This window comes from Pseudodesulfovibrio alkaliphilus (assembly GCF_009729555.1).
Classification (GTDB): domain Bacteria; phylum Desulfobacterota; class Desulfovibrionia; order Desulfovibrionales; family Desulfovibrionaceae; genus Pseudodesulfovibrio; species Pseudodesulfovibrio alkaliphilus.
Genome location: NZ_WODC01000008.1, coordinates 111,659 through 168,721 on the forward strand (window position 1 = coordinate 111,659; position 57,063 = coordinate 168,721).

Annotated in this window: 53 protein-coding genes and 2 tRNA genes (2 of these 55 only partly in view); 32 read left to right on the top strand and 23 right to left on the bottom strand. The window is 60.1% G+C overall.

The genetic code is table 11. From position 1 onward, the window contains the following. The 8 genes from mfd to rpsT form a co-directional block, all read left to right on the top strand. Positions 1-3,408 carry the 3' portion of a transcription-repair coupling factor gene (gene mfd, locus GKC30_RS12260; RefSeq protein WP_155935086.1) on the top strand. 69 nt of this gene lie to the left of the window's left edge, so only the last 3,408 of its 3,477 coding nucleotides appear in the window; its start codon lies off the left edge, out of view; it ends in the stop codon at positions 3,406-3,408. A gap of 13 nt (positions 3,409-3,421) precedes the next feature. Then, complete coding sequence (locus GKC30_RS12265) at positions 3,422-4,552, top strand: peptidylprolyl isomerase (protein WP_155935088.1); 1,131 nt, start codon at positions 3,422-3,424, stop codon at positions 4,550-4,552. A gap of 91 nt (positions 4,553-4,643) precedes the next feature. Next, positions 4,644-5,582 (top strand): SurA N-terminal domain-containing protein, encoded by a 939-nt coding sequence (locus GKC30_RS12270; RefSeq protein WP_367614128.1) that lies wholly within the window; start codon positions 4,644-4,646, stop codon positions 5,580-5,582. Between the two features lie 28 nt (positions 5,583-5,610). Then, on the top strand, positions 5,611-6,615 hold the full coding sequence (locus GKC30_RS12275) for a helix-turn-helix domain-containing protein (protein WP_155935092.1): 1,005 nt from the start codon (positions 5,611-5,613) through the stop codon (positions 6,613-6,615). Between the two features lie 33 nt (positions 6,616-6,648). Further along, positions 6,649-7,407: a DNA repair protein RecO gene (gene recO, locus GKC30_RS12280; protein WP_155935094.1), complete on the top strand. Its 759-nt coding sequence runs from the start codon at positions 6,649-6,651 to the stop codon at positions 7,405-7,407. Positions 7,408-7,420: 13 nt separating this feature from the next. Then, positions 7,421-8,290: a glycine--tRNA ligase subunit alpha gene (gene glyQ / locus GKC30_RS12285; protein ID WP_155935096.1), complete on the top strand. Its 870-nt coding sequence runs from the start codon at positions 7,421-7,423 to the stop codon at positions 8,288-8,290. A 39-nt stretch (positions 8,291-8,329) separates the two neighbouring features. Next, positions 8,330-10,441, top strand: a complete 2,112-nt coding sequence (gene glyS, locus GKC30_RS12290; RefSeq protein WP_155935098.1) for a glycine--tRNA ligase subunit beta — start codon at positions 8,330-8,332, stop codon at positions 10,439-10,441. Positions 10,442-10,544: 103 nt separating this feature from the next. Further along, positions 10,545-10,808 carry a 30S ribosomal protein S20 gene (rpsT, locus tag GKC30_RS12295; protein ID WP_155935100.1) on the top strand — a complete coding sequence of 88 codons (264 nt, stop codon included), beginning with the start codon at positions 10,545-10,547 and terminating at the stop codon, positions 10,806-10,808. 113 nt (positions 10,809-10,921) lie between these two features. On the opposite strand, the gene GKC30_RS12300 is transcribed toward rpsT, so the two are convergent. Next, positions 10,922-11,602: a Crp/Fnr family transcriptional regulator gene (locus GKC30_RS12300; RefSeq protein ID WP_155935102.1), complete on the bottom strand. Its 681-nt coding sequence runs from the start codon at positions 11,600-11,602 to the stop codon at positions 10,922-10,924. Positions 11,603-11,685: 83 nt separating this feature from the next. On the opposite strand from GKC30_RS12300, the gene GKC30_RS12305 reads away from it, so the two are divergent. The 6 genes from GKC30_RS12305 to GKC30_RS12330 all read left to right on the top strand — a co-directional run bounded on the left by GKC30_RS12305 (position 11,686) and on the right by GKC30_RS12330 (position 17,885). Further along, entirely contained in the window at positions 11,686-13,011 is a 1,326-nt protein-coding gene (locus GKC30_RS12305) for a 4Fe-4S binding protein (RefSeq protein WP_155935104.1), read from the top strand. 28 nt (positions 13,012-13,039) lie between these two features. Next, positions 13,040-13,852, top strand: coding sequence for an ATP-binding protein (locus GKC30_RS12310; RefSeq protein WP_155935106.1), 813 nt, complete (start codon positions 13,040-13,042; stop codon positions 13,850-13,852). A gap of 15 nt (positions 13,853-13,867) precedes the next feature. Then, positions 13,868-14,185, top strand: a complete 318-nt coding sequence (locus GKC30_RS12315) for a cupin domain-containing protein (RefSeq protein WP_155935108.1) — start codon at positions 13,868-13,870, stop codon at positions 14,183-14,185. Positions 14,186-14,248: 63 nt separating this feature from the next. Further along, positions 14,249-14,896, top strand: coding sequence for a ferredoxin-like domain-containing protein (locus GKC30_RS12320; RefSeq protein WP_155935110.1), 648 nt, complete (start codon positions 14,249-14,251; stop codon positions 14,894-14,896). 166 nt (positions 14,897-15,062) lie between these two features. After that, a complete protein-coding gene (gene trkA / locus GKC30_RS12325) occupies positions 15,063-16,427 on the top strand; it encodes a Trk system potassium transporter TrkA (protein WP_367614129.1) in 1,365 nt (454 codons plus the stop codon). Then, complete coding sequence (locus tag GKC30_RS12330; protein WP_155935123.1) at positions 16,428-17,885, top strand: TrkH family potassium uptake protein; 1,458 nt, start codon at positions 16,428-16,430, stop codon at positions 17,883-17,885. Positions 17,886-18,058: 173 nt separating this feature from the next. Here the strand turns inward: GKC30_RS12330 and nadB are convergent, their stop codons facing one another. From nadB to nadC, 3 genes are read right to left on the bottom strand one after another with little or no spacing between them, the layout of a single operon-like run. Next, a complete protein-coding gene (gene nadB / locus GKC30_RS12335; protein ID WP_155935125.1) occupies positions 18,059-19,660 on the bottom strand; it encodes an L-aspartate oxidase in 1,602 nt (533 codons plus the stop codon). 14 nt (positions 19,661-19,674) lie between these two features. Further along, positions 19,675-20,712 carry a quinolinate synthase NadA gene (gene nadA, locus GKC30_RS12340; RefSeq protein ID WP_367614130.1) on the bottom strand — a complete coding sequence of 346 codons (1,038 nt, stop codon included), beginning with the start codon at positions 20,710-20,712 and terminating at the stop codon, positions 19,675-19,677. Between the two features lie 11 nt (positions 20,713-20,723). Beyond that, the gene (nadC, locus tag GKC30_RS12345) at positions 20,724-21,593 is read right to left on the bottom strand and encodes a carboxylating nicotinate-nucleotide diphosphorylase (RefSeq protein WP_155935127.1); all 870 of its coding nucleotides are present in this window, start codon (positions 21,591-21,593) and stop codon (positions 20,724-20,726) included. A 175-nt stretch (positions 21,594-21,768) separates the two neighbouring features. Between nadC and mgtE the strand changes: the two genes are divergently transcribed. Further along, positions 21,769-23,100 (top strand): magnesium transporter, encoded by a 1,332-nt coding sequence (gene mgtE, locus GKC30_RS12350; RefSeq protein WP_155935129.1) that lies wholly within the window; start codon positions 21,769-21,771, stop codon positions 23,098-23,100. A 77-nt stretch (positions 23,101-23,177) separates the two neighbouring features. On the opposite strand, the gene GKC30_RS12355 is transcribed toward mgtE, so the two are convergent. The 7 genes from GKC30_RS12355 to ileS are packed head-to-tail and all read right to left on the bottom strand — an operon-like array spanning position 23,178 to position 29,431. Further along, entirely contained in the window at positions 23,178-23,915 is a 738-nt protein-coding gene (locus tag GKC30_RS12355) for a protein phosphatase CheZ (RefSeq protein ID WP_155935131.1), read from the bottom strand. Positions 23,916-23,929: 14 nt separating this feature from the next. Beyond that, positions 23,930-24,448, bottom strand: coding sequence for a PilZ domain-containing protein (locus tag GKC30_RS12360; protein ID WP_155935133.1), 519 nt, complete (start codon positions 24,446-24,448; stop codon positions 23,930-23,932). Between the two features lie 23 nt (positions 24,449-24,471). Further along, positions 24,472-24,912: an NIL domain-containing protein gene (locus GKC30_RS12365; RefSeq protein WP_155935135.1), complete on the bottom strand. Its 441-nt coding sequence runs from the start codon at positions 24,910-24,912 to the stop codon at positions 24,472-24,474. A 42-nt stretch (positions 24,913-24,954) separates the two neighbouring features. Then, positions 24,955-25,872: a tetratricopeptide repeat protein gene (locus GKC30_RS12370; protein ID WP_155935137.1), complete on the bottom strand. Its 918-nt coding sequence runs from the start codon at positions 25,870-25,872 to the stop codon at positions 24,955-24,957. After that, a complete protein-coding gene (locus tag GKC30_RS12375) occupies positions 25,869-26,096 on the bottom strand; it encodes a PLD nuclease N-terminal domain-containing protein (protein ID WP_155935139.1) in 228 nt (75 codons plus the stop codon). Before GKC30_RS12375 ends, GKC30_RS12370 begins: the two co-directional genes overlap by 4 nt. Before the next feature lie 25 nt (positions 26,097-26,121). After that, the gene (gene lspA, locus GKC30_RS12380) at positions 26,122-26,610 is read right to left on the bottom strand and encodes a signal peptidase II (protein WP_155935141.1); all 489 of its coding nucleotides are present in this window, start codon (positions 26,608-26,610) and stop codon (positions 26,122-26,124) included. Between the two features lie 4 nt (positions 26,611-26,614). After that, positions 26,615-29,431: an isoleucine--tRNA ligase gene (gene ileS, locus GKC30_RS12385; protein WP_155935143.1), complete on the bottom strand. Its 2,817-nt coding sequence runs from the start codon at positions 29,429-29,431 to the stop codon at positions 26,615-26,617. 230 nt (positions 29,432-29,661) lie between these two features. On the opposite strand from ileS, the gene GKC30_RS12390 reads away from it, so the two are divergent. Then, complete coding sequence (locus GKC30_RS12390; RefSeq protein WP_155935145.1) at positions 29,662-30,294, top strand: tetratricopeptide repeat protein; 633 nt, start codon at positions 29,662-29,664, stop codon at positions 30,292-30,294. Between the two features lie 75 nt (positions 30,295-30,369). Here GKC30_RS12390 and epsC read toward each other — a convergent pair whose 3' ends face one another. From epsC to GKC30_RS12415, 5 genes are all read right to left on the bottom strand, one after another. Further along, positions 30,370-31,290 (bottom strand): serine O-acetyltransferase EpsC, encoded by a 921-nt coding sequence (gene epsC, locus GKC30_RS12395; RefSeq protein WP_155935147.1) that lies wholly within the window; start codon positions 31,288-31,290, stop codon positions 30,370-30,372. An 8-nt stretch (positions 31,291-31,298) separates the two neighbouring features. Further along, the gene (gene cysK / locus GKC30_RS12400; protein ID WP_155935149.1) at positions 31,299-32,219 is read right to left on the bottom strand and encodes a cysteine synthase A; all 921 of its coding nucleotides are present in this window, start codon (positions 32,217-32,219) and stop codon (positions 31,299-31,301) included. Between the two features lie 2 nt (positions 32,220-32,221). Beyond that, a complete protein-coding gene (gene nifS / locus GKC30_RS12405; RefSeq protein WP_155935151.1) occupies positions 32,222-33,418 on the bottom strand; it encodes a cysteine desulfurase NifS in 1,197 nt (398 codons plus the stop codon). A 4-nt stretch (positions 33,419-33,422) separates the two neighbouring features. After that, on the bottom strand, positions 33,423-34,274 hold the full coding sequence (gene nifU / locus GKC30_RS12410; protein WP_155935153.1) for a Fe-S cluster assembly protein NifU: 852 nt from the start codon (positions 34,272-34,274) through the stop codon (positions 33,423-33,425). Between the two features lie 215 nt (positions 34,275-34,489). Then, positions 34,490-34,753 carry a DUF493 family protein gene (locus tag GKC30_RS12415; protein ID WP_155935156.1) on the bottom strand — a complete coding sequence of 88 codons (264 nt, stop codon included), beginning with the start codon at positions 34,751-34,753 and terminating at the stop codon, positions 34,490-34,492. 186 nt (positions 34,754-34,939) lie between these two features. Between GKC30_RS12415 and GKC30_RS12420 the strand changes: the two genes are divergently transcribed. The 8 genes from GKC30_RS12420 to GKC30_RS12455 all read left to right on the top strand — a co-directional run bounded on the left by GKC30_RS12420 (position 34,940) and on the right by GKC30_RS12455 (position 43,943). Beyond that, the gene (locus GKC30_RS12420; RefSeq protein WP_155935158.1) at positions 34,940-37,075 is read left to right on the top strand and encodes a putative bifunctional diguanylate cyclase/phosphodiesterase; all 2,136 of its coding nucleotides are present in this window, start codon (positions 34,940-34,942) and stop codon (positions 37,073-37,075) included. 41 nt (positions 37,076-37,116) lie between these two features. Continuing rightward, positions 37,117-37,299 carry a hypothetical protein gene (locus GKC30_RS12425; protein ID WP_155935160.1) on the top strand — a complete coding sequence of 61 codons (183 nt, stop codon included), beginning with the start codon at positions 37,117-37,119 and terminating at the stop codon, positions 37,297-37,299. A 150-nt stretch (positions 37,300-37,449) separates the two neighbouring features. Beyond that, positions 37,450-37,860 (top strand): Hsp20/alpha crystallin family protein, encoded by a 411-nt coding sequence (locus GKC30_RS12430; RefSeq protein WP_155935162.1) that lies wholly within the window; start codon positions 37,450-37,452, stop codon positions 37,858-37,860. Positions 37,861-37,874: 14 nt separating this feature from the next. Then, positions 37,875-40,382, top strand: a complete 2,508-nt coding sequence (locus tag GKC30_RS12435; RefSeq protein WP_155935164.1) for a Lon protease family protein — start codon at positions 37,875-37,877, stop codon at positions 40,380-40,382. A 46-nt stretch (positions 40,383-40,428) separates the two neighbouring features. After that, a complete protein-coding gene (locus tag GKC30_RS12440) occupies positions 40,429-40,641 on the top strand; it encodes a hypothetical protein (protein WP_155935166.1) in 213 nt (70 codons plus the stop codon). 392 nt (positions 40,642-41,033) lie between these two features. Then, positions 41,034-42,707, top strand: coding sequence for an acetolactate synthase large subunit (gene ilvB / locus GKC30_RS12445; RefSeq protein ID WP_155935168.1), 1,674 nt, complete (start codon positions 41,034-41,036; stop codon positions 42,705-42,707). Continuing rightward, positions 42,700-42,978, top strand: coding sequence for an acetolactate synthase small subunit (gene ilvN / locus GKC30_RS12450; RefSeq protein ID WP_155935170.1), 279 nt, complete (start codon positions 42,700-42,702; stop codon positions 42,976-42,978). The genes ilvB and ilvN overlap by 8 nt, the downstream gene beginning before the upstream one ends. Positions 42,979-43,097: 119 nt before the next feature. Next, complete coding sequence (locus tag GKC30_RS12455) at positions 43,098-43,943, top strand: flagellin (RefSeq protein ID WP_155935172.1); 846 nt, start codon at positions 43,098-43,100, stop codon at positions 43,941-43,943. A 57-nt stretch (positions 43,944-44,000) separates the two neighbouring features. On the opposite strand, the gene GKC30_RS12460 is transcribed toward GKC30_RS12455, so the two are convergent. Both GKC30_RS12460 and GKC30_RS12465 read right to left on the bottom strand, forming a co-directional pair. Next, a tRNA-Thr gene (locus tag GKC30_RS12460) sits at positions 44,001-44,076 on the bottom strand. A 61-nt stretch (positions 44,077-44,137) separates the two neighbouring features. Continuing rightward, positions 44,138-44,214, bottom strand: a tRNA-Pro gene (locus GKC30_RS12465). Between the two features lie 298 nt (positions 44,215-44,512). On the opposite strand from GKC30_RS12465, the gene GKC30_RS12475 reads away from it, so the two are divergent. Further along, on the top strand, positions 44,513-45,052 hold the full coding sequence (locus tag GKC30_RS12475) for a chemotaxis protein CheW (RefSeq protein WP_155935176.1): 540 nt from the start codon (positions 44,513-44,515) through the stop codon (positions 45,050-45,052). Between the two features lie 71 nt (positions 45,053-45,123). On the opposite strand, the gene GKC30_RS12480 is transcribed toward GKC30_RS12475, so the two are convergent. Beyond that, positions 45,124-45,852: a Smr/MutS family protein gene (locus GKC30_RS12480; RefSeq protein WP_155935178.1), complete on the bottom strand. Its 729-nt coding sequence runs from the start codon at positions 45,850-45,852 to the stop codon at positions 45,124-45,126. A 140-nt stretch (positions 45,853-45,992) separates the two neighbouring features. On the opposite strand from GKC30_RS12480, the gene GKC30_RS12485 reads away from it, so the two are divergent. The 4 genes from GKC30_RS12485 (at position 45,993) to GKC30_RS12500 (ending at position 49,391) form a co-directional block, all read left to right on the top strand. Continuing rightward, the gene (locus GKC30_RS12485; RefSeq protein WP_155935180.1) at positions 45,993-46,763 is read left to right on the top strand and encodes an ABC transporter ATP-binding protein; all 771 of its coding nucleotides are present in this window, start codon (positions 45,993-45,995) and stop codon (positions 46,761-46,763) included. A 22-nt stretch (positions 46,764-46,785) separates the two neighbouring features. Next, positions 46,786-47,946 carry a SufB/SufD family protein gene (locus GKC30_RS12490; RefSeq protein ID WP_155935182.1) on the top strand — a complete coding sequence of 387 codons (1,161 nt, stop codon included), beginning with the start codon at positions 46,786-46,788 and terminating at the stop codon, positions 47,944-47,946. Between the two features lie 385 nt (positions 47,947-48,331). Then, a complete protein-coding gene (locus GKC30_RS12495; RefSeq protein ID WP_367614136.1) occupies positions 48,332-48,919 on the top strand; it encodes a TetR/AcrR family transcriptional regulator in 588 nt (195 codons plus the stop codon). A gap of 16 nt (positions 48,920-48,935) precedes the next feature. Further along, positions 48,936-49,391, top strand: coding sequence for a metal-dependent hydrolase (locus tag GKC30_RS12500; RefSeq protein WP_155935186.1), 456 nt, complete (start codon positions 48,936-48,938; stop codon positions 49,389-49,391). Positions 49,392-49,464: 73 nt separating this feature from the next. On the opposite strand, the gene sucD is transcribed toward GKC30_RS12500, so the two are convergent. Then, positions 49,465-51,543, bottom strand: a complete 2,079-nt coding sequence (sucD, locus tag GKC30_RS12505; RefSeq protein ID WP_155935188.1) for a succinate--CoA ligase subunit alpha — start codon at positions 51,541-51,543, stop codon at positions 49,465-49,467. Positions 51,544-51,654: 111 nt separating this feature from the next. Between sucD and GKC30_RS12510 the strand changes: the two genes are divergently transcribed. Continuing rightward, positions 51,655-52,422: a hypothetical protein gene (locus GKC30_RS12510; protein ID WP_155935190.1), complete on the top strand. Its 768-nt coding sequence runs from the start codon at positions 51,655-51,657 to the stop codon at positions 52,420-52,422. A gap of 7 nt (positions 52,423-52,429) precedes the next feature. On the opposite strand, the gene GKC30_RS12515 is transcribed toward GKC30_RS12510, so the two are convergent. The 3 genes from GKC30_RS12515 to GKC30_RS12525 form a co-directional block, all read right to left on the bottom strand. Further along, positions 52,430-52,834 carry a response regulator gene (locus GKC30_RS12515; protein WP_155935192.1) on the bottom strand — a complete coding sequence of 135 codons (405 nt, stop codon included), beginning with the start codon at positions 52,832-52,834 and terminating at the stop codon, positions 52,430-52,432. A 20-nt stretch (positions 52,835-52,854) separates the two neighbouring features. Next, positions 52,855-53,766 (bottom strand): BTB/POZ domain-containing protein, encoded by a 912-nt coding sequence (locus tag GKC30_RS12520; protein ID WP_155935193.1) that lies wholly within the window; start codon positions 53,764-53,766, stop codon positions 52,855-52,857. A 103-nt stretch (positions 53,767-53,869) separates the two neighbouring features. Continuing rightward, entirely contained in the window at positions 53,870-54,979 is a 1,110-nt protein-coding gene (locus GKC30_RS12525) for a tRNA nucleotidyltransferase/poly(A) polymerase-related protein (protein WP_155935195.1), read from the bottom strand. A gap of 231 nt (positions 54,980-55,210) precedes the next feature. Here GKC30_RS12525 and GKC30_RS12530 point away from each other — a divergent pair, with 231 nt between their 5' ends. Then, complete coding sequence (locus GKC30_RS12530) at positions 55,211-55,960, top strand: biotin--[acetyl-CoA-carboxylase] ligase (protein ID WP_231117154.1); 750 nt, start codon at positions 55,211-55,213, stop codon at positions 55,958-55,960. Positions 55,961-56,034: 74 nt separating this feature from the next. Then, positions 56,035-57,063, top strand: the start of a protein-coding gene (locus GKC30_RS12535) for a pyruvate carboxylase (protein ID WP_155935199.1). The gene runs 2,673 nt beyond the window's last position; the window shows 1,029 of its 3,702 coding nt (coding positions 1-1,029); its start codon is at positions 56,035-56,037; the stop codon falls past the right edge of the window.

Consider the following 57,063-nt stretch of genomic DNA (forward strand, 5'->3'; position numbering starts at 1 on the left):
AAAGGCGGGCCTGGGACTCAGGCCATGGTTGCCCGCAGTATGCTGGATCAGGGCCGAAGCGCGGTTCTGGTGGTGCCTGGCGTACAGGAATTCAAGCAGGTCCGTGCGCTTCTGGCGCTCCTTTCGGGATCAGGGGGGGAGAAACATTCCCCGAGCTGGGAGCGTGACTGGCTCTTTCTGCCTCCCTATCTCTCCCGTCATCCCGAGGCCCAGGCCTGGAGCGAGCGTTGGGCCGCCCTTTACGGGCTGACCTACGGCAAACGCCCCCTCGGGGTACTCATGACCGCCGATAACCTCCTGCCGCACTGGCCTGCGGCATCGGTGGTGCGCGAGAACTGGGTGGCCCTGACTCGTGGCGAGGAAATGTCTCCAGAAATTCTGCTGGAGCAGCTCGTGGCCTGGGGATATGTGCGGCGAAAATTCGTCTCCGGCCCCGGAGAGCTGGCCATGCGCGGGGATATTCTCGACATCTACGCCTCGGGCTATGATCTCCCCCTGCGTCTCGAGTTTTTCGGAGACTCCATTGAGGAGATCCGGCTTTTCGACCTGGCCAGTCAGCGTTCCCGGTCCGATCTGACCGAGGCCGTTCTGCTGCCCGTAGCCCCGGCCATCACCTCCGGCGAGTATGGGGACAGGGCGCGTGAGCTTTGGAACCGGCTGCGCCGTACCGGAGAAATGGGAGCGGCCGAAGAGTCCGCGCTGCTTGGCCGCCTTGAGGCAGCGGACGGCTTTTTCTGGCCCGGCCTTTACTATCCCGATCCGGTGAGTATCGAACGTCATTTTCCCGAGGACGCGGCTTTTCTTCTCTCGGGCGATTTGCGGGGACGGCTGGAGGACCAGGATCAGGCATGGCGCGATTTCGTTGACGAGGAACTGCGTCAAAAAGGGCTGCGTTGGCCTCTTCGCTTTTTCTGCCGTACCCATGAAGGGGCTCGTACGGCCTGGCGCGACGCCCGGCAACTGGTCTTTGACGAATTGACCGTCGGCCGGGACAAGCACGGCATTGATCTGGCCGAGACACCCTACAGCGACTTCACCGACATTTTCTGGCAGCCCGAGGCATCGCGTCGGCCGTGGTCGGCCCTGGTCGCCGGCCTCAGGGAGTGGAACAGAGCGGGATTCCGAACCATTCTCAGCTTCCGGTCCGAACGCTCCCGTGCCAAGTTCCTGAGCATGGCCGAGCCCGAGCAGTTGCCCATATCCCTTGATTATGCTTCGGGTTCCTGTGGGGTGTTCGCCCTGGTCTCGCCACTGAGGAGGGGCATGGAGCTGACTTGGAGCCGCACACGCATTCTGGGCGAGGAGGTGCTCCAACCGGAACCATCTCGGACGCATGCCGTGCGCGACACGGCCTTTCAGGGGCTCGACCGCTACGAGGATCTCGCTGACGGCGATCTGCTGGTGCATCGTGACTACGGCCTGGCCCAGTTTGGCGGTCTGCACCATATGAATATCGGCGACGCGGCCAATGATTATCTGCTGCTTTATTTCGCAGGAGAGGATAAGCTTTATCTGCCCGTGGACCGGCTCAACCTCGTGCAGCGTTTCAAGGGGCCGGAGGGGGGGCGGCAGCCTGCCCTGGACAAGCTGGGGGGCACTCGCTGGAGCACCACAACGGCGCGGGTGCGCAAAGCGGTCGAGAAGATTGCCCACGAGCTGGTCGAGATGTATGCCTTTCGCCGGGTGGGCAAGGGGTATTCCTATGGGCCGCCCGACGACATGTACGCCGAGTTCGAGGCCACCTTCGGGTTCGAGGAAACCCCGGATCAGGATAAGGCTGTGCGCGACGTGTTTCGCGACATGGAAAAACCCGAGCCCATGGATCGGCTGATCTGTGGCGATGTGGGGTTCGGCAAGACCGAGGTGGCCCTGCGCGCTGCTTTCCGTGCGGCTCTGGAGGGACGCCAGACGGCCCTGCTGTGCCCCACCACGGTGCTGGCCGAACAGCATTACCAGACCTTCTCCAGACGTATGGAGGGTTTTCCCGTACGTATTGGACTTCTCAGCCGATTTGTGCCCGCCAAGCGTCAAAAAGACGTACTCCAGGCCGCTGCGCAGGGCGAGTTGGACATCCTCATTGGCACGCATCGCATCCTGTCAAAGGATGTGGAGCTGCCCAACCTCGGCCTGTTGATTCTCGACGAGGAGCAGCGTTTCGGCGTCAAGCACAAGGAACGGCTTAAGCATTTCCGGCAGAATATCGATGTGTTGACCCTGACGGCAACGCCCATTCCGCGCACTCTCCAACTGTCGCTTTCGGGCATCCGGGGGCTGTCGGTCATTGAGACCCCCCCATTGGACCGCAAGCCCGTAGAGACTGCTATCACCGAGCGTGACGCCCAGGCGTTGCGAGGCGTACTGCGTCGCGAACTGGAGCGGGGCGGACAGGTCTACTGGGTCTACAACCGTGTCAACGGTCTGGAGCGGGTGGCCGAGTTCGTTCGAGAGCTGGTGCCCGATGCCCGTGTGGGCATGGCCCACGGACGGATGAGTGAAAAGGGACTTGAGGAGGCCATGCGTGGCTTCTGGCACGGCGAGGTGGATGTGCTTGTGTGTACGGCCATCGTGGAGTCGGGGCTTGACTTCCCCAATGCCAACACCCTTATCGTGGATCAGGCCCAGCTCTTCGGTCTGGGCCAGCTCTATCAACTGCGCGGCCGGGTGGGGCGTAGCGAGCGGCAGGCCTACGCCTATTTCGTGGTTCCGAGCATCGATGATCTGAGTGAAACGGTGCGTAAACGCTTGCGTATCATTCTGGACATGGATTATCTGGGGGCAGGGTTCAAGATCGCCATGGAGGATCTGCGTCTGCGCGGCGCGGGCAACATCCTCGGCGAAGCCCAGTCCGGACAAATAGCCAAGGTCGGGCTTGACCTCTTCCTCGAGATGCTTGAGGAAGAGGTGCGCAGGGTGCGCGGCGAGACCGAGATCAGGGCCAGCGAGCCAGAGCTCAACTTTGTCTTTGAGGCCCATATCCCGGGTTCGTGCATTCCCGATGCCCGTGAGCGGCTGCGCTATTATCGGGCGCTTTCCTCGGCCCGGGACGAGGCGGCTCTGTGCGAGTTGGAAGCCGAGATGCGTGACAGATTCGGCCACCCGCCCCGTGAATTGGAAACATTTTTGGGCGTCCTGCGTCTCAAGCAGACGCTGTCGCGATTGCGTGCTGCCCGGGCCGAGCTGTATCCCGCCCGGGCAGTGGTCTCCTGGGACGACGGTGCGCCAACCGTGAGCACCCAGGCGCTGCTCGACTGGGTCGCCCGGCGCGACGGGCGGGCCAGGTTGATGCCTCCGGCCAAGCTTGAAATCCGCTACCTTGAGGCGGAATCAACGCGCCTTGCCCTTGAAAACACGGCCGCCGAGTTGGAGGAACTGCTCGACACGGCGCCCGCCAAACCGCAGGCATCGTAGCCAGAGAAAGCTCATGTTCCGTAATCTCGCCGTTTTTATCCTGACCCTGGCCCTGCTGGCCGGATGCTCCAATACTGCCGATGAAATCGGAGTGGTAGCCCGCGTCAACGGTGCACCCATTTATCTTTCGCAGCTTGAATTCCAGCATGACCAGTTCCAGGTGGACGCCGTGGGCGGCTATGTGCCCAGCGTGGAAAACCTCAAGAACGAGTACGGCGAGATCCTGGCCGAACTCATCGTGCAGGAGCTGGTTGTCCAGGAGCTTGAAAAACGGGACATCGGCGTCTCGGACCACGAGATGCTCAAGGCCGAGGAGGAAGTCCGGGCCGACTATCCCGAGGGAGCCTTCGACCAGATGCTGGTGGAGGAGTATATCGATCTCAAGGCGTGGCGTCTCCAATTGCGCAACCATCTGGCCATGCGGAAGTTTTTTTATCAGGTGCTGCGGCCCCAGATCAAGATCGACTATCGCGAGGCCGAACAATATTATCGTGACCGAATCTCGGACTTTTATCTTCCCGAATCGCTGCGTATCCTGGTGGTGCGCGGCCCCAGCCGCGAGATAGTGGGCAAGGCCGTGGAGCGCTTTCTGGCCGAGCGGGACCATCTGGACCTGACCACCGCCTTTGGCGAGGTGGAGACCCGCGATGTGATGATACGGGAGGAACGGCTGTCTGCCACCTGGAAAAACGCCCTGACCGGCGTGGCTCCAGGGCAGGCCAGCGGCGTACTCACAGATCGTTTCGGTTTTGAAGCCCTGGTTTTGCTGGAGCGCAGCCCGGCCAAGGTTCTTGAGCCCGCCCAGGCCTACCCCCTGGTGGAAAACGCCCTGGTCGAGCGCAAGTTGCACGATGCCTTTGACGCATGGCTCGACACGGCCATGGCCCGCGCCAGGATTTCCTTGAGCAGCCACCTGTTGTCTTCGGAAGAATTCCCGCAGCTTGCGCCGTTGCCCATGTCCGACCCGGAGGATTCCGATGGAGCGGAGCCGGAGCCCTTGATGCAGGACCTTCAGGACGAGGACCTGAGTGACGATGTTTCCGGCGCGGACGAATCCGAGGGAGACGAATCAGGAGAGGACGAGATGGGCTCGGAAGACGAGTTCAACGGTCAAGAATCCATCAATGACGCCGAAAATGGATAACCCGGCGCGTTCGTTGCATAGTTTGCATAAAGAGACTAGAATCCGTCACCATCAGCGAATCAAGCCCTCCGGGGTTTTTGGGAGACACTTCGTGGCACGACGATTTTCCTTGCTCACCCTTTTGGCATTATTCCTTTTCTTTACCAGCTCCTGGGCGCAGGAGGAGGCGTACGACAGGATTCTGGTCAAGGTGAACAGCGGCATCATCACTCAGTACGACCTTGAAGAGGAAATGCGGCCCATCCTGGCATCCGTCAGAGGGCGGCAGATGACCCAGGCCGAGCGGAAGCAACTGGCTGATCTGCGTCGGCAGATCCTTGAGCGGATGGTCAATGACATGCTCATGAAGCAGGAGATAGCCAAGTATCAGATCGAGGTGTCGGACTCCGTGCTGGACGACGAGATCCGCAGGATGCGCGATGAACGCGGTCTGAGTGCCGAGGAGTTCGAGGAGACCGTCAGGCGCGATGGATTATCCATGCAGGAGTTCCGGCACAAGCTCCGGGGAATCATCGAGAAGCAGGAGCTGCTCGGTTACATGGTCCACAGCAAGGTAGTGGTGACCGATACGGAAATCCAGGCCGAGTACGAGGCCAAGCGAGACAATTATACTCTCGACAAGATGGTCACTCTGGCCATTATCATGCTGCCTGCGGATGTCTCGGCCATTGAGGTCAAGAAACGCATCGAGGGCGGTGAGCTGACCTTTTCCCAGGCGGTCGAGAGGTACAGCGTCGGCCCTGGCAAGGATTCGGGCGGTGTTATCGGTGAGGTCAACTGGGCTGATCTGGCGGACGACTGGCGCGAATCCATTGAGGGCGTCAAGCAGGGCGGTGTTGGGCAGCCTCTGGAAGTGCGCGGCCATACTGCGCTGCTTTCTCCGGCGTCAATTGCCTCCGACAGGCTTGTTCCCCTTGAGGATGTGCGCGATGCCATCTTCGAGCGGCTCATGGAGACCAAGCGGGATACAATTTTCGACGAGTACTTTGAGAAGCTCAAGCAGAGTTCCGTCATAATCTACATGGACTGACGATACCGTTCGTCAATGGAGAAACCTGATGAATTTCGAGGAGCTTGGACAAACGCTCAGAGAAGAGCGCGAGAGGCAGGGGCTGACTGTGGCTGCGGTTATGGAAGCCACCAAGATCAGCCGCACCAACATCGAGGCCATGGAGTCCGGGAATCGATCCATGTTGCCCCATCCTGTGTATGCAAAGGGTTTTGTTAAAAGTTACGCCAGATTCCTTGGCCTGGATGCCGAAGAGCTGGGCATGGTCATGGATCGGGAGTTTCAGGATCAGGAATGTGAGCCCAGAGACCCTGGTTACGATGTTTCCCCAAACGCAGAAAAGGCTTTTCTTGCCAGGGCATGCGCCAGTCCCGAGGGACGGCGTTCCCGGGTGGTGCTTGTCGTGGCCCTGTTGTTCCTTTTTGCCGTGGTGGGGCTTCTGGTGTTCAGTTTCAGCGCTGGCGACAAGGGTGCGCCTCCTCAAACAGCTGGTACCGAATCTTCCGTGGTGGAAGGCCCGGATCTCCGGGTTGACGAGGTTGAGATGGTCGAGCCGGAAGCTTCGGGCGAAGGTGCGGAGGCGGAGGATGCTCCGGCGTCTGTGTCTGGCCGGGAAAGTGCATCCGTCGCCAATTCAGCCGGTTCGGCAGAGTCCGCGTCCGGCGTTCAGGAGGGGGCCGCTGCCGGGAGCGGCGCTGCAATTCCGGCTTCTGCCCCCTTGGGCGGCAGGCCCACGGACAGGGCCGTTGAATCCGAGGAGGAGGGGTTTTCCACTTCTGATGTCGAGGCGGGCACACAGAAATACGATCATGTGGTGATCATCCGCGCCACCACCTCCAAGGGGTGCTGGATTGGAGTGTGGCAGGGCGAGGAGACGAACATGTCCCGTGATTTCGTCCTGCGCGAGGGTGAGCCTCTGCGGTTGATGTTCAACAGCCCGCGGCGCATCCGTATCGGCAATGTGGCGGGCGTCACCGTCACTTACAACGGCAAGCCCTATCCCCTGGAAAACGCCCGGGGGAACATCCAGACCCTGCGTTTCGGCATGGACTAGCCCGACCGGGGACTGACGTTTCGGAAGGCCTGCATGGACGCCACCGAAAAAGCCCTGGTCCTTAAGGTGGGCTGCTTCCGGGAGGCGGACTGCTGGGTCAGACTCTTCACCCCCACGCGGGGTATCTTCAACGCCTTTGCCTTTGGGGGTAGCCGGAGCCGTCGCCGCTTCGTGGGCTGCCTCGATCCCCTGAGCCTTGTCCTTTTTTCCATCGGGTCTGATCGCCGGGGAGCCTATTCCGTGCTCGGCGAAGGGTCGTTGCTGCATAATTTCCCCGGCATCCGGGCTGATGCGGCCGCTGCCGGTCTGGCCGCAAATTGTGTCCGCTTTGTTGAGGCGGTGGAGATTGATCCCTCGGACGCCGCCCCGGTGTATCACCTGCTGCTGAACACGCTATACCTGCTTGACTCTGGCCAGGGCAGCCCGGATTTCGTGCCGTGGTTTTTTCGGGCCAGACTTGCCTTTGCTATGGGGTATGATCCGGATTTCGAAAATTGCGGAACATGCGGCAGTCCCGTGAGCCAGGGGCGGGGGCACCTGTTCGTGGTGGAGCAGGGCCAAGTGGTCTGTGCGGCTTGTCATTCGGTCGGGAAACCGTTAGATGGACTTGCCCGGTCGGTTTCCCCCGGTGTGTTGCGCGCTCTGGAGTGGATCCGCGAAAGCGATCCGGGCGATTGGGGGCGGGTGGTGCTGGACCGTGAGGTCAGACGCCAGGTCAGCCAGCTCGTGGAAATGTTTGTCGCCTATCATCTGGGCCTCTCCTGGGAGAACGGCATATATAAAAAGGTCTGAGTTGGAGTATTCGATGAATTTTCAGGACGTGATATTGAAACTTCAGGGTTTCTGGGCCGAATACGGCTGCGCCGTGGTCCAGCCTATGGACATCGAGTGCGGCGCGGGAACCTTCAATCCTTCGACGTTTTTCCGTGTCATCGGGCCGGAACCGTGGAAGACGGCCTATGTGGAGCCTTCGCGCAGGCCCACTGACGGCCGTTACGGCGAGAATCCGAACCGTTTGCAGCACTATTATCAATTTCAGGTTATCCTCAAGCCTTCGCCGGACAACATCCAGGAGCTGTACCTTGAGAGCTTGGCCGCTCTGGGCATCGACGCTTCCTGCCACGACATCCGGTTCGTGGAGGACGATTGGGAATCGCCAACCCTGGGCGCCTGGGGTCTGGGCTGGGAAGTCTGGCTCAACGGCATGGAAGTGACGCAGTTCACTTATTTCCAGCAGGTGGGCGGGATCGATCTTAAACCCGTGTCCGTGGAGATCACGTATGGTCTTGAGCGTATCTCCATGTATCTCCAGGAAAAAGAGTCTGTCTACGACCTTGCCTGGAACGACGAGATCACCTACGGCCACGTCTACCACCAAAATGAGGTGGAGCAGTCCAAGTACAACTTCGAGCTGTCCGACCCGGCCCTGCTCTTCGAGCTGTTCAACAGGTTTGAGGCGGAATGCCTCAGACTGTGCGAGGAAGGACTTCCCTGGCCTGCCTACGATTGCTGCCTGAAGTGCTCCCATTCCTTCAACATGCTCGACGCACGGGGGGCCATCTCCATCACCGAGCGGGCCACCTATATTGGCCGTGTGCGCAATCTGGCCTCCAAGATCGCCCGGCTTTATGCCGACCAGCGCGAGGCCATGGGTTATCCCATGCTGAAGAAATAGGGCGAAAGCCAAGCGAACCGAGAAGAAAAGAGTACACACATGGCCGAATTCATATTGGAAATCGGAACCGAGGAAATGCCTGCCCGCTTTGTGCCCAGGCTGGCGACCGAGCTTGAGCAGACCTTTGCCCGGCTGCTTGAGGAGGCGATGGTCGAAAACCATGGTGTGTGCACGTATGCCACGCCCCGCCGCATAACGGCCCATGTTGCCGACATGGCCGACTTCCAGCGGCGACAGGAGGAGACCGTCACCGGCCCTCCCGCCCGTATCGCCTTTGATGCGGAAGGCAATCTGACCAAGGCCGGACAGGGCTTTGCCAGGACGCAGGGGGTGGACGAGTCGGCCATTTTCCGCCTTGAGACGGATAAAGGCGAGTATCTCGCCGTCACCAAGACCGTCGGCGGCGGCAGAGCCATCGACATCCTGCCTGCCCTCTGCGTCAGGGCGGTGGAGTCCCTTTCCTTTCCCAAGAAGATGCGCTGGGGCGGCTACGATTTTGCCTTTGGCCGTCCGGTGCGCTGGCTGTTGGCCCTGCTGGATGAGACGGTTGTGGAGTTTTCGGTGGAGAATCTTAACTCCGGGCGTGTCACACGCGGTCATCGGGTCATGGGGCCTGGACCCTTCGAGGTGCCGTCCGCCGCGGACTATTTTTCCGTTGTCGAGAACCAGTGCCGGATTGTCATTGATCCCGAGGTGCGCAAGGGGGCCATCGTGGCCGAGGGCGACCGGCTGGCCGCGGCCCTTGGCGGTACCGTCGTCTGGGATGACGCGCTTCTTGACGAGGTGGCCAACCTCGTGGAGTACCCGCGCCCGCTCATCGGCGACATCGACCCCCGCTATTTGGAACTGCCACGAGAGGTGCTGCTGACCTCCATGCAGTCCCACCAGAAAAGCTTCGGCGTACAGGGGCCGGACGGCGGACTCATGCCGTATTTCCTGACCACCCTGAACATCGAGCCTGCAGACATCGCCCTGGTCAAGAAGGGCTGGGAGCGCGTGCTCAAGGCACGGCTGGAGGACGCCCGTTTCTTTTGGGAGGCAGACTGCAAGGTCGATTTTCGCACCTGGCTGGACAAGCTGGATAACGTGGTCTTCCTCGGCCCGCTGGGCTCGGTAGGCGACAAATCGCGCCGCATCGGCGTCTTGTGCGCCGGGCTGGCCGAAAAGCTGGCTGCCTCCAAGGGGCTTCTGCCCGGCGTGTTCGAGGCCTATGCCCAGGCGGGACGTTTGTCCAAGGCCGACCTCGTGTCCGAGATGGTCATCGAGTTCGACACCCTTCAGGGCAAGATGGGCGGTATCTATGCCGAGCGTTCGGGCAAGGGCGACATCGTCTCGCAGGGCATCTACGAGCAGTATCTGCCCGCCGGGCCGGAATCCCCTGTCCCTGGAAGCCTGTCCGGGGCCTTTGTTTCCATGGCCGACAAGGCGGACACCCTGGTGGGGTGCTTCGGTCTGGGTAAGGCGCCCACCGGGGCCAACGACCCCTATGCCCTGCGTCGCTGCGCCTTGGGCATCGCCCGCATTGTCATGGAGCATGATCTCGATCTCGATCTGCGGGAGTTCCTGGCCGCCGCGCAGAATGCTTACGACAAGGACATTCCCTGGAAGATCGGGCGGGATGAGGCCCTGGAAAGGTTGCTGGACTTCTTCGGCCAGCGGCTGCGCGCCCTGTTTACCGGACTGGGCATCGAGACCCGGGTGGTGGACGCAGCCCTGGGCGCAGGGTTCACGGACATCCGCACTCTCAAGGCCCGGCTCGACGCCCTCGACGCCTTCAGTCGGGAGCCGGATTTCGAACAGGCAGTGCTGACCTTCAAGCGGGCGGCCAACATCATCCGCAAGCAGGGGGATGAGGCCGGGCAGGAGTTGACCGGCGGCTACGACCCGGACCTCTTTGAAGGCGACCATGAGACCGCCTTTGGCGCCAGGCTGGAGGAGACCGGCCCCCGGTTCGATGCCCTCTGGGAAAACCGTGATTTTGCCGGTTTGCTTGGGCTGTTGCGTGAGTTGCGGCCATCGGTCGATGGGTTCTTCGACAATGTCATGGTCATGTGTGATGATGTCGATGTACGCCTGAACCGGCTCAATCTGCTCAAGGCCCTTGTGGACAGGCTGGGCCGTCTGGCCGACTTCAACGCCTTGCAGGTCTAAAAAAAACTTGACATAGGAAAGAGAGTCCATATAAAAGGCTCTCCCTTTGGGAAAATCAGTAAGACAAGCGTTTCACTACGATAAACGATCAGGAGTATCCACCTTGGCTAATCACAAGTCCGCCCTGAAGAGGCACCGTCAGAGCTTGAAGCGTCGCGCCCGCAACCGCATCTCCAAGACCCGCATCAAGAACACCGTCAAGGCCGTTCGGCTGGCGATTGAGGAGAATGATGTCGCAAAGGCCCAGGAGGCGCTGAAGGCCGCCATGTCCGTGCTGGACAAGGCCGCCCGCAAAAAGGTCATTCACGACCGTCAGGCCCAGCGCCGCGTTGCCCGTCTTCAGGCCGCGATCAACAAACTGGCCTAGCCCGGATTCTCGTCCTTTTCGCTGTATGAGAGCCGCCCGCCGCACATTTGTGCGGCGGGCTTTTTGCGTTGGGCGATTGTGCCGATGCTGGCGGCTGGGGCGGGTCGTCGGAGTCAGCGGCCTTCCTCGGCCAGTTCCTCCAGGCGTTTCCTGTCGATGATGGTGATCTCCCGGCCATTGATGGCGATGATCTCCTCATCGGTGAGGCGTTTGAAGATACGTGAGAGTGTCTCCTGAATTGTTCCGAGATAAAAGGCGATCTGTCCTTTTGGGAGATCGAGGCGGAGGGTATCCGAATCCTGCGACGAGCGCAGGAGCAGCAGGTAGGAGGCCACTCGTGCCGGGGTTTCCTTGAGGCTGAGGTCATCGATCTTGTTGACCAGCAGACGCAGCTTCTGGGAGAGCATGGCCATCATTTTCATGGCGATGTCCGGGTCTTTTCTGATCAGGTTCTCGAAGTCGCGACGGGGAAAAAAGAGCGCTTCGCAGGGTTCCAAGGCCTGGGCATGGGCCGGGAAGGTCCTGCCCTGGAAGACCGGAACCTCGCCAAAAGCCTCGCCCGGGCCAAAAACATGCAGGATGTGCTCCTTGCCCGAGGGCGAGGTGCGATAAATCTTGACCCTGCCCATGGTCGGCGCAAAAAAACCGTGGGCCGGAATGTCGGCCTCAAAGAGCACCTCGCCCTTGTCATAGCGCTTGATCACGGCGATATCCGCGATTCTGGCCAGTTTTTCCTCAGGCAACCCCTCGAAAAACGTGATGGACCTGACCGCTGCGAGTTTGTCCGTCGCCATTGATTCTCCCTGGTTTGACGAATAATTATTCCAATTTGACCTAAGTCATGGCTGTCGTCAAAAAGAAAGGCCAACCTTGGACCATGACGAAGCGAGAAAAACACCTCCTCATGATCCTGCCCGGCATGGCCCTGCTGCTTCTTGCAGCACACAGCTTGCGGCTCGGTGATATCGGCATGGTCGCCGCGTTGATCGTCCTGATCGGCCTGATGCTGTTCAGGCGTGGCTGGGTGCGTATTGTGCTGATGGCCGCGCTTGCCTGGGGTGCTTTTGTCTGGGCGGAAACGACCCTGAATCTCGTCGGATTCCGTCAAGCCATGGGAGCGCCATGGATGCGGCTCCTGGCCATCATGGTCGGCGTTGTGGTCATTGACCTTTTGGCTCTGCTGGCCGTCGCGGCAGAACCGGGCAGACGGTTCTTTCATCAAGGGGATAACGCCTTAGCGCGGGCTGCCGTATTTTTGCTCTCCGTGGTAGCTCTGGCTATGATCCGTTCCAAGGTGCCGTTTCCCATCCTTTTGGCAGACAGGTACTTTCCGGCCTGGGGTTGGCTTGAGATCATGGCTCTTGGCATCTATGCCCAGTGGATAGCCGGTCTGATGCTTGCTCCCGGAGGGCACGGGTTTGTCAGGCCGCGCATCTGGGCCTTGTTCTCGGCCGTGTTTTTCGGCCAACTCGCCCTCGGGTTGGCGGGCATGGAGTCCATGCTCATGACTGGTTCCCTCCACCTGCCCGTGCCCGCGCTTATTGCAGCCGGCCCAGTGTTCAGGGGCGAGGGGCTGTTCATGCCCATTCTCTTTGGCGTGACCGTGCTTCTGGTCGGTCCGGCCTGGTGCAGCCATCTTTGTTACATCGGAGCGTGGGACGACGCCATGAGCCGTCGCGGTCCGCGTCCTGGTCCATCGGCATCAGTGCGCCGCCTGAGCGTGTTCGGTCGCGGTGCAGCCCTGATACTGGTGGTGGCGACGGCGCTGGCCTTGCGGGCGATGGGTGTTCCCGGTGCCACTGCGGTGCTCATGGCCGCCGGGTTCGGCTTGATCGGCGTGGGCGTTATGGTTCTGGTTTCCAGCAGGATGGGACTGATGGCCCACTGCACCGCCTATTGCCCCATGGGAATTGTTTCCAATGTCCTTGGTCGTCTTTCTCCCTGGCGGATGCGTATAGATCGCGACTGCTGTGCTTGCGGTGCCTGTTTCAGCCGTTGTCGCTACGGCGCTCTTGATACCGAGCGCGTGGTCAGTGGTGCCCCATCCCTGTCCTGCACCCTGTGCGGGGATTGCGTGTCCTCCTGCCCTCACGGACAGATAGGCTACCGTTTCCCCGGCCTTTCTCCGGATGCGGCCCGAACCGTGTTCATTGTTTTGATCGTCAGCCTGCACGCCGTATTTCTCGGGGTGGCAAGAATATAATCCAGATTTCTAAAAAAGAGGTGATACCATGGCTTACATGAGAAAAATGATCAGTATAGACGAGGAATTGTGTAATGGTTGCGGCAACTGTGTCCCGTCGTGCGCCGAGGGAGCGCTGGCCATCGTGGACGGCAAGGCACGGCTGGTCAAGGAACAGTACTGCGATGGTCTGGGCGCGTGTCTGGGCGATTGTCCTACCGGAGCCCTCAAGGTAATTGAGCGAGAGGCCGAGGACTTTGATCCCGAGGCAGTGGCCGAACACCTCAAGGCTCAGGGCCGCGAGGTGCCTGATCACATGCCGTCGCCCGAGAGTCTGCGGCTGGTCCCCGGTCCGGCGCATGTGTCTCCGGTCCGTCCCATGGGCGGCTGTCCGGGCGCGGCCATGCGGACCATGACCCCGTGCGAACGGGCCAACATACCTTCGTTCCGGGCTTCGGGCAGGGCGCAGGGAGGCGGTTCCGCTCTTGCCCACTGGCCGGTGCAGCTTCGCCTGGTGCCGCCTTCCGCACCGTTTTTGCGGGGGGCGGACCTGCTGCTGACTGCGGATTGCGTCCCCGTGGCCCTGCCTGCCTACCATGCGGATTTCCTGCCGGGCCGGGTGGTGCTCATGGGCTGCCCCAAGTTCGATAATCAACAGGAATACGTTGATAAACTGGCTGCCATCATCGCCGAAAACGATCTCAAGTCCATTACCGTCATGGAGATGGAGGTGCCATGCTGCTCGTCCATGAGCGCAATTCTCGCCCACGCCATCAAGGGCGTAAGGGGACCGGCGAACATCAGGCGTGTCATTGTGTCTCTCGACGGCCGGATTCTTCGTACCGAGCCGTTCAACGCATAGCCCAGGGAGGCTTTCATGAAGAAGATAGAGCTGTTCAAGGAACACGGCTTCAAGGACCTGACCTTCTCCAACTATCTGGCCCACGAGTCCGAGTACATGAAGGTGATCAACTTCAACTTCAAGGCCGGGCAAAAGCTGCCTGTCCATTCCCACGAGCTGGAAGGGGAATTGACTCTGGTGATTCTCGAAGGCGAGGGTGAGTTTCTGGGTGCTGACGGGGCGACCATGCCCGCCCGGCCGGGCGACGTACTGGTTTCAATGATCGCCGAGCCTCACGGCGTTCGAGCCATCACGGACATGCGTGTACTGGTGACTATCGCCCCGCCCATCTGATGCGGCCGTGGAGTGCGGCATCAGTGGTGGGGATCAGCAAGCATGGACATCAAAGGAGAGAAGATGAAAACGGAAGTATTGCCCGAAGGGGTTTTGGCCCAGCGTCAGGAGGGGGTGTACTCCATTTCCCCGCGAGTGGCGTTGGGTCGTATCACTCCGGATCAGTTGAATATAATCAACTCCGTGGTTCAGGAGTTCGGTCTGCCCGGAGTGCGCGTCACCGCCGGGCAGCGCCTGAAGCTTCAAGGTGTTCCGGCGCAGAGGCTCGACGAGATCCTCCGCCGTCTCGGCCCGGTGGGCCAGTTTTGCAAATACTATGTCCAGGCATGTTCCGGTACTTCGGCCTGTCGTCTGGCCATGCAGGATGCCCTGGCCATGGGCGCGAAATTGGAGGAGTTTTTGAACACTTTCAGCCTGCCCGCCAAGATCAAAGCCGGGGTTTCGGGCTGTTCCATGTGCTGCTCCGAAAGTTTTGTGCGCGACATCGGGCTGGTGGGCAAGAAGCACGGTTGGTCCGTTGTTTTCGGCGGCAACGCGGGTAAACGGGTGCGAGTGGGCGACGAACTGGCTGCAAACCTCGACGACGAGGAGGCGCTTCGGGTCATTGGCGCGGCCCTGGGCTTCTATGTGCGCGAGGCCAAGATGCGCGAGCGCACCGCCCGGTTTGTGGAACGGGTGGGCGTCGAGGCGATACGAGAGTCTGTAGGGTAGGTGTTTTCCATCTGTTGTTCGAGCCGGAGTCGGCCCGCGAGGCGGGGTGGCTCCGGCTTTGTTCTGTCCTGGGGGTTTTGGGGGCGAAAAGAGCCATGTTGCGGGCACCGGAAAACGGGCGTACAAGGCAGGGGTCGCCCATCCTGGGCCACAAGAGGAGTACACGGTGCGAATTATCATCATCGGAGCTGGCGAGGTAGGCTACCATATCGCCAGACGGCTGGCCGAAGAGAACAAGGAAGTGCTGGTCATCGACAGTAGCGCCGACGCTCTGCGCAGGCTGGCCGAGTCGGCCGACGTGCAGACCATCCTGGGTTCTGGCAGCAGTCCCGAGGTGCTGGAGCAGGCGGGCATTGCCAAGGCGGACATCCTGCTGGCTGTCACCGACAGCGACGAGATCAATCTCATCAGCTGTTTCTTTGCCAACACCCTCGACAGCAGGGCGACCAAGCTGGCCCGCATCCGCAGCGGCATGTATGCCAATTACAAGCACCTGCTCACCCAAGGCGCAGGGATAACCAAGATCATCAATCCCGACGAGGAGGTGGTCAATTCGATCCTGCGCCTCATGAGTGTCCCAGGAGCCGTGGAGATCAACGAGTTCGCCGATGGCAAGATCCGCCTCGTAGGCATCAATCTGCCAGACGACAGCCCGGTGGCGGGCATGCGCCTCATGCAGTTGCGCCAAGCGATGGGTGACAATCTGCGCGTGGTCATCGCCGCTCTGGTGCGCGACGGCCGATTGATAATCCCTCGTGGTCAGGACCGCATCCAGCAGGGCGATGTGGTCTACTTCGCTTGCGACATTCTCGACCAGGACGAGGTGCTGGCCCGCCTGGGAGTCGAAACCGACCCGGTGCGCGAGGTGCTGATCATGGGCGGCGGAAACATCGGCTACAAGTTGGCCAAGGCCCTGGACAACAAGTTTTTTCATACCAGGGTGTTGGATAACCGCCAGAAGCGGTGCGAATATCTCTCGGAGCGGTTGGACCGGCCCATCGTGCTCATGGGCGACTCCACGGATCAGGATATGCTTCGCGAGGAAAACATTCAGGACATGGATATGGTCATCGCCGTGACCGGGGACGAGGAGACCAACATCCTCTCCTGCCTGCTTGCCAAGAGCCTGGGGGCCAAGCGTGCCATCACCCGAGTCAACAATTTCGGTTACATGCCGTTGATCGAGCCCATCGGTATTGACTACGCAGTCTGTCCCAGGCTCTCGGCCATCAATTCGCTGCTCCATTTCATCCGACGCGGCAAGATTGTCTCCACGGTCAGCATCAAGGGAGAGCAGGCCGAGGCGCTTGAGGCCATCGCCCAGGAGAATTCGCCCATTGTGGGCAAAGCCATCATGGATCTCGATCTGCCCCGCGGCTGTCTGGTGCTCTGTTTCCAGCGGGGTGAGACGGTGGTCATTCCAAGGGGCGACACGGTCATTGAGCCTCTGGACCGGCTGCTGATCATCTCCACCCGGCCCGACATTCCCAAGGTGGAGAAGGCGCTGACCACCAAGGTGGAGTTCTTCTAGATGCGCTGGCGCTACGTGCTTCACATCATCGGGGCGCTGGTGGCCTGCGTCGGGATGACCATGGCCTTGCCGCTGGCCTGGGGCGTGTATTACGGCGATGGAACGGTCTGGCCCCTGGCGGAATCCCTGGGCATCACCGTGGTGTCGGGAACACTGCTGTTTTTGATCTTTCGCGACCCGGCCTCTTCCAGGACAGCCATGACCCATCGCGAGGGCATGGCCATTGTGGCCCTGGGTTGGTTCGCGGCCGGAGCTTTCGGCGGTCTGCCGTTCTATCTCGGCGGAACTTTCAACTCGGTGGCGGACTGTGTGTTCGAGTCCCTTTCCGGGTTCAGCACCACCGGGGCGTCCGTACTCACGGATATTGAGGCCGTGCCCCGAGGCATTCTCTTCTGGCGAAGCCTGACGCACTGGTTGGGCGGCATGGGCATCATCGTTCTTTCCCTGGCCATTTTACCTTTTCTCGGGGTGGGTGGCATGCAGCTTTACCGGGCCGAAGTGCCCGGCCCTGCGCCGGACAAGCTCAAGCCGCGCATCAAGGACACGGCCATGACCCTGTGGAAGGTCTATCTCGTGTTCAGCGCGGTGCAAACGGTGCTTTTGGTGCTGGGAGGCATGGATCTCTTTGATGCCCTGTGCCACACTTTCGGCACCATGGCCACAGGCGGGTTTTCCACGCGCAACGCCTCTGTGGCCGCCTATGACAGCGTCTACATCGACGGCGTCATCACGGTGTTCATGCTCATTGCGGGCGTCAATTTCTCTCTGCACTATCTGTTGCTCAAGGGAAAGCCCTCGGCCATGCTCAAGAATCCTGAATTCCGAGCCTTCGCAGTCATGGTTCTGCTTTTTGTGACGGTATTAACCGCAGCCGTTTACTCTGCCGGAGACTACGAAACCGTGGGGCAGTCCGTACGCTACACCGCCTTTCAGGTGGCCTCCATCCTGACCACCACCGGATACGCCACGGCCGATTACGAGATGTGGCCGGGCATCGCCCAGGCTGTTCTGGTGTTCTGCATGTTTGTTGGCGGCTGCGCCGGGTCCACCGCGGGCGGGATGAAGGTGATGCGTATCATGCTTGTGTGCAAGCATTCCTACCAGGAGTTGTTCCGGCTCATTCATCCGCGTTCCGTCAGCCGGGTCAAGATGGGCCATGTTGCGGTGCAGGACGATGTGCTGCGCGGCGTGTGGGGGTTTTTCGTCCTCTGGCTCGGGCTTTTTGTTCTGGCCGCCTTTGGGGTGGCAGCCTCGGGCGTGGATGTGGTCACATCCTTTGCCGCCGCCCTGGCCTGCATCGGCAACATCGGGCCGGGCATTGGCGGAGTGGGGCCCATGGACAACTATGCCTGGCTGCCAGATGCCGCCAAGTGGGCTTTGACTGTGTGCATGGTTCTTGGTCGTCTGGAAATTTATACGGTCATCGTTCTCTTTGTACCGGAATTCTGGCGCAAGTAACCGCATCGCAATTCGCGCCGGGGCGCTTTGCTCTCCCTTGCCCATTTGGGACGGAACGAGCCCCCACGTTTCATTGTCTGGAAAATCTCTAGAAATTTTCAAAAAACCTTGGTGGGCAATGGATTCCATGCGAGCTGGTCGCAAGGGAAAGCTTTGTGGCTTAAGTATTCGGATCAGTCGGCGCGGAAGTGACAGCCCTTGGTCCGTCTGTTGCGCAGGGCTGCCTGGGTGACGATGTAGGCGGTTTGTGAGCCATGGAACAGGTCAATGAGGGATTTGCTAAGGACGGTCTCGTGATAGAAATCCTGCAAGTCCTTGGTCAGCTTGCGCAGGTCGGAGAAGGCTCGCATGAGCCGCCTTTCGGTGCGCGAGATGCCGACGTAATTCCACATGGTGTTGCGGATATTGGCCCAGTCCTGAGCGATCAGGGCCGGGTCCTCGTTCTGCATGCAGGCGTGGCTGACCCAGTCCGGGATACTCTCGGCAAGCTTGCGGCTGGCAGTGCCGTTGCGGGGGATGCGTCCGGCCATGTCCAGGGCGGCGCTGTGGCCCCAGAGCATGCCTTCCAGGAGCGACGTGCTGGCCAGACGGTTGGCACCATGGACGCCGGTGCAGCTGCATTCGCCTGCGGCGTAGAGCCTGCCGAGGCTGGTTCGGCCGTGGCTGTCCACCATGATCCCGCCGCAGAAGTAGTGGGCGGCAGGAACCACCGGAACCAGATCGCGGCGCATGTCCACGCCGATCCGACGGCAGTGTTCGTAGATGGTGGGAAAGCGGGTGGTCACATCTTGCTTGATCCCTGAAACGTCCAGGTAGACGCAGTCGTCGCCGGAGTGGAGCATTTCCTCCATGATCGCTCTGGCCACGATGTCCCGCGGGGCGAGGTCGGCCCGCTGGTCATAGCCGGGCATGAACCGTTCGCCACGGGCATTGACCAGCACCGCGCCTTCGCCGCGAACAGCCTCTGACACCAGAAACCGCCGTTCGCCGCGCCGGGAGCCTCCATAGAGGGCCGTAGGGTGGAACTGCACGTATTCGCAGTTCATCAGGCGTACGCCGGCCCGGTAGGCCATGGCGATGGCCGAACCGATGGAGCCGGAGGTGTTAGTGGTATGCAGATATATCTGGCCGATGCCGCCGGTGGCAAGCAGGGTGGACTTGGCCATGATGGTCTCCACCTGGCCTGTGGCCTCGTTGAAGGCGTACGCGCCCACGCAGCGGTTGTCGAGACTGTACTTGAAGTCGAGGTGGTTGCCGTGGTGCTGGGTGGTCAGCAGATCGATGGCCGTGCGCCGCGTGAGTACCCGGATGTTGTCGCGGCGCTGTATCTCGTTGCAGAGCGCATCAATGATGTCCCGTCCGGTGTGATCGTCGCAGTAGAGGATGCGCGGCAGGGAATGGCCGCCCTCGCGGGTCAGGAACCATTCTCCGGGTTTGCGCTGGTTGAAGGGAATTTTGTATTTGTCGAGAAACAGTTCGCGCAGCACCTGCGGCCCTCGGCGGCACAGGAATCGCACGGCGCGGCCGAAGTTGTGTTCCCAGCCTGCGGTAAGGATGTCGCGTTCAAGGTTCTTGGGGTCGTCCTTGTCGCTGGTGTAGACGATGCCGCCCTGGGCCAGGGCCGTGTTGCCCTGGGTCAGGGTCTCGGCTGCAGTGATGAGGATGACATCCACGCCTTGATCGGCAAGGGTCAGGGCGGCCACGGACCCGGCTATACCCGAGCCGATGACCAGAGCGTCACAGCTCTGGCGGAGATTGGGTGCGGATTCGGCCATGGAGTTGCCCCTTCTCAGGCGCAGGCGTCGAGCATGCGTTGTAGTGCCAGCCGGGCCGGTGCCTTGATATCTTCGTCCACCTCCACGGGCGTGGAGGTTTCGATGTCTCTCAGCAAGGCGGCAAGGTTGGTGGTGGTAATTTTTGCCATATCGTCACATTGGCTCAAGGACAAGGGCTTGATGGTCTTGTCAGGGAAGCGGTCTGCCAGACGTGATACAAGGTTGATCTCGGTTCCGATGTAGATGATGGAACCGGCCGGAGCCTTGGCGACGTAGTTGATGAGGTAGGTGGTGGAACCGCTGCCGTCGGCGGCCTTGACCACCGCCGGATCGCATTCGGGATGGACCACTATCCGTGTGGCCGGGTTCTTGGTGCGTAGCTCCGCTATGGTGCGGATCGAGAACTCCTCATGGATGGGACAGTAGCCCGGCCAGACCATGAGGCGTTTGTCGGCGATGGCCGCTGGATCGATGGACAGCCGCGGGTCGCCGTCGATGACCTCTCTTGGCAGGATGACGCGGTCGCCTTCGGTGATGTTCAGCGCGTTGGCCGTGTTCATGGCAAGGTGCCGGTCGGGCAAAAAGAGCACTGCATCGCCGCGGTCCATGGCCCAGGCGAGCATGGTGGCCGCGTTGGCCGAGGTGCAGACCGAGCCGCCATGGCGGCCGACCACGCCTTTGACCGCGGCCGAAGAGTTGACGTAGGTGAGCGGGATGACCGTCCGTCCGTTTTTTTCAAGGATTTCCAGCGTGGTCTTGACGCGTTCTGCCTCGGCCATATCGGCCATGGGGCAGGTAGCTGATGCGTCGGGAATATGGATATTCTGTCCCGGGCGGCGCAGTATGGCGGCTGATTCGGCCATGAAATACACGCCGCAAAAGACGATATGCTCGGCGTCGAGGTCGCCGATACGGCGGGCAAGCTCCAGGGAGTCGCCCTGGATGTCGGTCAGGGCAATGACCGCGTCGGACTGGTAGTGATGGCCGAGGATGGCGAGACGACTCCCCATGGTTTGCTTGATGGCGAGGATGTCTCGAACGGAGTTTTCCACAATGTTCCTCTTTAGCTTAAGGGCACGAACTGCATACTGAAATCCGACGATGGAGCCGAATGGGTCAGTCTGCCGACCGAGATGTAGTCCGGCCCGAGTTCAGCCAGCTCACGGATGTTTTCCAGGGTCACGTTGCCGCTTAATTCCGTCTCGATGGTCTCGGGGATGATGCCCAGGGCGGTTTTAATGGTTTCAGTGTCCATGTTGTCCAGCATGATGCGCTGGATTTCGCACTGGCAGGCTTCTTCTACTTCCTCGATGGTCCGGCATTCCACCTCAATGGGAGGGCAGGGGGAATGAGCTTGCAGCAGGGCGTCCACCGCCCGAGTAATGCTCCCGGCCCTGTCTATGTGGTTGTCTTTGAGCATGAGCATATCCGCGAGGGTTAGGCGGTGGTTATTTCCGCCGCCTGCGAGCACGGCGTATTTTTCAGGAAAGCGCAGCCCTGGCAGTGTCTTGCGGGTATCAAGGAGTTGGGTTTTGGTTCCCTTGAGGGCGTCGGCGTATCTGGCCGTGAGGGTCGCGATGCCTGAGAGGTGGCACAGAAAATTCATGATCACGCGCTCGGCCTTGAGCAGTTGCACGGCCGGGCCGCGCATGGCTGCCACCAGGGCTCCGTCCGAGACACGCTCGCCGTCGTCCACGTTGAGGTGTACCTGGCACTGATCGCCGCCGAATTCAAGGACCATGGGGATGATGGGCAGTCCGGCCACCACGGTGTCCTGTTTGGCAACGATCATGGCCTGGGCCATGTCGTTTTCGGTGAAGAGGCCAAGCGAGGTGAGATCAGAGCCGTCTTCCGCCAGGGCGATGCGGATGGTGGCCAGGAGGAACATCCTGGCTTCTGCCTGAAAGAATTCGTCAAAAAGGGCGGTGGGCATGATTCGTGTCCGGTTTCCCTGGGTGCGGGTTGTTCAAGGGGTGTGAAACGCAAGTAAGGCACGGTCGATGTTTCGTCAAGGCCGAGGTATCTGATGAAAGAATTCACAAAGATATAACCCAACTATTTCCCGAACACTTTGACCTGAACCGGGAATTGGGCTAGAAAACCACCCCATGAACAGCGAAGAGGACATCCGCCACCGCGAGGACGCGGATCCGACCGAAAGCATGGTCGAGATCGAGGTCCAGCATCCGGCCGACGCTGCCGAAACCATTGAGGGTCTCGACATCGTCGAGCAGGTGAAATTCATCAAGCAGCTTCCCATACGGGACGCTGCCGAGTCCATTGCGGAGATGGACGAATACGATCAGGTCGAGCTGTTCAAAAATCTCAATCGGGGGCTTGGCGCACGCATCGTCGAGCAGATGTCGCCTGACGACGCTACCGCCCTGCTCAAGGGCTTGGACGAGGAATTGCGTCTCGCCTTGCTTAGCCGTGTGCCGGCGGAGGATAGGGCGGAGCTGAAAACCCTGCTCACCTTTGATCCTGATACTGCCGGCGGCGTCATGAACACCGAGGTGGTGATTCTCGATCAGGAGCTCAACGTGGATCAGGCCATCGCCAAGATCCGCGACGAGGTTGAGGACAAGGAAATCCCGTACTATGCCTACCTTACGGACCAGAAGGACAGGCTGGTGGGCGTGGTCTCCCTGCGCGACATTCTCCTGGCAAGGCGCGGGGCCGTGCTGAAGGATCTGGTCAAGACACAGAGTCTGATCACTGCCGGGTACAACATGGACAAGGAAGAGGTGGCCCACCTCATCGCCCGCTACAACCTGCTGGCCGTTCCGGTGGTCGATTTCGGCGACAGGCTGCTCGGCGTGGTCACGGTCGACGATGTCATCGATATCATCCACGAAGAGGCCAGCGAGGACATGCAGGCCATGGTCGGCGCAGGGCCGGACGAGACCACGGATTCCCCCTGGCTCTATTCCGTACGTATGCGTCTGCCTTGGTTGATCATCAACGTGCTTTTCTCCTCGGTCTCGGCCTGGGTCGTGCATCTTTTCGAGGGCAACATCGCCGAGATGGCGGTGCTGGCCGTGCTCATGCCCCTGGTGGCCAATCAGGCGGGAAACACCGGACAGCAGGCCCTGGCCGTGATGATCCGACAGATGGCCATGGAACGTTTCGACCGCAAGCGCGCATGGCTGGCAGTGCTGCGCGAGTTGCGCATCGGCTTTCTCAACGGCACCATCATTTCGGTGCTGGTCTTTGCCGTGGCCTATGCCATTACTGGCAAGGCGGACCTTGCCTCGGTTCTGGGGCTGGCCCTGGGGGTGGATATGCTCCTGGGTGCCGTCGCCGGGGCGTCCATTCCGCTGATTCTCAAGGAGATGGGGCGTGACCCGGCTCAGGCTTCGAGCATCTTCCTGACCACCATCACGGATTCCATGGGCTTTTTCATTCTGCTCGGTCTGGCTGGCATTTTTCTGCTGGCGTGACGAACTGATGCCTGGACGAGAAAGGGGCCGCCCGGACGAATCCGGGCGGCCCTTGTTGCTGGCTTGCGGCCAAGTGCTCAGTCAAGGCCCAGGGAAGCGAGCAGATCGTCCACATCGCCCTGTCTGGCCCCTTCGCTCGGGCCCTGAAGTTTCGATGTGGCCTGGCTCTTGGCGTCCTCGGACAGGGAGTCTATGTCCTTGTCCGGCTCCTGTTCGCGCTGGCGGATCATCAGGCCCGTGGAGAGCATGACCTCGCGCACGATCTTTTCCACCTCGCGGATGGAGTTGATGATGATCTTGATGCGTTGGCCCGTGAGGTCCTGGAAGCTCAAGGTGACCATGATGGTGGAGAGGTCGTTGCCAAGGGTTTCATTGATCTCCTTGAGCCGGACTCGGTCTTGTTTGGTCACGCCGCCGGATTCGAATCCCTTGACGATTCGGGCCACCGTGGTCTGCATGTCCTGAAGCTTCTCGACGATGTCGATGATGTCCACGGCCGCCTTTTCGGTGGTCCTGAGCACGGCGTCCAACTGGTCCGAAGTCTCGCTGAACAACTCTTCGGGGTTGAAGTCGGCCTCAATGCTGGTGATTGTTTTGCCGCCCCGGGCCGCCTTGACTTCGTGATAGATTTTCTTGAGACCTTCCTGAAGATCCTCGTTGATTCTGCGGTAGAATTCGCCTTCGAGCAGGGATTTCGAGAGGCTTTTGGCGATCTCTTTCTCGACTGCCACGGAGATGGTGTCCTTGAGGCTGACCACAAGCTGGTCCGAGACCTTTTCCATCAGTTCCCTGACGAGCTCTTCGTTGCCGGTCATTGTTTCTCCCGCGTTTACATTTTGGATTTTCGGATATGCTCGCGCTGTTGTTGGAAGACGAATTGCACGATGGTTTCCATGCTTGAACCCATGGTGTCGATAAATTCGAAGCGATAGAGGCCGGTTTCCTCGTCCAAACCCCGGACGCGGCCTTTGCTGCCCGCCATGCGCAGAGGCACCTGACCGAGAATCAAGACCACTTCAAGGGGGGTTTTCATGGCAAAGGAGGTGGGGGAGCGGAACTTGATTCCCGCAGCGGATAACTCGAGAATCTCAAGGTCAAGGGGAAAGTCGTCACGCAGGCTTTTCTGGCTGAGGACGCCGAGAATCCTGTCGAGCTTGCGGTTCATCTCAAGGAGAAAGTTCGTGAGCTCCTCCGGCAGCTTGCCTCCACGAAAAATGCTGTCGGGGCTGGCCGCGTCGCCTGCGCCGTCGGCAGTGAACATGGGCGGGGAACCGATGTCCTTCATGATCCGGGCGTATCCCTTGAGGCGTACCGGAACTCGCGAGAATGTGCGTTTGTCGTCGCTCATGACGGTGTCCTCCCCTGAGCGGTCTAGTTTCTGTCGTCCTTGAGGTCCAGGGTCATGGCCTTGACCGGACAAACCCGCGTACACATGCCGCAGGCCGAACATTTGTCCACGTCGAAGACCACCAGCCGGGTGCCCGGGTCGAGCATCAGGGCGTCGGTGGGGCACATGGCCGTACACACGCCGCAATGGATGCACGACTCCTCGTTACGGAATATCTTGTGGGCCACCGGGGTGATGCGGATGCCGTTTTCCTTGAGATACCCGATGCCCTTGTGGAAGGACTCCTCAAGGCCCGAAACCTCTAGGGTCATGGTCCCTTCATGGCGGGGGCTTATGTCCGCTTTGAGTATATTGAAGCTAAGGTCGAAAAGCCGGGTCAGGTTGCAGACCACGGGCCGACCAGACACCTCCGGCGGAAAGGAGAGATAGACGATCTTCCTGAAACCCTTGACGATATCCTGCATGATTGGTCCTGTTCAAATGGCTGGCCGTTGGCTGTGTCGATGTTACTTGGCTTTTTCCAGAAAGCGTTTGGCCTGGGTCGCCTCGACCGAGTCGGGGAATCTCTTGACCACTTCGTTCATGCGCATCTTTGCGAGCTCCGGCTTGCCGAGATAGTCCCAGGCCAGACCTGCCCTGAGCAGGGCCGACTTGAACTTGGCGCTCTTTGGGAACTTTTCGATGACATCCTCGAAGAGGATTACCGCCCGGGCATAGTCCTTGAGCTGGAAGTAGCACTGTCCCTGCCAGAAGACCGCGCTTGGCACATAGGCGTGGTTTTTGAAGGTGTCTGTGAATTCGGCCCAGAAGGAGCGGGCGCGCTCGAACTGGTTCTCCTTGTACAGGGCGTAGGCCTTGTCGTAGAGCGCCTTGGCCGGGTCGGTGGTCACTTCCTTGGTCTCGCCGGGCTCTCCGTCGTGTTCCGATCCGGCGGCAAGGGGGGCGGCGGGGGCTTGGCCTGGTTTAGGTGCCTGCGCTGTGGCCGTCAGGCTGGCTGCCCGTTCCTGGCGAATCTTGGAGAGGTCCACCATGAGCTGGTTTTCCAGTACGAATTCGATCTCGTCGAGCTGCTGCGCCAGCGTGGACAGGGTCATGGTCGAGTTGGATTCGCCCACCTGTCTGTCCAGGCGCATATTCATGGTCTCGAGATCTCCCCTGAGGCGGGCGAAGGCGGTACGCATGGACTGGAGTTCGGCCCACATGTCGGCAGCCCGTTGGCGCACCGGGGACTGCGAGTCTTCGATTTCCGCCTTGAGTTGCTGGCGCGATTCCTCAAGCTCGGCTTCGAGCTGCCGGATGCGGTCGCGATCCTGGCGGCGCTCGGTCTGGAGGGTTTCCATGTCGGTCTTGGAGGCGCAGCCAGGGGCAAAGGCCATGGCCGCAATGACAATAAAGGCCGGGACAATGCTGAGTATTTTTTTCATGACCGTGAGCTTCCTCTTTTTCGTCCTATAAAAAGATACGCCACCGAGCCGAGAATTGGAACAAAAATGCACAGCTGCATCCAGAGAACCTTTTCATTGGTGGATTCGTATGTTCGTTTCCAGGCGTCAAGGATGCACCAGGCGCTAAAGGCGAAACAGACGCCGACAATGGACAGAATGATGGTCCACTGGTTGGCGGTGACGGCAGAAAAATCGGCGAACATCGAAACACTCCTTGGGCGCCGCGGCTCAGTGGGAGTCGGCGCGTGGTCGATTGAGGAACATGGACACAATGATGCAGCAGGCGCCCACGGTCAAGGCGCAGTCCGCCACGTTGAATGCGGGCCAGTGGAACGACCCGATGTAAAAATCAAGAAAATCGATGACCGCACCCAGACGGACCCGGTCGATGAGGTTGCCCACCGCCCCTCCGGCGATGAGGCCGAGGCCGGTGACCATCCAGCGGTCCGAGGCCGGGGTGGTGCGCAGCATGTAGCCGATGAACCCCAGGGCCAGGATGGTGATGGCGATGAACAGAGGCCGTTGCCACTCGATGCTCTCGCTGGCCAGAAAACCCCAGGCCGCGCCCCTGTTGGTGACGTGGACAAGATTGAGGAAACCCGGAATGACCGAAAATCCCGTCCACAATTCCATGGTAGCGGCCACCCACAGCTTGGTGGTCTGATCGAGGACAACCACCAGGGCCGCCCACAGGGATGCGAATCTATACCTGCCCATGCGCCTAGGCCAACGTCCTCAGAACCTCGGTGCACCGAGGGCAGGCGTCCGGGTGAGCCGGGTCGGTCCCCAGGTCCTTGCTGATGCGCCAGCACCGTTCGCATTTGGTCCCGGATGCGGGCTCCACCACGATTTTCAGCTCCTTCACATCCTCGGCCACATATGCGTCGGCAGGAGCACTGTCCACCTCAGCCAGGGATATTTGGGAGACGATGAAGAATTCCCGGGCGTCAAGTTCTTCGGCGGCCACAAGCTGACGCACAGCCTCGTTGGCGTAGAGGGTGATATGGGCATCGAGCGACTTGCCGATGACCCGGTCCTTTCGCTTGGGCTCAATGGCTTTGTTCACCTCGCCGCGCACGGCGGCCAGAGTTTCCCAGCGGGTGCGCTCGGCGGCGTCCAGCTCCGGGGCATCAGGGGCCAGACGCAGGGCAAAGACCGTGTCGGTCTGGTCCAGGTCCGCCTTGATGGCCTCAGGCAGGGTCTGGAACGCCTCCTCGGCGGTGAAGGAAAGCACCGGAGCCATGTCCTGAAGGAGCATGAGCAGGGTCTGCCAGAGTACGGTCTGGGCAGAGCGGCGCTTGAGGCCGTTACGCTCTTCCACATAAAGCCGGTCCTTGATGATGTCGAGATAAAAGGACGAGAGGTCCACAACGCAGAGGTTGTGCAAGGTGTGGTAGACCTTGTGGAATTCGTATTTGGCGTAAGCCTGACCAATGGCGGCGTGATGCCGGGCGACCATGTCCAGAGCGTAACGGTCAAGCGGCAGCAGGTCGGCCACGGCCACCCGGTCGGCCGGGTCGAAGTCGCTGAGATTGGAGAGCAGGTAGCGGCAGGTGTTGCGGATGCGTCGGTAGGCATCCACCAGCCGATTCAGGGTTTCGTCCGAAATGCGGATGTCTTCCTGATAGTTGGAGGCCGAGACCCACATGCGCAATATCTCCGCGCCAAACTTGTCGATGATTTCCTGGGGGGCGATGACGTTGCCGATGGATTTCGACATCTTGCGGCCCTCGGCGTCCACCACGTAGCCGTGGGTGAGGACGGCCTTGTAGGGCGGCAGGTCGCGAGTGCCCACAGAGGCGAGCAGCGAACTGTGGAACCAGCCGCGATGCTGGTCCGAACCTTCGAGATACATGTCGGCCGGAAAGCGGGTCTCGGCTCGTCGTTCGACCACAGCCGCATAGCTCGTCCCTGAATCGAACCAGACATCAAGAATGTCCGTCTCACGCTTCCAATGGTCTCCTCCGCATTTGGGACAGGTCAGCCCGGCCGGCACCAGTTCCTCGATGGGGGCTTCGAACCAGTAATCGCACCCGGTTTCATGCTTGGCGTACTTGTCGCAGATGGTGAAGACCCAGTTGGCATCGAACCATGTTTCGTCGCAGTCTTCGCAGATAAGGGCAGAGATGGGTACGCCCCAGTTGCGCTGGCGGGAGATGCACCAGTCCGGGCGGTTCGCTATCATGCTGTGGATGCGCTCCTCGCCCCAGGCCGGAATCCACTGGACCTTATTGCGGATGGCGTCCAGGGCGCGGGTTCGCAGGGCGTTTTCGTCCATGCCGATGAACCATTGGGTGGTGGCGCGGAAGATGACCGGCTGCTTGCACCGCCAGCAATGCGGATAGGAGTGGGATATCTGGCGCGAAGCCATCAGGTGGCCGAGTTCTTCAAGTTTTTCAATTACCTTTGGGTTGGCATCCCAGACGTTGAGTCCGGCGAAATGCTCCACCTCGGGCAGAAACTCGCCCCGGTCGTTCATGGGCGAATAAATTTCCAGGCCGTACTTGAGGCCGGTCTCGAAGTCCTCGCGGCCATGCCCCGGAGCGGTATGGACGCAGCCGGTGCCGGATTCGAGGGTGACGTAATCGGCCAGCACCACCGGGGACTCGCGGTCGTGGATAGGGTGTTTCGCCTTGAGGCCCTCAAGCCGCGAGCCTTTGACCGTGGTCAATACGGCTGGCTGCCCCCACCCGAATTTGGCGGCGCAGTCTTCCAGCAATCCTTGGGCCAGCACATAGAAGTCGCCGTTCGTTTCGACCACAACGTAGTCGAATTCGGGATGCACGGCCACGGCCATGTTGTCCGGGATGGTCCAGGGGGTGGTGGTCCAGATGAGGATGAAGAGCCTGTTCACGTCCAGGTCGGCCAGCTCCCTGGCTTTGGGGTCGGCCATGGGGAAGCGGACGTAGATGGAGGGGGAGGTGTGATCCTCGTATTCCACTTCGGCCTCGGCCAGGGCGGTGCGGCAGTCGCAGCACCAGTAGATGGGCTTCTTGCCCCGCACCACGCCGTTTCGCTCCATGAAGCGGCCCAGCTCGCGGGCCGTGGCCGCCTCGTACTGCGGGTCCATGGTCATGTAGGGGGCATCCCAGGTGCCGAGCACTCCCAGCCGCTTGAACTCTCCTCGCTGCACATCGAGCCATTTGGCTGCGTAGGATCGACAAATCTTGCGGATGGTCAGGGTGTCGAGTTCCTTGTTCTTTTTTTTAAGTTCCTGCTCGACCTTGTGTTCGATGGGCAGGCCGTGGCAGTCCCATCCCGGCACATAGTGGGCGGTCTGTCCCTGCATGTTGCGCGATTTGACCACGATGTCCTTGAGCACCTTGTTCAGGGCAGTGCCCATATGAATGTGCCCGTTGGCATAAGGAGGGCCATCGTGCAGGACATAGGTGTCGTCCGGGTCTCCGGCGGCGACCATGCGCTCATACGCCCCGATCTCCTCCCAAAATTTGAGCATCTCAGGCTCGCGCTGCTTGAGATTGGCCTTCATGGGGAAGGCGGTCTGGGGCAGGAGCAGGGTGTCTTTGTAGTCGCTCATGGGTTTCGGTCCTCCGACGCGATATATTTCTATGAAAGAAAGTGGTCCGTTCAAATGAATCGGGGTAGAGTGGTACAACCCAGCCCGTAAGTCAAGCTCCGCAAGGATTTCGTCATTGCCGATGGCCCCTTGCGAGGGGTTGCGGCGCTGGTCTTGCGACGATGAATCTGGTAGGTGGTGGGGCCGTCCTGGCGGATGAAACCAACAACCCCACATGATCAGGAGGGTTCATGGGAAAACACAAGAGAGAACGGGAGGCGGAAGCGGTGCGGCAGCAGCATGTCAGAAAGTCCACCTGCATCCTGCTGGTGGTCGCGGCTCTGCTGGCCGGAACCTTTCTGGGCAACGCGCTGACCATGATTTATGTCGGGCAGCGAGAGGGACATCAGGCGGTCGTTTCCGGCTTTTCCGGGCAGTCCGGGACACAGGCCTCGCCCCATGCGGCCGATTCGGCCATCCTGGCCCGGCTTGAGGCTGACGCCGCTGCAGATTCCACCAACCCGGATGCCTGGGTGGCGCTGGGCAATTACTGTTTTGACCATGATCTGCCCGCCAAAGGGGCCGCAGCCTACGAGCGGGCGGTGGAGCTTGCGCCCATGCGGCCAGGAGTCTGGTCCGACCTCGGTGTCATGTACCGTCGCACGGAGCGGTTCGACAAGGCCATCGATGCCTTCAGCCATGCGGCGAGCCTCGATCCTTCCCATATCACTTCGCGATTCAATATGGGCGTGGTCTATCTGCACGATCTTGGCGACAGGGAGAATGCCCTTAAGGTCTGGCGTGAGGTGTTGGCCATCGACCCTTCGGCCGTCACGCCCACGGGTCGTCCTGTGGCCGCGCTGGTTTCTGAGCTTGAGAAATAGGCGCACCTGTCGGTTTGGCGCAAAAAAAGGGAGGGCGGCCCGGGTCGCCCTCTCTCCATTTTCTGTGGGTTTGGATCAGATGCCGCTGCCGTCCACAAATGACTGCTGCAGAATGCGCGACTGGACGATCTGCGCACCGGGGGGCACATCGCGGGTGATCCAGACGTTGCCGCCGATGACCGCGCCCTTGCCTATTCTCACCCGGCCCAGGATGGTGGCGCCTGCGTAGATGATCACATCGTCCTCCACGATGGGGTGGCGCGGCAGCCCCTTGATGAGCCGCTCGTCGTCGCCCTTGGGGAAGCTCTTGGCCCCGAGGGTGACGCCTTGGTAGACACGTACGTTGTCGCCGATGATGCAGGTCTCGCCGATGACCGTCCCTGTGCCGTGGTCCATGAAGAACCCCTTGCCGATGGTCGCGCCGGGGTGGATGTCTATGCCCGTGTCCGAGTGGGCCATCTCGCCGATGATGCGGGGGATGATGTCCACCTCAAGTTTGTAAAGCTCGTGGGCAACCCGGTAGTTGGTCAGGGCGCGCACCGACGGATAGCAGAAGATGATTTCCCCATGGGTCTTGGCCGCGGGATCGCCGTCGTAGGCAGCCTCCACGTCGAAGAGCAGGAGCTTGCGGATGCGTGGCAGCGTGGTGATGAACTGGTGGGCCATTCGCTTGGCCCGTGCCTCGCAGTCCGCGCAGGCGTCCACCTGGGTCTTGTCGCAGACGAAGCAGTAGCCCCGGTTGATCTGATCGGCCAGGCGGCGCTTGACCCGGTCCAAGGTGGAGCCGATGTAGTAGGGCATGGTGTCCGGCGTGATCTCAGAGGGGCCGTAGTAGCCCGGAAACAGGACGCAACGCAGGTCCTGAACGATCTCGGAGAGGATTTCGACGGAGGGCATGGGCACGTCGTCGGCGTAGCGGTGCGAGGCCGGGCCCTTGTCGCCTGATTCCGTCAGCAGGGCCACCACATCGGCCAGGGTGTAATCGTTTTCGGTCATGGATTGTCCTATTCGAAGAGGGCGGTGCTTAGATACCTCTCGCCCGTATCGCAGACCACGAAGACGATCATCCTGCCCGCGTTTTCTTCGCGGGCAGCCAGTTTGAGGGCTGCGGCGCAGTTGGCGCCCGAGGAGATGCCGCAGAGGATGCCCTCCTCGCGGATCAGGCGTCTGGCGGTTCCGAAGGCGGTCTCGTTGTCCATGGTGATGATTTCGTCGATGACGGCCGTGTTGAGTGCGCCGGGCACGAAGCCCGCGCCGATGCCCTGGATCTTGTGCGGTCCGGCCTTGCCGCCGGAGAGTACGGGCGAGTCGGCCGGTTCCACGGCCACGGCCCGCAGGGATGGCTTGCGCTCCTTGAGCGCCTCGGCCACGCCCGTGATGGTGCCTCCTGTGCCGACCCCGGCCACAAAGATGTCCACTGCGCCGTCGGTATCCGCCCAAATTTCCTCGGCAGTGGTCTGGCGATGGGCAGCCGGGTTTGCCTTGTTTTCGAACTGCATGGGCATGAAGGCGTTTTTCGTTTCTGCCACGATTTCCTCAGCCCTTGCAATGGCCCCTTTCATTCCCAGATCAGCGGGAGTGAGGACCAGTTCTGCTCCGAAGCCGGTGAGCAGCTTGCGCCGTTCAAGGCTCATGCTCTCGGGCATGGTCAGGATGAGCTTGAGTCCCTTGACCGCACAGATGAAGGCGAGGCCGATGCCGGTGTTGCCGCTGGTGGGTTCCACCAGGACGGTATCGGGGCTGATGCGGCCGTCGGCCATGGCTGCTTCGATCATGCTCTTGGCGATGCGGTCCTTGACCGAGGCGCAGGGGTTGTTGAATTCGAGTTTGGCCACCAGGGTGGCCCCGAGGCCATGGCCGAGGCGGTTCAGACGGACCAGCGGCGTACCTCCCACCAGTTGGGTCATGTCCCTTGCTATTTTCATGGCTACTCCGAGAAGGCCTTGGTGCAGGCGGGCGCCGACTTGTCGGCCGAGAAGGGCGAGAGTTTGCGCAGGTTTTCGATGATGGTCGGCAAGGTGTCCAGCACGGAGTCCACCTCGGCCCCGGTGTTGAACCGACTCAAGCTGAAACGGATGGAGCCGTGGGCAAAAGTGAAGGGTACGCCCATGGCGCGCAGCACATGGGAGGGTTCCAGACTGCCCGAAGTGCAGGCCGAGCCAGAGCTGGCACAGATGCCCATCTGGTCCATCATCAGCAGGATGGCCTCGCCCTCAACATAGCCAAACGAGATGTTGGTGGTGTTGGGCAGCCGATTGCCCCTGTCGCCGTTGACGATGGCGTCGGGAATCCTTTCGAGCAGGCCGTTTTCGAGCCGGTTGCGCAGAGTCTTGACCGAGGTGTTCTCCTCGTCCATGTGCGTCATGGCAAGTTCGCATGCCTTGCCCAGGGCGATGATGCCCGTGGTGTTTTCGGTTCCGGCCCGGCGGCTGCTTTCCTGATGTCCGCCGATGAGGAAGGGGCGAAAGGGCAGCCGCTTGCGCACGAAAAGGGCACCGACTCCCTTGGGCGCATGCAGCTTGTGGCCCGAGAGGGAGAGCATGTCGATGGGCGTGGTCGCGAGGTCTATGGCTATTTTGCCTACGGCCTGGACCGCATCGGTGTGGAAGACTGTGCCGCGTTCCCGGGCAATGACGGCCATCTTCTCCACGGGATAGATGTTGCCTGTTTCGTTGTTGGCCCACATGACCGAGACTATGGCCGTGTCATTGCGGATGGCATCCCGGTATTCGTCAAGGTCGATACGGCCTCGCTCGTCGGTGCCGAGGTAGGTGACATCGTAGCCTTCCTTCTTTTCCAGAAATTTGCAGAGGCTGAGGATGGCCGGGTGTTCCACACGGGTGGTGACGATGTGCCGCTTGTCTGGCTGGGCCGACAGGGCCGAGCGGATGGCCGTATTGTCCGACTCCGAGCCACAGGAGGTGAAGATGATCTCGTCGGGCTCGCAGCGGAGCAGGGCGGCCACCCTGGCGCGAGCCTCCCGAAGCCTGACCCCCACCTGTCCGCCAAAGCGGTGCATGGACGAGGGGTTTCCGTAGAGATCGCAGAAATAGGGCCGCATTTCCTCGAACACCGCCGGATCCACCCTGGTGGTGGCGTTGTTATCCATATATATGGTCTTCATGGGATTATCCTTCGCGGACCGAGATTTCCGGGTCCACCTTTTCCTTGAGTTTGGCCTCAATGAGGTTGTGCAGGGTCAAGTGGCTTGACGGGCAGTTGGAGCACATGCCGATGAACTGTACCGAGACCAACTGCCTGTCAATATCAAGCAGGCGGATATCTCCTCCGTCCCGCTGGAGCATGGGGCGGATTTCGTTGTCGATGACGGATTCTATGAGGTGCATCCGCTGGATGTTGGTCAGGCCCTGGGCCGGGGAAACGGGTTCTGCGGAGGGGGTCGGGCAGACGCCCTCGCCGTGCGCCTCCTTGAGCAGACGTTCCAGATCGTCAATGCACTTGCCGCAGCCGCCACCCGCCTTGGTGAAGCTGGTCACGTCCTCGACGGTTTTAAGATCGTTTTGCTTGATGGCCCGCAGGATTTCCTCGTCAAAGACGCCGAAACACTCGCAGATAAGGGTTCCCTCGTGGGAATGCTCCATCTTGCTGGGGGCTTCGCCGCGCATGTGTTTGAGGGCCTGCTCCAGAGCCTCCTGCCCCATGACCGAACAGTGCATCTTTTCTCGCGGCAGCCCGCCCAGGTACTCGGCGATGTCCTTGTTGGTGATCCGTTCGGCCTCGGCAACGGTCTTTCCTTTGAGCATCTCGGTCAGTGCCGAGCTTGAGGCGATGGCGCTGGCGCATCCGAAGGTCTGAAATTTGGCGTCAACGATCACGCTATCATTGACTTTGATGTAGAGAGTCAAGGCATCGCCGCAGGCCAGGGAGCCCACCTCGCCCACGCCGTCGGCGTCTTCAATGGTGCCCACGTTGCGCGGGTTGAGAAAGTGGTCCTTGACCTTGTCGGTATATTCCCACATGGCGATCTCCTGTGATATTGAGTTTTTCCGGGGTGCGGGGCGACGGCTGCGGCAGGACTCCGGAGGAATGGTAGCACATTTCCTGTTCTATGTAAGTACACACGGTCCTCATGTAAAGGTGCTGGCATAAACAAATCAGATCAAATCAGTCAAGTTTGTCTGCGCACCAATGGGGATATTGCGTCCTGGGGCGTGATCTCGGCGACGGACAGACGCTAAAGCGCCATCAGTCCGGGAATCTCCGAGGCGCGACGGTAAACCTCCATGACTTCCCTTCCCGAGCACATGGTGGACTCAAGGGTGACGCTGGTGAATTTTCCGCCTCTGGACTCCCGGGTTTCCAGCCGCTCGGATTCGAAGAGGGCCGCAAGGAGGGGCAAATTGTCTGTGGGTACGATGAATTTGAAGACATATGGACAGGGCCAGACGTGGTGTTCGTCAAGCATGTTTTCGAATTGGGAGCGGCGGTCATCGGTCATGGACATCTCCGAATTTTTCAAGGCTTGAGCGGATGTATATCCACTGTTGGTTTCTGTCAAATGACTGCGGGCGTTGACATCCTGGTCCAATGTGTATCTACTGTCTGAACTGCCTGTTCCATGAGTAAAAGTCTTGCTGTCCCCGCATCTTGGGGAGATGGCGGAAGGGTGGCATTTCGGATGGCGATGAACGGAGAAGTCGAAATACTCGTGGTCGATGACGACCGGATCAACCTCAAGTTGATTCAGGGGATCCTGCGCGGCCAGGATATGCGCGTGATCACGGCCATGTCCGGCGACGAGGCATTGTCCAAGGCGGCCGGGAGCAATCCGGCGGTGGCTCTGCTTGATGTCATGATGCCGGGCATGGATGGCTTCGAATTGGCCGAAAGGTTGCGCGCCTCGGAGCGAACCCGCACTGTGCCCATCATCTTCATCACCGCCATCAGCAAGGAGCGGCGCAATATCTTTCGCGGCTACGAATTGGGCGCGGTGGACTATCTGTTCAAACCAGTGGAGCCCGAGATCCTGCGCGGCAAGGTGGGCATTTTTGCGGAGCTGCATCGAAAGAACCTTTCGCTGGAAGCCGCCACCCGGCGGCTGGAAAAGGTTGTGGCCGAGCTGGAGAGTTCCCAATCGGCCCTGCGAGAATCCGAGCAGCGCTACCGGATGGTGGCCGACTACATTCACGACTGGGAAAGCTGGTTCGGCCCCGACGGCGAGGCTATATACATCTCGCCTTCGTGCGAGCGCATCACAGGGTATTCCCCGGCCCGCTTTGTCGAGGAGCCGGAATTGATCCAGCGCATTGTGCACCCTGACGATTTCGCTGCGTGGCACAATTACATGACCGGCTCGTCCTTTGCGGAGGAGGGCATCGACTACCGCATCAACCATCGCGATGCCCGGATCCGGTGGGTGAGCATGGTACGGCATACGGTGGAAGACGACACGGGCAAGCCGCTTGGCGTTCGCCTCAGCGTACGCGACGTGACCAGCCGCAAGCACATGGAGCAGCGGCTCAAGCATAGTTCCCTGCATGACCCCCTTACCGGCCTTCCAAACAGGGCGCTTTTGTTTGACAGAGTAGGTCAGGCGGCCGAGCGTTCGGTGCGGACAAACGAATATTTCGCAGTGCTTTTTATTAATCTGGATCGCTTTCAGGTGGTCAACGATCATTTCGGGCACATGGTGGGCGATCGGATTTTGGTGGAGATCGGAGTGCGTCTACGCCGTATTGTCCGTCCCGTCGATACTGTCGCTCGGTTTGGCGGTGATGATTTTGTCATTATTTTCGAGGAAATGCGTCGTAAGCTTGATGTGCGCGACATGGTCAGGCTCGTCAGGGAATCTTTTGTCGAACCTTTTGAGATCGACAGCGTCGAGTTCCCGGTGACGGCAAGTATGGGAATCGAAATGGTCAAAGGCTACGGCGAGGCCCCGGACAAGATTGTCCATAACGCTCAACTGGCCATGTACAAGGCCAAGGGGGCGGGCAAGAACCGATGCGTTACCTACGAGGCAGGCATGCGCGAGGGCGCTGCCAGCGTTTTGGCCATGGAGTCCGAGTTGAAGCGGGCCTTGCGCGCCAGGGAGTTCGAGGCCCATTTTCAACCCATCGTCACCCTGGCCGACGGGCAGCTTTATGGTTTCGAGGCCCTGGCCCGCTGGCGCCATCCCGAGCGTGGGCTGGTCAGCCCGGGAGAGTTCATCCCCCTGGCCGAGGAAACAGGGCTCATCGTCGAGCTGGGCGAGCAGATTCTCGAAGACGCCTGTCGCACCCTGAACCAATGGCGCACCGTCTATCCGGCGGCTGCCGAGCTGATCATATCCGTGAACATCTCGGCCAGGCAGTTCGGTGAGGCCGGCCTTGTGGACATGGTCAAGCGGATTCTTGACCGTACGGGCCTTCCGGCCAACCTGCTCAAGCTCGAGATCACCGAAACCGTTGTTATGCTCGATGCCATGGAGTCTTCCACGCGACTTAATCTTTTAAAATCGTTGGGCATCATGCTTTCAATCGACGATTTTGGAACCGGCTACTCGTCCATGAGCTATCTTCAGAAATTTCCCATGGACCAACTCAAGATCGACCTGAGCTTCGTGCGGCTCCTGGAAAAAGGCCCCGAGAACATCGAGATCATCAGGGCCATCGTCAATATGGCTCACAGCCTGCGGCTGCGGGTGGTGGCCGAGGGCATAGAGTCCGAGCGCCAGCGCGATCTGCTTTATTCCTTGCAATGCGATTACGGTCAGGGCTATCTCTATGCCAGACCTCTTCCGGGCAGCGAGGCCGAGGCGTTTCTGGCCAGCGGGGAGTGACGCGATTTTCTTCGAGACAAGCCAAGGGAGACCGTTTGCACATGAATCTGAGCGCACCGCAACTTATCACCTGGGTCATAGGAGTCATCCTGGGCCTGCTGGGCATTCTCATTCACCTTGATGTCATGTCCGTGCCAGCCCTTGAGCGCATGGTCCGACCTTTTTGGCTCGTTTCCGCCGGGTTCGGCATTCTTGCCGTGTCCAACGTCTTCAAGAGACTTTAATAGCGCCATTTTTTCACTCCTTCATAGGGGCCTGTCCGGGAAATGCGGCAGGCCCCTTGTCCTGTTTTGCCGGATTGTGTAATCATTGGATACATATGTCTGCGCCGTCTGCCCTGAGGGTGGGGCGATGCACTCGGGAGGAATACGCCAATGGCTGATCTGAAACGCTGGAGCCGGGGCGAAATCACCAGGATGCGCCTTGAAATAGACAGGCTTTTCGATGAGCTGTGCCTTGATTTCGATCTGCCCGCCATGGTTTGCCGTATGACCGGAGACATTGAGCTATGGGAGGAGGATGACGCATTGGTGTGCAGGATGGAGCTGGGAGCCATCGACCCGGACGATGTCACTGTCATGGCGACTGGGCGATTGCTGGCGATCACCGCCGAGGTGTCCGAGGTGGAGGGCAGCCGACGCCGTTCACGGGCCTTCAGGAGGGAGATCAGGCTGCCCTGCGCGATCAGGGCGGACGAGGTCGAGGTCGCCTTTGCCGACAGCGTTCTCTTGGTCCGTCTGCCAAGATGCACCCGCCAGCACATTGTACGGATAATCAAGAAATAGACGGAGAAGCCATCATGCCCAGCAAGAAGCCCTCGCACGAAGTTTCCGCCGACAAGCTCAAGTGGACCCTTGATCCCGGAACCATGCCCTTTGCCACCACGGATGACCTGGAGCCCCAGACCGAAATCATCGGTCAGAAGCGCGGCGTGGAGGCGTTCCGCTTCGGCATGGGGATGCTCAAGAAGGGGTACAACATCTTTGTCACTGGTCAGCCAGGTACAGGGCGTCTCTCCACGGTCAAGAAGCTGCTCGCCGAAATGGCGGACAAGAATCACGTCCCTTGCGATCTCTGCTATGTCAATAATTTCAAACACCCGGAAGCGCCGATTCTCCTCAGGTTCACCTCGGGCGAGGGCAGCGAGTTCAAGCGCGACATGCAGGAGTTTTTGGACACGGTGAAGCGCGAGGCCCCACAACTCTTCGAGAGCGAGGAGTATATCGCCCGCAAGAACCAGATCGCGGAAGCGCACGAGAAGAAGGTGATGAGTTTTTACAAGGCCATCGAGGAGCAGGTGAAGGATACCGGGCTGGTGGTGGTGCGTATGCAGATGGGGCCTATCCAGCGCCCCGACGTGGTCCCCCTGGTGGACGGCGAGCCCAAGCGGATGATCGAGCTTGAGGAGATGGTCGATAACAAGCGGTTCCCGCGTGAGGAGTTCGAACGGCTTCGGTCCAAGCGGTTGGAACTCAAGGAGCAGATCGATCAGATCGTCCTGGAGCTCAAGGAGTTGCAAAAGGAGGTCGGCAAGAAGCACGAGGAGGTGGATCGCCTCATGTTCATGGCCCTGGCTCAGGACTTCATCAAGCCGCTTCGCGAGCGGTATGACGATCCCAAGGTCCAGGCGTATCTCGATTCTGTCCTTGACCACATGGGCGACGAACTGGACAGCATCAAGTCCCTGGGCAGCCCCCCAAAGCAGGGTCCGCTTCCGGGCATGGTCTTTGGCGGGCCGCCGCCGGAAGTGGTCTTTCATCCTTATCAGGTCAACCTGCTGGTGGACAATGCCGACAAGCAGGGACCGCCGGTCATCGTGGAGTCCTATCCGACCTACCGCAACCTCTTTGGCAGCATAGAACGGGTCATGGACCGCAACGGCGGCTGGCATACCGATTACACCAAGATCAAGGCAGGCTCGTTTGTCAAGGCCAACGGCGGCTATCTCGTGATCAACCTGATGGACGCCATTTTCGAGCCGGGCGTGTGGCAGACTCTCAAGCGTTCGCTCAAGACCGAACAGATCGAGATCGAGACTTTTGATCCCTATTATTTCATCAGCGCCACCGGGCTCAAGCCCGAGCCCATCGACATGCGTGTCAAGGTGGTGGTGCTGGGCAGTCCGTATCTCTATGCCGTGCTCAAGCGTTACGACGAGGATGTGGCCAAGATATTCAAGGTCTGGGCCGATTACGAGTCGAGCATGAACCGCGACCAAGACACGGTCATGCAGGTGTCCCGTTTTGTCAGGGGCGAGGTGGACCGAAGCGGACTTCGCCCCTTCGAGGCGTCGGGCGTTGCCGCCGTGCTGGAGGAGGCTGTGCGCTGGGCCGGGCGGCAGGAGAAGATCTCCACCTCCTTTCCGGCTATGGCTGATCTGCTGAGCGAGGCCGATCATTTCGCCTCGCGGGACGAGGCGGCCGTGGTGGGGGCGGCCCATGTCAAGGCGGCCGTGGACGCCCGCGTCTACCGCTCCAATCAGATCGAGGAGCGCATCCAGGAGATGATCGACCGGGGCAGTCTCTTTGTGGATACCGACGGCGAGGTGGTGGGGCAGGTCAACGGCCTGGCCGTCTACACCATGGGCGACTACATGTTCGGCAAGCCAAGCCGGATCACCACCGTGACCTCGTTGGGAAAGGAGGGGATTATCAACATCGAGCGCGAGGCCGACATGTCAGGCCCCACCCACAACAAGGGCATGCTCATTCTTGCAGGCTACCTGCGCAGCCGCTTTGCCCAGGATAAACCCCTTTCGCTTGCGGCCAGCATTGCCTTTGAGCAGTCCTACGGAGGCATTGACGGCGACTCGGCTTCTTCCACCGAGCTGTATGCGCTCCTCTCCAGCCTTTCCGGCAAGCCCATCAGGCAATATATTGCCGTGACCGGCTCGGTGAACCAGTACGGCGAGATTCAGCCCATCGGCGGGGTGAACCACAAGATCGAAGGATTCCACCTCTGCTGCAAGCATGCCGGGTTCACCGGCAGACAGGGGGTTATGATCCCCCAGGCCAATGTCAAGGATCTCATGCTTCGCGACGAGGTGATCCAGTCTGTCAAGGACGGCAAGTTCCACATCTGGTCCGTGCGGACCATTGACGAGGGCATCGAGATTCTCACTGGCGTCAAGGCAGGGGAGCGCGGCAAAAACGGTTACCCCAAGGGCACTGTCAATCGACTGGTCGACGATCGGCTGCGCGAACTGGCCGACGCCTTGGCCGCCTTTGGCAAGAAGGGCGATGACGGTACTGCCGGGAATGTCACAAAAATCAAGTCCGCACGCAGATCTCCTTCGAAAAAGAAATAGGAATGCGTATTATTCCTTGACAATCAGGGAGCGATGTCAAAGGGTTGTGTCGGAAGCACAACCCTTTTACATGGCCTCTGGAGTGAATGCCATGAACCTGCTCAAGCTCAACCTTTGGAGAAAAATCATCCTGGTCGTTTTTGCGTCCAGCGTGGTGGCCATGTTCGCCATCGACTGGGGCTATGATTTCCATATCCGTCATGTGGTGCGGCTGGCCGTTGGCGCCATGGCCTTTTGGGTTGTGCTGGACCGTCCTTAGCAGATCATGGCGTGATCACGACAATGGCGACGTTTCCTGCACTTTGTAGCTGAGACAGGTCAGGGGCGTTCAGGGCATGGTTATTCTGGTCGATGGCAAGGGGCCGAAAACGCAAAAAAAGTGTTGACGCCGTCTTGCACCTTGATTAATCCTAAACCATATTCAGTGAAAGGAACAAACCGCTTATGTGCAACAACAACCACGACAGCCTTCTTTTCGACGCCCGCCTAGCGGTCGCCGTAGTCGTCGTTGACGTTGTAGTAGGTCGTACCCATAGGGACGCGCCATAGCGGGATTGCATTCTTCAAGGATTCACATCAACCCCCGTCGGTGCAAACCGGCGGGGGTTTTCCGTTCCCGCCGACCATACGGGACAACCAGGAGGCTTCATCATGAGATTCAGCGGCGCGGAGATCATTGTCAAACTGCTTGAGCGACAAGGGATAGAAACCATTGCCGGAATCCCTGGAGGGGCCAATCTCCCCCTGTATGACGCCCTTTCGACCAGTTCCATTCGGCATGTCCTGACCCGTCACGAACAGGGGGCTGGCTTCATCGCCCAGGGGATGGCCAGGGTCACGGGACAGCCCGCAGTCTTCTTCGCTACCTCAGGCCCAGGGGCTACCAATACGCTGACCGCCATCGCCGACGCCAAGCTCGACTCCATCCCTGTCATCTGCATCACCGGACAGGTGCCCCTGGCCATGATCGGCTCAGACGCATTTCAGGAAGTGGACACCTATGGATTGAGTGTGCCCATCACCAAACACAACTATCTGGTCCGTTCCGTGGACGAACTGCTGCGCGTGATTCCCGAGGCCTTTCGCATCGCGGTTTCGGGCCGCCCTGGGCCGGTGGTCATTGATGTGCCCAAGGATGTCCAGACCGCGATGCTTGAATTCGATGTCTGGCCCGAGCCGGGCGGGCGTGGTGCCGGTCCCGAGCTGATGGCCCCGGAGCTTGCTTACGCCGCCCGCATGATCGACGAAGCCGAGCGGCCCATGCTCTATCTGGGCGGCGGTGTGGTCCAGTCCGGTTCCTCGGCTCTGGCACGGGCGCTGGCCGAAAAGGCGTCTATCCCGGCCGCCCTGACACTGATGGGCCTGGGCGTGCTCCCTGTGGAGCATCCCCTGTGCCTTGGCATGCTCGGCATGCACGGGGCACGGTATACCAATTTGGCCATGGAGCGGTGCGATCTGCTCATTGCGGCCGGGGTGCGTTTCGACGATCGGGCCACGGGCAAGGTGGCCGAATTTTGCCCGAATGCCCGGATCATCCATCTCGACATCGACGCCAGCGAGTTGGACAAGATCAAGAGTGCCCATGTGCCGGTGGCGGGCGATCTTGCCGATTCGCTGGCCGCATTGCTCGAACTGGTCAGGCCAGGGGAGCGCGCTCGCTGGCTCGGCGAGGTGGCGCGGTTCAAGCGTGAACATCCCATGATCATTCCAGGAGCCGATGATCCCTGCTCGCCTTACGGCGTGATTCTCAAGGCCGCCGAACTCTCTGGCGACGAAGCCATTGTCTGCACCGACGTTGGGCAGCATCAGATGCGAACTGCCCAGGTCTATCCTTTCCGCAGGCCGCGTCAGTGGCTGACTTCGGGCGGACTCGGAACCATGGGATTCGGTATGCCCGCCGCCATCGGCGCAGCCCTGGCCGCCCCTGACCGCACCGTGCTTTGCTTTAGCGGCGACGGCTCCATCATGATGAATATCCAGGATCTGGCCACGGCTGCGGAGCATCAGGTCAATATCAAGATAATCCTGACAAACAACAACGCCCTGGGGCTGGTGCGCCAGCAGCAGGACCTGTTTTACGGAAAACGCTATTTCGCGTCCGACTACTCCCGGCGCGTGGACTTCCTCAAGCTTGCCGAAGGGTTTGGTCTTCCCGCCATTGACCTTGGGTCAAGTGACGATCCCGAATCCGATCTGGCCGCAGCTCTGGCCAAACCCGGGCCGTGCCTGATTCATGTCCCGGTCAGCCCGGATGCCCCGGTGTATCCCATGGTTCCCCCCGGAGCCGCCAACTCGCAGATGATCGGAGGTGAAACCCATGTGTAAACAAACGGTTATCCAGCTGACGGTGAACAACCATCCCGGTGTCATGTCGCACATCTGCGGCCTGTTCGCACGGCGCGCCTACAATGTGGAGGGCATCGCCTGCATGCCTGTCAACGGCGGCGCCACCAGCCGCATCTGGTTGCTGGTGAATGCCGATGGGCGGCTCGATCAGATGATCAAGCAGGTGGACAAGCTGGAGGACGTGCTCATTGTCGAGCGCCATGACGGCGGACACGCAGTCTTCACCCGGATGGCCGAGTTCGTGGCCTGATCGGTTCTGGCAATGCCCGATATGAGGCCGACCTCGTCAAATTCGGGGTCGGCCCTAAAGTTATGGATGGAGTGGTCGATAACGCTTGCGGATACCCACGATTAGACCCCGGAGATTCCATGGCCCTCAGCGACATCGAGAAGAGCTTTATTTACGAGTACTCGGCGCGGCTATTGGAGCGCGACATGCTGACCAACCAGCTGTTCGCGGGGTCTGCGGTGGGCCGGAATCTGCGCAGCCTTGTGCTGGGCCAGCCGGTGCGGGCTCAAACCTTCACCAACCCCTTTGAGGATGCCATCAGCGGCACCTTGCGGGCCGATGCCGGTGCCACGCGGCAGGCGGCGCGTAATGTGGGGGAAGCCGCGTCCATGATGGGCGTGGCCCGCACGGGCGTATCCACCATTACCGGCGCTCTGCGCGACATGCAGGAGATCATCGACAAGATCAATTCCGGTGAGCTGGATGGATCAAGCAGCGTGGTTCAGGGCGACTACAACGCCTTGCGCGACAAGATAGTCGGAACCATTTCCGGTACGGATTTCAACGGTATATCCATGCTGGACAGTGCCAAGTGGGGAACCTCGCAGATTGGCATGGACGGCAAGGTCTTCATCCAGTCCGGCCCCAAGGGGGGATTTGACATTTCTTTCCACGCCGTGGATACCCCGTCCAGCGGCGTGGCCTGGGCTGATCTTGCTGGAGCTGATCTGGGCGCTGAAGGGACCAGGGCCAACCAGCTCGGCTATGTCCAGGCCCTGGCCAGCGAGATGGATTCGGTCCAGAGCATGTATCGCAGCAAGGAAGACAGCCTGCATTCTCAAGAGCTTGCCTTGCAAAGCCAGGCCCAGATTCTGGACAACGCAGCCCGTCTCAGGAAGCCGTCGGACCCTGGCATGACCCTGGAAAAGCTCCTTGCGGAACTCATTCTCAAGGAGTCCGGCACGATCTTCGACAGCAAGGGGTAGGACGGGACACCCGAACGAGAAAGGCCGGTCAGGTTTCTGGCCGGCCTTTGTGATATATGGAGCTGTCGAGCAGGATTGAACTGCCTACCTCATCCTTACCAAGGATGCGCTCTACCGATTGAGCTACGACAGCATTTTGAGCTTTCAACGAAACGGCGGACCGGGTTGCCGGTCCACCGGGGTGTTTCGTCGTTTGGTCGGGATGAGAGGATTTGAACCTCCGACCCCTTGAACCCCATTCAAGTGCGCTCCCAGACTGCGCTACATCCCGACGCGAAGGGTGTTACTATCCGCGAGGAGGGTGGATTGTCAATCACTTTTTCCGAGAAAAAGCCATTGGTGCGATTTTTTTGAAAAACTGTTGGCAGCGCTCTTCTCTTTTGGGCGGCAAAGGCGTATGTTTTTTGAAAAGCGAACGGATATTATAATGGTTTTCGATCTTGATCAGAGGTACTGGAAGATTCAGCCACCGGGCGAACCCTTGGCGGAGATCCTGCGACATCCTGGAAACCCAGGTGTGGGCAGGGTGCTAGTGAAATATTGATCCTCAATTTTTCGGAGGAGTTGTCATGTCTGAAAACGCGCTGAAGGATATCAACCAGTTCTTGACCTTCACTCTGGGCAAGGAGATTTTCGCCTTGGACATCGGGACTGTCAGGGAGGTGCTGGAGTTGACCTCCATTACCAAAATCCCCCGGACGCCGGAATTCATGCGCGGGGTCATTAACCTGCGAGGCCACGCAGTGCCTGTGGTGGACATGCGTCTCAAGCTCGGAATGTCCAAGAGCGAAGACACGGTGGACACCTGCATCATCATCGTGGAGATCGAGTTTGACGGCGAATACACCGTCATGGGTGCCCTTGTGGACTCCGTGCGCGAGGTCTTCGAGATGATGCCCGACTCCATTGAGGCCGCCCCCAAGATGGGTGCCGCCATCAACGCGGAATACATCAAGGGTATGGGCCGCCAGAATGAGCAGTTCATCATCATCATCGACATCAATAAGATATTCTCCGCCGAAGAGCTGGCCATAGCCAAGGAGATGACAAATCTCAAGGGTGGGCCGGGCAAGGCTCCTGTTGAGGAGGCGGTCCAGGTTACGGCCTAGGCCGGGAGTGCGAAGCGAAAGAGAAAACCTCCGTCCCCATGGGGCGGAGGTTTTTTGCGGCCTGCCCAAGGTCAGAAGTCGTCCATGTTCGGCATGGTGTCCCAGGCTATTTTTCCTTGCGCTTTTCTGTGTTTGCGCAGCAGGACATAGATGGCGCCCGCGCCGCCGTCCTTGGGCTGGGCCGTGCAAAAGGCGAGGACCACCCGCTTGAGCGGGTCGCGGGTCAGCCAGGTTTCGGTTTCTCGTCGCAGTATACCCTGGCCGCCCGGGGAGTTGATGCCCCGGCCGGTGACCACCAGCACGCAGCGATGCCCTTGGAGATAGCTCTCGCGGATGAAGAAGAGCAGCCCCTCCCGCGCCTGGAGCAAGGTCATGCCGTGCAGATCCAGGTGGGCGGCCACGCTCAAGGATCCCGCCTTGAGCTGCTGGAAGGTCTTGATGTCCAGCCCCCGGACATAGCCGTACATGAATTCGTCGGTGTATTCGAGCTCGAACTCCACCTCGCCCCGGAGGAATCGGCTCAGGTAGGCATCCTCGGCGTCTTCCGGCACGGCGGCGGCAGACGGTGACGGCGCGGGCTTGGGGGCGACTCGTCGCCCGCCGCCGCTCACGGGTGTGACGCCCTGCATGGCGCTCTCAAACAGGTTCGCCTCGGCAACCTCGTCGCGCCGGGCCTGTTCCTCGGGCAGGGGTTTGGGCTTGTCGTAGGGCAGGGCGTAAGCGTCCTTTTTCTTTACCTTGGCCAGAGAGGCGATTTCCTTGAGTTCCGTCAAATCCGTCAGGCGGCGCTTTTTGCCCATGGCGTCTCCGTTTCGTTGGCTTGCCGCTGCCGGGAGCAGCAGTCAGCCATCCTTGTTCCTGCAGGGGACGAATGACTGGACTTCCCCCCCCGGCTTCAGTAATGAGTCTGTCTGCATATCGATTCAAAGCGAGGACCACCATGCTGACCATTGAAGACTTGCATGTCAACATCGGCGACAAGCCGGTACTTCAGGGGATCAATCTTGAAATAAAAAAGGGCGAGACCTTCATCCTTTTCGGCCCCAACGGCTCGGGCAAGACATCGCTGCTCATGTCCCTGATGGGCTTTTCCGGCTATGAGGTGACACGGGGGCGCATTCTTTTCAAGGGCGAAGATATCACCCGCGCACCCATGTACGAACGGGCGCGTCTTGGGATTGGCATGTCCTTTCAGCGCCCGCCCACCATCCATGGTCTGCGCACCCGGCATCTGGTGCAGCTGTGTGCACGCAAGGGCGCGGTCAACCCCGATCTGCTGGCCGACAGGGTCAATATGACGGAATTCCTGGACCGGGACATCAATGCGGGCTTTTCGGGCGGCGAGATCAAGCGCTCGGAACTGCTCCAGCTCATGGCCCAGCAGCCGGAGCTGGTCCTCTTCGACGAGCCGGAGTCAGGGGTGGATATGGAGAACATGCAACTGGTGGGCAAGGTGGCCCGCGACGTGCTCGACGGCAACTTCAACGTCGCTCCCGAACTCTCTGCCGAACTGACCCTCAAGGCTCGCAAGGAGAGCACCCGGACCGCCGGGCTGATTATCACTCACACCGGCTATATTCTCGATTATGTCAACGCGGATCGGGGGCAGGTGCTCTTCAAGGGCCATCTGTGTTGCGAGGGCCGTCCCAGAGATATTCTCGACCACATCCGCCAGCACGGCTACCAGGAATGCGTCCGCTGCATGAACTAGCAACTCCCCGGGGAGAACGGATATGAGCACTGTTGATCTTTCGCAATTCACGTTTGAAGGGCTGGACCGCGAGGCCATAGAAGACCTCAATTCCCTCTCGCCCGAGGATAAGGACCAGCTCCTGCTGGCGGGCGTGGTGGCCGATGAGTCCATGCGCTCCGGCTCCTATCTTCAGATGGACCATTCGGCCGTTCACTGTCGATCCCACGATGAGGGAGTGGAAATTCTCGACATCAAGGATGCGCTGAAGAAGTATGACGGTCTCAAGGAATACTACTGGACCCTGGTGGACAGGGACAAGGACGAGTTTACCAGGGCGACCGAGGACAAGCTCCACGGCGGCTACTTCATTCGGGTCAAGGCCGGGGCCAGGATCAAGGACCCAATTCAGTCCTGTCTCATGCTCAAGGCCGAAAATGTTGGCCAAAACGTCCATAATCTTGTGATCATCGAGGAGGGAGCCGAGGCTCACGTCATCACCGGATGTTCGGTGGCCCACGGGACCAAAGCGGGTGCACACCTCGGTATATCGGAGTTTTTCGTCAAGAAAAATGCTTCGTTAACTTTCACTATGGTTCACAACTGGGGAGAGAGCGTTGCGGTGCGGCCCCGGTCTGCGGGCGTGGTCGAGGAAGGTGGGAGATTTCTTTCCAACTATGTGCTGCTCAAGGCGGTCAAGGATCTTCAGATGTATCCTTCAATCACCATGAATGGGGCAGGCTCCGTGGCCCGGTTCAATTCAGTGGTGGTCGCGCCCAAGGGGACGCATCTGGACATGGGCAATCGTGTGATCATGAATGCGCCAGACACCCGCTGCGAAATCATCGCCCGGACCATCGCTGCCGGCGGAACCATTATCAATCGCGGCCATATCGGGGCCCATGCCGTGCCCAGCAAGGGGCATCTTGAATGCCAGGGGCTCATCCTCGGCGACGGCCGCATCTGGGCCATTCCCGAACTGGATGGCACGGCAGAAGGTGTTGAGCTGTCTCATGAGGCGTCCGTTGGCAAGATCGCCCAGGACGAGATCGAATACCTCATGGCCCGGGGGCTGGACGAGGCAGAGGCGACATCCACCATCGTGCGCGGGTTCCTCAATACCGACATAATGGGTCTGCCCGACAGGCTTCAGCGCGAGATAGACAAGCAGATCGAAGAGTTGCAGGCTTTCGACGCCATGTAGAGACTCCAGGTCGACCCGATGACGGCGGAATCTGCGGATTTCGCCGTTTTTTCTGTCTTTTCGACGAGGCAGCGGATTCCATATTTGCGCTTGAACAATGATCCCGACCATACTAACAGGCAGTTGACAATATCGAAATCGCAGGCTGTTTAAGAATGGTGAAATGCAAGGCGCAAGAGAAAGGCAAGACCGAAGTCCTTGAACCGTTGGCGAGTTTTCGAGCCTTACGGGCCATGCGAACAGAGAGGTGCTTCCTGCCCGTGAGGAGTTGATCTTTTTTGCAAGCGCCGTATTTGGCGTCAGTGACCGACCTGGAGGCCTTGCGGCGCCGGGGATCGGAATGTTGCGGTTCCGATTGCAATGACTTGGAAGGGGGAGTGTTTTGATACCGAAAAAGGACTGTATACTGAAGGCGGCCCAAGAGCTTTTCGCCCGTTATGGCTACGCGGGCACAACCATGAAGATGGTGGCCGAAAGCGCCGGGGTGGCCTCGGGTCTTGTCTTTCATTACTTTGACAGCAAGGAGAATCTCTTCATGGCCGCCGGAAGCGAGTTGGTGGACACCATGATCTTCGAGCTGCGCGAGCGGACTGCCAAGACCCAAAACGGGTGCGAAGCCCTGGGAACCTTTGTCAAAGCGTATCTCGACTTCACCCTGGCCAACGAGAGCACCTTTCCGACCATCATCCGCTGTTCACCCTTCAGCGACGATAACCCGGACCTTGATCGTCAGAAGATCGCTGCCAAGTTCCGGGGGCTGACCGACCTGATCGAGGAAATTCTGCAGCGCGGTATCAGGGACGGCTCGATCCTGGACCTGCCCGTGACTCAGACGGCCTTTATGGTCTACGCCAATATCGTGGGCGCGGTGCGTACACGGTTCCTGACCCCGTACAATATTCCCGGCCTCTTTGAGGAGGCCAGGGAGTTCGTGCTGCGTAGCGTCTGCGTCCGCTCCTCCTGCGAGTCCTGATCCCGGCGTAGAGGCCATGCCCGGCTACAAGGGACATCTGGCTGGTGGCCTCTTCTTTGCTGTCATGGGGCTGGTGGGCGCGACACTGCTGGGCTGGCTGACCGTTGCCCCGATCATTGCGGCCGGTCTGACTGGTTTTTGTCTCATGGGTGCGCTCTTCCCGGATGTGGATACCGATTCCAAGGGGCAAAAACTGTTTTACATGGTCTTTGCGGCCGTGGATCTTGGTCTGATCGTGCGCGAGCAGTATGTCTGGGCTGCGTGGCTCGGTCTGCTGGCCATGCTTCCGGCCATGGGTTCGCACCGGGGATGGACACATACCTGGTGGGCCATGCTCGTGGTGCCGTTGCCCATTGTGCTCATTCCCGCCTTTGTTGGCGGAATTGAGACGGTGCGTGGCTTTGTGCCGTTTTATCTCGCTTTTTGCGCGGGGTATTTCTCCCACTTGCTTCTGGATGGCGAATTTCGTTAGGCTTTCTTTTGCTGATCGATGTGTATGATCATGTCGGGATCAAGGCGCCCCCGTCTCAGGCGGGGGATTCCTGTCATCCGAGTCTCCGGGTGGCTATTTGGGCGACCTCTTCGAGGCTTGCGCAGACTGCGAATCCGGCCTTGCGCATGGTTTCGAGCTTGCGGTCCACGCCGTCACCCTTTTCCAGGATAGCTCCGGCGTGGCCCAGCCTTTTGCCGGGGGGAGCCGTGCGTCCCGCGATAAACGCGGTTACGGGTTTGGCGAAGCCGGTCCGGACTATGTGTTCAGCAAGGTTTTCCTCGGCCCGGCCGCCTATCTCGCCAAGGATGATCACGGCCTGGGTTTCGTCGTGATTGCAAAGCATTTCAATTGCATCCACATAGTCGACTCCGATAAAGGGGTCGCCGCCGATGCCGATACACACGGATTGGCCGATTCCTGCCGCCGTGAGGCGCGAGGCCACCTCGTAGGTCAGAGTGCCGCTGCGCGAGAGGATGGCCACCGGGCCGGGGCTGAAGGGATCGGTAGGCATGATGCCGATCTTGGTTCGGCCGGGCAGGATGACACCTGGCGTGTTGGGGCCGACCACCCGAGTGGGCGAAGAGTTGATCTGCTCGAAGACCGCCAGCATATCCTGCTGGGGGATACCCTCGGTGATGCACACGGCCCAGGGGATTTTGTTGCAGGCTGCCTCGAGTACCGCATCTGCGGCCATGCGCGGCGGTACGAAGATGATGCTTGCGCCGATCTCATGGTCACGCGTGGCCTCGGCAATGGAATTGAAGACTGGTACCCCCAGAACTGTCTGTCCCCCCTTGAAGGGCGTCACTCCGGCCACCACATTGGCTCCGTACGCCTGCATCAGTTGGGTGTGGAGCTGCCCCTCTCGGCCGGTGATACCCTGGACCAGGATCGGCGTGTCCGCGCTGATGCCAAGAGTCTTCGTGGGCATATGGTTTCTGGGGACAGGCATGGCTTCGGGCAGGGCCGAACCAGGGGCGGGAAATTCGATGACCGGGGCGTCGGCCGGGCGGATGGAATCCAGAATGCGGATGGCGTCGGCCATGTCTCGGGCCAGATGTAATCCGGAGCAACCCATGGCCGTGAGCACTTCCACGCCTCCGGCCGCGTCATTGCCCGCCATGCGGGTCACGATGGGCTTTTCAGGCTCGTGACCGCCCAAGGCCTCGCGCAGGGCCAGCGCTACGTTGCGGCATGAGAGAATTCCTCCGTAAAGATTGATGAAAACGGCTCTGACGCGGGTATCGCCAAAGAGCAAATCCAGGGCGGTTCGCATCCGTGCGTGGTCGGCCGTGCCGCCCAGGTCCAGAAAGTTGCGGGCAGGCAGACGCGAGAAGTTGAGCAGGTCCATGGTAGCCATGGCCAGTCCGGCGCCGTTGACCATCAGTCCCACCCAGCCGTCAAGACTCACATAGGAAAACCCGGCTTTGCGGGCGGCGTTCTCCTCGGGGCTGGCGTGTTCCGGCTGATAATACGCCTCCATGGCCGGGTTGAGTTCCACGAAATTGTCGTCCACCTCCACCTTGGCGTCAAGGGCCACGAAGCGTTGATCATCGGTGATGATCAGAGGGTTTATCTCGGCCAGGAGCAGGCCGTTGTCGAGCATGGCCTTGAAGAGGTCCTTGATCAGTGTGGAAAAATCGGCAAAACGCTCTTTGTCCAGGCCGAGGTGGAAAAAGGCCGCCCGCATCTGGTGGGCCGATATTCCTGCCGGGAGGCGTATTTCCTGCACCAGAAGGTTGCCCTGGCCACCGGACTCGATGTCCACTCCGCCTTCGCGGCCCACGGTGAGCAGGATGCACCCCCGGCTTCGGGAAACTGTCAGTGACAGATACATCTCGCGTTGGATGGCCGCCACAGGTTCAACGCGAACGAAAGGTACGCGGTGGCCCCGGATGTCGAGGCCGAAGAGCTTGCGGGCCGTAGGGGCGAAGGCGTCGGAAGACTTGACGCGCAATATGCCGCCGACCTTGCCCCGGCCGCCGATGGGTACCTGGGCCTTAAGTATCCAGGGCAGGGCAAAGGGCGGGTTGAAGTCGTCCTCGCTTCCGGGAAAAACCGGCTGTCCATGGGGAACGGGAATGCCCGCTTTGGCGAAAAGGGCCTTGCTCATGTGCTCGTTTAACAGCATGCGGTCTCCTCGGCGATGAGTGGGGCGGATGCGCCCGTTTCTCCGATACGTTGCGGGAAGCGGGAATAGGGCGTATATACCTCATAAACGGGCAATGTGCCAGGAGTTCCCATGGCTGATTTCAGTGAATATGCGGACCAGTTGCAAAAGGAAGTCGTCTTCGAGATAGCTGAGGGCTATTTTGGAGACCGCCGGAATCTCGACGATCTCATGGCAGACTTTGCGACCATGACCGGGAAGCTGCGTGAGCTGCTACCGGGTATCGAGCGGGCCGCTCTGCGGCTGCACCATCTGCTTCTCGGCAACGAGGCATCGTTGTATCTGGCCCTTGAGGTGGATCCCGCCTGCATTCCTTTTGGCCGTGGCATGCCTTTGCCGTTGTTCACTCGTATTCCGCTGGCCCTGACCCGGGCTGGCCGCTATGTCAAATGTGTTCGTAAAAGTTATGATCTCCTGCAGCGGGCCGTGCATGACTATCTGCATGGTCATTATCATGTGAGGGATGGGGACGGGGGGCGAAAGCAGTTGACGGTCAACTATCTGGGACTCAGGCAGTTCGCGGCAGGAATCAACGCCGAGGTGGGCCGGGTGAACCGCAATCGCACCCCAACCGGCACCTTGCGCTATGTCAAGGGTATGGACCCGGTCAACGCGGAACGCGAGCGGCTTATCGGCGATGTGTCCTACATGGATGACGGGGCATTGGACAACGATCTGCGCTTCGCCCCGGTGGAGTTTGAGATACTGGGGCTGCCTGAAATTCAGGAACTGCCGCCCTTGCGCGAGGCGGCCGGGAGGATAGGAAGGATGAGTCGCGCCTTGTTTGGCGATCGGCCCGGGGAAGCGCAGGCGGCCATGAACGATCTGCTCATTCGCTGACCGCAGGTCAGGCCAGTCCGAGCTTGCGCAGTTCGCTCAATAGCTTGTCCGAGAGGTTTTCCTTGGGAATGAAGGCATCGGCTCCGTTGCGGAAAAAGGAACAGCTGACGTTTTTCATGTCCCGATGGGCGGTAAGCATGAGCAGCTTGAAACTCTTTCGCGGATCGATATGGTTGCGGCGTTCGGTTTCGCGCATTTTTTCCACGGCGTCGTGGCCGGACATGCCGGGCATCACGATGTCCATGATTACGGCGTCGAAGGGTTCGTTTTTCCTGAGCTGGTGCTGAAAGCGAAGGACAGCGTCCTCTCCGCTCGGCGAGACGGCACAGTCCGCGTGAGGCGCGAGCTTCACGGCCACGAGATCCGCAAAGCGCGTGTCGTCGTCAACGATGAGGAGCTTCTTCCTGTCCATGACACCCCTCCGTTCCGGGGCTAGCCATCGGTATTGAGTTGATCGAGGATTCTCGCCAGTGTCTGAGAAACCTCGGTTTTGGAGACCTGGCAGGTGCCTACAGCCTTGTGGCCGCCGCCGCCCAGAGAGAGCATCAGGCTGCCCACGTCGGTTTTGCTTGTGCGGTTGAGGATGGAGTGCCCCACGGTAAAAACCACGTTTTGCCGCTTGAAGCCCCATAGGATGCGTACACTGACGTTGCACTCCGGGAACAAGGTATAGATCATGAATCTGTTGCCGCAGGGAATGCGGTCCAACATGCGCAGATCAAGCACTACGGCGTTTCCGTGTAATTGACTGTTTTCTTTGAGCATTTCTACAAATGCCGGAGAATCATCCTCATATTTCCGCACCCGCTCCCTGACATCATCAAGGGTCAGGATTTCCTCGGCTGATTTGGTTCGGCAATATTCGATCATGTCGAGCATCAACTGGTAATTACTGATGCGGAACTCCCGATACCGGCCAAGGCCGGTTCGCGGGTCCATGAGAAACCCGAGCATGACCCAGCCTGTCGGATTGGCGATTTCGTCGGCGGAAAGGGCGGCCGAGTCCACCTTGTCCACGGCGTCGAGCATGGGGCCGAAGGAATCCGGGAACCTGTCGGGTCCATAGTATTCGTGGATGACCCTGGCGCAGCTTTGCAGGGGACGGCTGTCGCCCTTGAAATCGATGTCGCCCAGCCGTTCCCGCTCGCTGGTATGGTGGTCGAACCACAGTCCGCATCCGGGCACGTAGGGGACGTTGGCGAGCACATCGTTGGCAGTGATCTCGACTTTGCCATCCTGAAGGTCCTTGGGGTGGGCAAAGAGATAATCATCAATGAGGTCGAGGTGTCTGAGCAAGGTGGCGCAGACAAGGCCGTCGAAATCTGATCGGGTGACAAGTCTCATGCAGTGCTCCGTGTTGGCGGGTTTGGCCGGGGCGTGAAGAGGACCTTTTTTAACGCATAGCATCAAATCTTTCGCCTTTCCAGAGGGGTGATCGAAAAAGCGATTATTTTTGACGGAAGGCCACGGACTGCGCGCGAAGCTGTCGGAGCCTGGCTCCGGAGTCCGGGCCGAGGTCGCGCTGCTCCGGGGCGAGTCGTACCGCCAGGACGCGGCGCATGTCTCGAGCGGCCAGATGCCAGTCGTCCACGTCCTGATCCGCGTTTACGAGCCGGAATAGCCGCCGCAGTATGCCGCAGCGGTGCAGGTCCATGAGCATGTCCACCTTGGTCCCCGGACGCAGTTCGCGATACCGGGCGGCGGTCATGTGCCACTGCGCCCCCTTGCGTCCGGCCAGGGCCAGGGCATTGGGGAGCCGGATTCGTCGGGCAAGGGCATCGGCCATGTCCATGCCGGCTTGGTCGTGGCCGAAGTGTCTGGGGAGCATTTCCGTTGGCGTAATGGTTTTGCCTATGTCGTGGCACAATCCCATCCACACGGCCACGGCATCACCAGCCAGACTGTCCATGACGCGGCAGCTGTGTTCGAGCACATCGGTGTCGTGGTAGGGGGCAGGCCCCGCAGGAATGTTCATGCTTTGCTTGAACTCTGAGAACCAGGGAACGAGGCAATTTGTTTTTGCTAGTAATCTAAGATAGTTGCCTGGGGATTCGCAAAGCAGGGCCTTGCGCGTTTCTTGGCCGACGCGGTCGGCCGGAAGGTGGTCGAGCAGTCCTTTGGCGGCCACCAGTTTCATGGTCTCCACCAGTTCTTGGTGGGGGGAGAAGTCGGGCATTTTGGCCCAGAACCGGGCGGCACGGAAGACGCGCAGGGGGTCGTCCAGAAACGATTGGAGCGAGGCGGGGCGCAGGGTGCGCGACCAGAGGTCGTCCAGGCTGTTCGGGTGGCAGACAAGACTGCCGTCGCGGGCGAGGAGCATGGCATTGACAGTCAGGTCTCGCGACCGTAGTTCTTCGTCGATGAAGTTCTTGCGCGGAAAGGAGAACTCGAGTCCGTCGAGGAGAAAGACCGGAAAGCTTCGGCCGACCTCTCTTGCCTCGGGAAAGCGCCTGAGGAATTCCTGTCTGGTCGCCCCGGTGACCAGATAATCCCTGTCGGTGACGGGTCTGCCCAGGAGAAGGTCGCGGACCGCGCCGCCTGCCAGATACACATTCATTGCATGGAATTTATCATAAGGTAACACATGCTGCCACCAGGAATTTTTGCATGGGAATCGGGTCATGGTCACGAGGTGGCCCCGACCTCTCTCGAGTCCTTGGCACGGGCGCACCCGACCTGGGACGCGGACATACGCGCCTTCGGGCCGTGGACCGGAGGCGTGGAAGTGGGCGGATTGGGTCGATTCGCGGTCGCCCGGGGGAGTGGTCTTGAGGGCGTCCGGGGAACCATGCCGAAGCCGGAACAGGTGATTGTGGTTGTCGAGGAATGCGGTACGACCATGGAAACGGCGCGGTTGCTGGCCGAGGCCGGAGTCTTAGGGGCCTGGGATGCGGTTGTGGCGGTGCGTCAGCGCGGCGGTCGCGGCCAGCTCAGGCGACCCTGGATCTCGTCTCCGGGCAATCTTCATGTCTCGATGGTCATGCCTGCGCCGCCACTGGATGGCCCCTGGCGCGAGGCCTCTGCCGATTTGCTGCCGCTGATTGCCGGGTATGTGTTCGTCGAGGCGTTGGAACCCCTGGGCTTTCGGATCGAGATCAAATGGCCCAACGACCTTCTTCGTAACGGGCGAAAGGTGGGAGGCATGCTTATCGAGGAGCGGAACGGGCTGGTCGTTTTGGGACTTGGCCTCAATGTCGTCGAGTCACCGGCTGACGGGCTGATGCGCGAAGATCATTCTGTTTCGGCCGGGATTCTGGGAATAGCGGCACCTTGGGGCGGCCCGTTGGCCCTGTGTGAAGTCCTTGTGAACCGAGGAAGAAATGTGTATGCAACCTTGTTCGACGAATTGGAGCCAGCGCGGTTCCTGTCCGCCGTCACCAGCCGTTTGGCCTGGCATGGACGACGTGTTCATGTCACTGAGGAAGGACAGGATTCTTACCAGGCTGAAATAACGGGCCTTTCTCCCAAGGGAGGGCTCGTCCTGCGGCGGGCGGGCAGGGAAGTTGTTCTCTACTCCGGTTCCATAATTCCCCTATAGGCTCTGTCCGGCGAGGCCGGATGGGCCGTGCGATGTATTTCGGTCACATATGCTCAAGGAGATCAGTGAATTCCATGAAGCCGAAGACCTTTGAAGAGGTTCTGGAAGAGGTCAAGGGAAAGCGGATTCTCGTCGCCAACCGGGGCATTCCCGCAAGGCGCATCTGCCGTTCCATCACAGAGATGTTCAATGCCAAGGCGATCATGACCGCCACGGATGTGGACAAGACATCTCCGGCCACCTCCGGGGCCAACGAGCTGCTCATGCTCGGTGCCGACCCCCGTGCCTATCTCGACCTTGACCGCATCATCCGCGAGGCCAAGGCCAGCGGCGTGGTCGCCATCCATCCCGGCTGGGGATTCGGGGCCGAGGACGATTCCTTTCCGGCCAAATGCGAGAAGGCGGGGCTCATTTTCATCGGTCCCCGGCAGGAACCCATGCGTATCCTGGGCAACAAGGTGGCCGTGCGCAAGCTGGCCATTGAGCAGGGCGTACCCGTGGTTCCCGGCTCCGACGGCGCGGTCTCCATCCCCGAGGCCCGCGAGATCGCCCACAAGATCGGTTTTCCGGTCATGCTCAAGGCCGAGGGCGGCGGGGGCGGACGCGGCATCTATGAGGTCTATCGCGACGAAGAACTGGAAAACGCCTTTTCCAAAGCCTCGGCCCTTGCTCAGGCTTCCTTCGGCAATCCTCGGCTGTATGTGGAAAAGCTGCTCACCTCTGTGCGCCATATAGAAATCCAAGTCATCGCCGACCATTACGGCAATATTTTTTGTTTTGACGAGCGCGACTGTTCGGTGCAGCGCAATCATCAGAAACTCGTGGAGATCACTCCATCGCCCTGGCCCAAGTATTCCGAGGCCCTGCGCGAAAAGCTCAAGGAGTATTCGCGGCGGCTGGTGGCGGCCGTGGGCTACTACTCGCTGGCCACGGTGGAGTTTCTTGTGGCAGCCGACGGCGAGCCTTTCCTGATTGAGGTCAATACCAGACTTCAGGTGGAGCACGGCATCACCGAGTGTCGCTACGGCATTGATCTTGTCGAGGAGCAGATAGCCATCGCCTTCGGCTCCAAGCTGCGTTTTTCCGAAGAGACCAACAAGCCC

Coding starts and splice junctions, on each gene's coding strand:
- nadC (WP_155935127.1), bottom strand. CDS start 21,593: ATGCCCACCGCCCTTTTTGACGAATTCTTTCAGGCAGAAGCCAGGATG.
- GKC30_RS12515 (WP_155935192.1), bottom strand. CDS start 52,834: ATGGACAGGAAGAAGCTCCTCATCGTTGACGACGACACGCGCTTTGCG.
- GKC30_RS12500 (WP_155935186.1), top strand. CDS start 48,936: ATGCCCGGCTACAAGGGACATCTGGCTGGTGGCCTCTTCTTTGCTGTC.
- GKC30_RS12525 (WP_155935195.1), bottom strand. CDS start 54,979: ATGAATGTGTATCTGGCAGGCGGCGCGGTCCGCGACCTTCTCCTGGGC.
- GKC30_RS12425 (WP_155935160.1), top strand. CDS start 37,117: ATGAATCTGAGCGCACCGCAACTTATCACCTGGGTCATAGGAGTCATC.
- GKC30_RS12475 (WP_155935176.1), top strand. CDS start 44,513: ATGTCTGAAAACGCGCTGAAGGATATCAACCAGTTCTTGACCTTCACT.
- glyQ (WP_155935096.1), top strand. CDS start 7,421: ATGAATTTTCAGGACGTGATATTGAAACTTCAGGGTTTCTGGGCCGAA.
- GKC30_RS12315 (WP_155935108.1), top strand. CDS start 13,868: ATGAAGAAGATAGAGCTGTTCAAGGAACACGGCTTCAAGGACCTGACC.
- recO (WP_155935094.1), top strand. CDS start 6,649: ATGGACGCCACCGAAAAAGCCCTGGTCCTTAAGGTGGGCTGCTTCCGG.
- lspA (WP_155935141.1), bottom strand. CDS start 26,610: ATGGGCAGGTATAGATTCGCATCCCTGTGGGCGGCCCTGGTGGTTGTC.
- cysK (WP_155935149.1), bottom strand. CDS start 32,219: ATGAAAATAGCAAGGGACATGACCCAACTGGTGGGAGGTACGCCGCTG.
- GKC30_RS12275 (WP_155935092.1), top strand. CDS start 5,611: ATGAATTTCGAGGAGCTTGGACAAACGCTCAGAGAAGAGCGCGAGAGG.
- nifU (WP_155935153.1), bottom strand. CDS start 34,274: ATGTGGGAATATACCGACAAGGTCAAGGACCACTTTCTCAACCCGCGC.
- GKC30_RS12375 (WP_155935139.1), bottom strand. CDS start 26,096: ATGTTCGCCGATTTTTCTGCCGTCACCGCCAACCAGTGGACCATCATT.
- ilvN (WP_155935170.1), top strand. CDS start 42,700: ATGTGTAAACAAACGGTTATCCAGCTGACGGTGAACAACCATCCCGGT.
- glyS (WP_155935098.1), top strand. CDS start 8,330: ATGGCCGAATTCATATTGGAAATCGGAACCGAGGAAATGCCTGCCCGC.
- epsC (WP_155935147.1), bottom strand. CDS start 31,290: ATGACCGAAAACGATTACACCCTGGCCGATGTGGTGGCCCTGCTGACG.
- GKC30_RS12480 (WP_155935178.1), bottom strand. CDS start 45,852: ATGGGCAAAAAGCGCCGCCTGACGGATTTGACGGAACTCAAGGAAATC.
- ileS (WP_155935143.1), bottom strand. CDS start 29,431: ATGAGCGACTACAAAGACACCCTGCTCCTGCCCCAGACCGCCTTCCCC.
- GKC30_RS12310 (WP_155935106.1), top strand. CDS start 13,040: ATGGCTTACATGAGAAAAATGATCAGTATAGACGAGGAATTGTGTAAT.
- mgtE (WP_155935129.1), top strand. CDS start 21,769: ATGAACAGCGAAGAGGACATCCGCCACCGCGAGGACGCGGATCCGACC.
- GKC30_RS12455 (WP_155935172.1), top strand. CDS start 43,098: ATGGCCCTCAGCGACATCGAGAAGAGCTTTATTTACGAGTACTCGGCG.
- GKC30_RS12360 (WP_155935133.1), bottom strand. CDS start 24,448: ATGAGCGACGACAAACGCACATTCTCGCGAGTTCCGGTACGCCTCAAG.
- GKC30_RS12485 (WP_155935180.1), top strand. CDS start 45,993: ATGCTGACCATTGAAGACTTGCATGTCAACATCGGCGACAAGCCGGTA.
- GKC30_RS12355 (WP_155935131.1), bottom strand. CDS start 23,915: ATGACCGGCAACGAAGAGCTCGTCAGGGAACTGATGGAAAAGGTCTCG.
- GKC30_RS12330 (WP_155935123.1), top strand. CDS start 16,428: ATGCGCTGGCGCTACGTGCTTCACATCATCGGGGCGCTGGTGGCCTGC.
- nadB (WP_155935125.1), bottom strand. CDS start 19,660: ATGGCCGAATCCGCACCCAATCTCCGCCAGAGCTGTGACGCTCTGGTC.
- GKC30_RS12320 (WP_155935110.1), top strand. CDS start 14,249: ATGAAAACGGAAGTATTGCCCGAAGGGGTTTTGGCCCAGCGTCAGGAG.
- GKC30_RS12435 (WP_155935164.1), top strand. CDS start 37,875: ATGCCCAGCAAGAAGCCCTCGCACGAAGTTTCCGCCGACAAGCTCAAG.
- GKC30_RS12265 (WP_155935088.1), top strand. CDS start 3,422: ATGTTCCGTAATCTCGCCGTTTTTATCCTGACCCTGGCCCTGCTGGCC.
- GKC30_RS12305 (WP_155935104.1), top strand. CDS start 11,686: ATGACGAAGCGAGAAAAACACCTCCTCATGATCCTGCCCGGCATGGCC.
- GKC30_RS12430 (WP_155935162.1), top strand. CDS start 37,450: ATGGCTGATCTGAAACGCTGGAGCCGGGGCGAAATCACCAGGATGCGC.
- GKC30_RS12415 (WP_155935156.1), bottom strand. CDS start 34,753: ATGACCGATGACCGCCGCTCCCAATTCGAAAACATGCTTGACGAACAC.
- GKC30_RS12530 (WP_231117154.1), top strand. CDS start 55,211: ATGCCGAAGCCGGAACAGGTGATTGTGGTTGTCGAGGAATGCGGTACG.
- GKC30_RS12300 (WP_155935102.1), bottom strand. CDS start 11,602: ATGGCGACGGACAAACTCGCAGCGGTCAGGTCCATCACGTTTTTCGAG.
- ilvB (WP_155935168.1), top strand. CDS start 41,034: ATGAGATTCAGCGGCGCGGAGATCATTGTCAAACTGCTTGAGCGACAA.
- GKC30_RS12365 (WP_155935135.1), bottom strand. CDS start 24,912: ATGCAGGATATCGTCAAGGGTTTCAGGAAGATCGTCTATCTCTCCTTT.
- sucD (WP_155935188.1), bottom strand. CDS start 51,543: ATGCTGTTAAACGAGCACATGAGCAAGGCCCTTTTCGCCAAAGCGGGC.
- GKC30_RS12490 (WP_155935182.1), top strand. CDS start 46,786: ATGAGCACTGTTGATCTTTCGCAATTCACGTTTGAAGGGCTGGACCGC.
- GKC30_RS12370 (WP_155935137.1), bottom strand. CDS start 25,872: ATGAAAAAAATACTCAGCATTGTCCCGGCCTTTATTGTCATTGCGGCC.
- GKC30_RS12510 (WP_155935190.1), top strand. CDS start 51,655: ATGGCTGATTTCAGTGAATATGCGGACCAGTTGCAAAAGGAAGTCGTC.
- nifS (WP_155935151.1), bottom strand. CDS start 33,418: ATGAAGACCATATATATGGATAACAACGCCACCACCAGGGTGGATCCG.
- GKC30_RS12520 (WP_155935193.1), bottom strand. CDS start 53,766: ATGAGACTTGTCACCCGATCAGATTTCGACGGCCTTGTCTGCGCCACC.
- GKC30_RS12390 (WP_155935145.1), top strand. CDS start 29,662: ATGGGAAAACACAAGAGAGAACGGGAGGCGGAAGCGGTGCGGCAGCAG.
- GKC30_RS12420 (WP_155935158.1), top strand. CDS start 34,940: ATGAACGGAGAAGTCGAAATACTCGTGGTCGATGACGACCGGATCAAC.